This is a genomic window from Paraburkholderia strydomiana (genome assembly GCF_046030495.1).
GTDB classification, from domain to species: Bacteria; Pseudomonadota; Gammaproteobacteria; order Burkholderiales; family Burkholderiaceae; genus Paraburkholderia; species Paraburkholderia strydomiana_A.
Window position 1 is genome coordinate 1 of the sequence record NZ_JAQQCJ010000002.1, and the last position, 57671, is coordinate 57671.

Annotated in this window: 46 protein-coding genes, 1 tRNA gene and 2 pseudogenes (1 of these 49 running past the window's edge); 20 read left to right on the forward strand and 29 right to left on the reverse strand. The window is 62.0% G+C overall.

The window, feature by feature from the left end:
• Nucleotides 1-214: 214 nt before the first annotated feature.
• From PQQ53_RS03210 to PQQ53_RS03220, 3 genes are read right to left on the reverse strand one after another with little or no spacing between them, the layout of a single operon-like run.
• Nucleotides 215-1666, reverse strand: a complete 1452-nt coding sequence (locus tag PQQ53_RS03210) for a short-chain fatty acid transporter (RefSeq protein ID WP_408323357.1) — start codon at nt 1664-1666, stop codon at nt 215-217.
• A gap of 24 nt (nt 1667-1690) precedes the next feature.
• Nucleotides 1691-2626: a bifunctional Delta(1)-pyrroline-2-carboxylate/Delta(1)-piperideine-2-carboxylate reductase gene (gene lhpI / locus PQQ53_RS03215; RefSeq protein ID WP_408150805.1), complete on the reverse strand. Its 936-nt coding sequence runs from the start codon at nt 2624-2626 to the stop codon at nt 1691-1693.
• A 26-nt stretch (nt 2627-2652) separates the two neighbouring features.
• Entirely contained in the window at nt 2653-6099 is a 3447-nt protein-coding gene (locus PQQ53_RS03220) for a molybdopterin-dependent oxidoreductase (RefSeq protein WP_408150812.1), read from the reverse strand.
• Between the two features lie 165 nt (nt 6100-6264).
• On the opposite strand from PQQ53_RS03220, the gene PQQ53_RS03225 reads away from it, so the two are divergent.
• Nucleotides 6265-7176, forward strand: coding sequence for a LysR family transcriptional regulator (locus tag PQQ53_RS03225; protein ID WP_408150803.1), 912 nt, complete (start codon nt 6265-6267; stop codon nt 7174-7176).
• A 390-nt stretch (nt 7177-7566) separates the two neighbouring features.
• The gene (locus PQQ53_RS03230) at nt 7567-8118 is read left to right on the forward strand and encodes a sulfite exporter TauE/SafE family protein (RefSeq protein ID WP_408323280.1); all 552 of its coding nucleotides are present in this window, start codon (nt 7567-7569) and stop codon (nt 8116-8118) included.
• A 273-nt stretch (nt 8119-8391) separates the two neighbouring features.
• Here the strand turns inward: PQQ53_RS03230 and PQQ53_RS03235 are convergent, their stop codons facing one another.
• Together PQQ53_RS03235 and PQQ53_RS03240 are read right to left on the reverse strand one after the other, a co-directional pair.
• The gene (locus PQQ53_RS03235; RefSeq protein ID WP_408323281.1) at nt 8392-9552 is read right to left on the reverse strand and encodes an IS30 family transposase; all 1161 of its coding nucleotides are present in this window, start codon (nt 9550-9552) and stop codon (nt 8392-8394) included.
• A 145-nt stretch (nt 9553-9697) separates the two neighbouring features.
• Entirely contained in the window at nt 9698-10591 is an 894-nt protein-coding gene (locus PQQ53_RS03240; RefSeq protein WP_408323358.1) for a LysR substrate-binding domain-containing protein, read from the reverse strand.
• A 166-nt stretch (nt 10592-10757) separates the two neighbouring features.
• Between PQQ53_RS03240 and PQQ53_RS03245 the strand changes: the two genes are divergently transcribed.
• Genes PQQ53_RS03245 through PQQ53_RS03255 form a run of 3 tightly spaced genes read left to right on the forward strand, consistent with a single transcriptional unit; the run spans nt 10758 to nt 12504 of the window.
• Nucleotides 10758-11303: a sugar ABC transporter gene (locus tag PQQ53_RS03245; RefSeq protein ID WP_408150799.1), complete on the forward strand. Its 546-nt coding sequence runs from the start codon at nt 10758-10760 to the stop codon at nt 11301-11303.
• Between the two features lie 7 nt (nt 11304-11310).
• Nucleotides 11311-11637 (forward strand): hypothetical protein, encoded by a 327-nt coding sequence (locus PQQ53_RS03250; RefSeq protein ID WP_408150797.1) that lies wholly within the window; start codon nt 11311-11313, stop codon nt 11635-11637.
• A 21-nt stretch (nt 11638-11658) separates the two neighbouring features.
• Nucleotides 11659-12504 (forward strand): MBL fold metallo-hydrolase, encoded by an 846-nt coding sequence (locus PQQ53_RS03255; protein ID WP_408323282.1) that lies wholly within the window; start codon nt 11659-11661, stop codon nt 12502-12504.
• 640 nt (nt 12505-13144) lie between these two features.
• Here PQQ53_RS03255 and PQQ53_RS03260 read toward each other — a convergent pair.
• Nucleotides 13145-14206 carry an IS110 family RNA-guided transposase gene (locus PQQ53_RS03260; RefSeq protein WP_408323283.1) on the reverse strand — a complete coding sequence of 354 codons (1062 nt, stop codon included), beginning with the start codon at nt 14204-14206 and terminating at the stop codon, nt 13145-13147.
• A 488-nt stretch (nt 14207-14694) separates the two neighbouring features.
• Here PQQ53_RS03260 and PQQ53_RS03265 point away from each other — a divergent pair, with 488 nt between their 5' ends.
• Nucleotides 14695-17139, forward strand: coding sequence for a two-partner secretion domain-containing protein (locus tag PQQ53_RS03265; RefSeq protein ID WP_408323284.1), 2445 nt, complete (start codon nt 14695-14697; stop codon nt 17137-17139).
• A gap of 812 nt (nt 17140-17951) precedes the next feature.
• Here PQQ53_RS03265 and PQQ53_RS03270 read toward each other — a convergent pair.
• Complete coding sequence (locus PQQ53_RS03270; protein ID WP_408323285.1) at nt 17952-18965, reverse strand: IS110 family RNA-guided transposase; 1014 nt, start codon at nt 18963-18965, stop codon at nt 17952-17954.
• A 131-nt stretch (nt 18966-19096) separates the two neighbouring features.
• On the opposite strand from PQQ53_RS03270, the gene PQQ53_RS03275 reads away from it, so the two are divergent.
• Nucleotides 19097-19375, forward strand: coding sequence for a hypothetical protein (locus tag PQQ53_RS03275; RefSeq protein ID WP_408152137.1), 279 nt, complete (start codon nt 19097-19099; stop codon nt 19373-19375).
• 404 nt (nt 19376-19779) lie between these two features.
• Here the strand turns inward: PQQ53_RS03275 and PQQ53_RS03280 are convergent, their stop codons facing one another.
• Complete coding sequence (locus tag PQQ53_RS03280; RefSeq protein WP_459252106.1) at nt 19780-22101, reverse strand: two-partner secretion domain-containing protein; 2322 nt, start codon at nt 22099-22101, stop codon at nt 19780-19782.
• A 1599-nt stretch (nt 22102-23700) separates the two neighbouring features.
• Between PQQ53_RS03280 and PQQ53_RS03285 the strand changes: the two genes are divergently transcribed.
• Genes PQQ53_RS03285 through PQQ53_RS03295 form a run of 3 tightly spaced genes read left to right on the forward strand, consistent with a single transcriptional unit; the run spans nt 23701 to nt 25591 of the window.
• Entirely contained in the window at nt 23701-24153 is a 453-nt protein-coding gene (locus PQQ53_RS03285; RefSeq protein ID WP_408152138.1) for a hypothetical protein, read from the forward strand.
• 9 nt (nt 24154-24162) lie between these two features.
• The gene (locus PQQ53_RS03290) at nt 24163-24867 is read left to right on the forward strand and encodes a nucleotide-binding protein (protein ID WP_408150757.1); all 705 of its coding nucleotides are present in this window, start codon (nt 24163-24165) and stop codon (nt 24865-24867) included.
• Nucleotides 24860-25591: a hypothetical protein gene (locus tag PQQ53_RS03295; RefSeq protein ID WP_408150759.1), complete on the forward strand. Its 732-nt coding sequence runs from the start codon at nt 24860-24862 to the stop codon at nt 25589-25591. The genes PQQ53_RS03290 and PQQ53_RS03295 overlap by 8 nt, the downstream gene beginning before the upstream one ends.
• A gap of 268 nt (nt 25592-25859) precedes the next feature.
• On the opposite strand, the gene PQQ53_RS03300 is transcribed toward PQQ53_RS03295, so the two are convergent.
• The 7 genes from PQQ53_RS03300 to PQQ53_RS03330 form a co-directional block, all read right to left on the reverse strand.
• Nucleotides 25860-26048 (reverse strand): DUF6900 domain-containing protein, encoded by a 189-nt coding sequence (locus PQQ53_RS03300; RefSeq protein WP_408150767.1) that lies wholly within the window; start codon nt 26046-26048, stop codon nt 25860-25862.
• A gap of 147 nt (nt 26049-26195) precedes the next feature.
• A complete protein-coding gene (locus PQQ53_RS03305; protein WP_408323286.1) occupies nt 26196-26441 on the reverse strand; it encodes a hypothetical protein in 246 nt (81 codons plus the stop codon).
• Between the two features lie 95 nt (nt 26442-26536).
• Nucleotides 26537-28789, reverse strand: a complete 2253-nt coding sequence (locus tag PQQ53_RS03310) for a ParB/RepB/Spo0J family partition protein (RefSeq protein ID WP_408323287.1) — start codon at nt 28787-28789, stop codon at nt 26537-26539.
• A 123-nt stretch (nt 28790-28912) separates the two neighbouring features.
• Nucleotides 28913-29746 carry a DUF932 domain-containing protein gene (locus PQQ53_RS03315; protein ID WP_408140944.1) on the reverse strand — a complete coding sequence of 278 codons (834 nt, stop codon included), beginning with the start codon at nt 29744-29746 and terminating at the stop codon, nt 28913-28915.
• Between the two features lie 1436 nt (nt 29747-31182).
• Nucleotides 31183-31806 carry an SET domain-containing protein gene (locus tag PQQ53_RS03320; protein WP_408323288.1) on the reverse strand — a complete coding sequence of 208 codons (624 nt, stop codon included), beginning with the start codon at nt 31804-31806 and terminating at the stop codon, nt 31183-31185.
• Between the two features lie 181 nt (nt 31807-31987).
• The gene (locus PQQ53_RS03325; RefSeq protein ID WP_408140948.1) at nt 31988-32179 is read right to left on the reverse strand and encodes a hypothetical protein; all 192 of its coding nucleotides are present in this window, start codon (nt 32177-32179) and stop codon (nt 31988-31990) included.
• A gap of 517 nt (nt 32180-32696) precedes the next feature.
• Nucleotides 32697-33107 carry a hypothetical protein gene (locus PQQ53_RS03330; RefSeq protein ID WP_408140949.1) on the reverse strand — a complete coding sequence of 137 codons (411 nt, stop codon included), beginning with the start codon at nt 33105-33107 and terminating at the stop codon, nt 32697-32699.
• 970 nt (nt 33108-34077) lie between these two features.
• Between PQQ53_RS03330 and PQQ53_RS03335 the strand changes: the two genes are divergently transcribed.
• Together PQQ53_RS03335 and PQQ53_RS03340 are read left to right on the forward strand one after the other, a co-directional pair.
• Entirely contained in the window at nt 34078-34341 is a 264-nt protein-coding gene (locus tag PQQ53_RS03335) for a ribbon-helix-helix domain-containing protein (RefSeq protein ID WP_408140951.1), read from the forward strand.
• A gap of 3 nt (nt 34342-34344) precedes the next feature.
• A complete protein-coding gene (locus PQQ53_RS03340) occupies nt 34345-34665 on the forward strand; it encodes a type II toxin-antitoxin system RelE/ParE family toxin (RefSeq protein WP_408140953.1) in 321 nt (106 codons plus the stop codon).
• A gap of 206 nt (nt 34666-34871) precedes the next feature.
• Here PQQ53_RS03340 and PQQ53_RS03345 read toward each other — a convergent pair.
• The 3 genes and pseudogenes from PQQ53_RS03345 to ppnP all read right to left on the reverse strand — a co-directional run bounded on the left by PQQ53_RS03345 (nt 34872) and on the right by ppnP (nt 37335).
• Nucleotides 34872-35688, reverse strand: a pseudogene (locus tag PQQ53_RS03345) (IS5 family transposase).
• 1027 nt (nt 35689-36715) lie between these two features.
• A tRNA-Leu gene (locus PQQ53_RS03350) sits at nt 36716-36800 on the reverse strand.
• 214 nt (nt 36801-37014) lie between these two features.
• Nucleotides 37015-37335, reverse strand: a complete 321-nt coding sequence (gene ppnP, locus PQQ53_RS03355; RefSeq protein WP_408141259.1) for a pyrimidine/purine nucleoside phosphorylase — start codon at nt 37333-37335, stop codon at nt 37015-37017.
• 518 nt (nt 37336-37853) lie between these two features.
• Here ppnP and PQQ53_RS03360 point away from each other — a divergent pair.
• Complete coding sequence (locus PQQ53_RS03360) at nt 37854-39617, forward strand: MOSC domain-containing protein (RefSeq protein WP_408323289.1); 1764 nt, start codon at nt 37854-37856, stop codon at nt 39615-39617.
• Between the two features lie 6 nt (nt 39618-39623).
• Here PQQ53_RS03360 and PQQ53_RS03365 read toward each other — a convergent pair whose 3' ends face one another.
• Entirely contained in the window at nt 39624-40178 is a 555-nt protein-coding gene (locus PQQ53_RS03365; protein WP_408140957.1) for a TMEM175 family protein, read from the reverse strand.
• Between the two features lie 226 nt (nt 40179-40404).
• A complete protein-coding gene (locus PQQ53_RS03370) occupies nt 40405-41037 on the reverse strand; it encodes a CGNR zinc finger domain-containing protein (protein WP_408140959.1) in 633 nt (210 codons plus the stop codon).
• Between the two features lie 171 nt (nt 41038-41208).
• Here PQQ53_RS03370 and PQQ53_RS03375 point away from each other — a divergent pair, with 171 nt between their 5' ends.
• From PQQ53_RS03375 to PQQ53_RS03390, 4 genes are all read left to right on the forward strand, one after another.
• A complete protein-coding gene (locus PQQ53_RS03375; RefSeq protein ID WP_408323290.1) occupies nt 41209-41904 on the forward strand; it encodes an alpha/beta fold hydrolase in 696 nt (231 codons plus the stop codon).
• Between the two features lie 67 nt (nt 41905-41971).
• Nucleotides 41972-42826: an alpha/beta fold hydrolase gene (locus PQQ53_RS03380; protein WP_408140963.1), complete on the forward strand. Its 855-nt coding sequence runs from the start codon at nt 41972-41974 to the stop codon at nt 42824-42826.
• A gap of 60 nt (nt 42827-42886) precedes the next feature.
• Nucleotides 42887-43858, forward strand: coding sequence for a zinc-binding alcohol dehydrogenase family protein (locus PQQ53_RS03385; protein ID WP_408323291.1), 972 nt, complete (start codon nt 42887-42889; stop codon nt 43856-43858).
• Nucleotides 43859-43895: 37 nt separating this feature from the next.
• A complete protein-coding gene (locus tag PQQ53_RS03390; RefSeq protein ID WP_408323292.1) occupies nt 43896-44666 on the forward strand; it encodes an SDR family oxidoreductase in 771 nt (256 codons plus the stop codon).
• A 37-nt stretch (nt 44667-44703) separates the two neighbouring features.
• On the opposite strand, the gene PQQ53_RS03395 is transcribed toward PQQ53_RS03390, so the two are convergent.
• Complete coding sequence (locus tag PQQ53_RS03395) at nt 44704-45303, reverse strand: NUDIX domain-containing protein (protein WP_408323293.1); 600 nt, start codon at nt 45301-45303, stop codon at nt 44704-44706.
• 81 nt (nt 45304-45384) lie between these two features.
• On the opposite strand from PQQ53_RS03395, the gene PQQ53_RS03400 reads away from it, so the two are divergent.
• Together PQQ53_RS03400 and PQQ53_RS03405 are read left to right on the forward strand one after the other, a co-directional pair.
• Nucleotides 45385-46140: a DeoR/GlpR family DNA-binding transcription regulator gene (locus tag PQQ53_RS03400; protein ID WP_408323294.1), complete on the forward strand. Its 756-nt coding sequence runs from the start codon at nt 45385-45387 to the stop codon at nt 46138-46140.
• Between the two features lie 140 nt (nt 46141-46280).
• A complete protein-coding gene (locus tag PQQ53_RS03405; protein ID WP_408140970.1) occupies nt 46281-46736 on the forward strand; it encodes an META domain-containing protein in 456 nt (151 codons plus the stop codon).
• Nucleotides 46737-47102: 366 nt separating this feature from the next.
• Here PQQ53_RS03405 and PQQ53_RS03410 read toward each other — a convergent pair whose 3' ends face one another.
• The 8 genes and pseudogenes from PQQ53_RS03410 to PQQ53_RS03445 all read right to left on the reverse strand — a co-directional run.
• Complete coding sequence (locus PQQ53_RS03410; protein ID WP_408140972.1) at nt 47103-48416, reverse strand: replication-associated recombination protein A; 1314 nt, start codon at nt 48414-48416, stop codon at nt 47103-47105.
• A gap of 297 nt (nt 48417-48713) precedes the next feature.
• Nucleotides 48714-48971, reverse strand: coding sequence for a hypothetical protein (locus PQQ53_RS03415; protein ID WP_408140974.1), 258 nt, complete (start codon nt 48969-48971; stop codon nt 48714-48716).
• Nucleotides 48972-49160: 189 nt separating this feature from the next.
• Entirely contained in the window at nt 49161-50078 is a 918-nt protein-coding gene (locus PQQ53_RS03420) for a DUF2950 domain-containing protein (RefSeq protein ID WP_408140976.1), read from the reverse strand.
• A gap of 11 nt (nt 50079-50089) precedes the next feature.
• Entirely contained in the window at nt 50090-51814 is a 1725-nt protein-coding gene (locus PQQ53_RS03425; RefSeq protein ID WP_408323295.1) for a DUF3300 domain-containing protein, read from the reverse strand.
• Nucleotides 51815-52157: 343 nt separating this feature from the next.
• Complete coding sequence (locus PQQ53_RS03430) at nt 52158-53402, reverse strand: NADH-ubiquinone oxidoreductase-F iron-sulfur binding region domain-containing protein (RefSeq protein ID WP_408323296.1); 1245 nt, start codon at nt 53400-53402, stop codon at nt 52158-52160.
• A 21-nt stretch (nt 53403-53423) separates the two neighbouring features.
• On the reverse strand, nt 53424-55073 hold the full coding sequence (locus tag PQQ53_RS03435) for an FAD-binding protein (protein ID WP_408323297.1): 1650 nt from the start codon (nt 55071-55073) through the stop codon (nt 53424-53426).
• A gap of 15 nt (nt 55074-55088) precedes the next feature.
• Nucleotides 55089-55727: a 2Fe-2S iron-sulfur cluster-binding protein gene (locus PQQ53_RS03440; RefSeq protein ID WP_408323298.1), complete on the reverse strand. Its 639-nt coding sequence runs from the start codon at nt 55725-55727 to the stop codon at nt 55089-55091.
• A gap of 456 nt (nt 55728-56183) precedes the next feature.
• Nucleotides 56184-56477 (reverse strand): annotated as a pseudogene (locus PQQ53_RS03445) (LysE family translocator); the annotation flags it as partial.
• A 366-nt stretch (nt 56478-56843) separates the two neighbouring features.
• Here PQQ53_RS03445 and PQQ53_RS03450 point away from each other — a divergent pair.
• Nucleotides 56844-57671 carry the 5' end (the start) of a sensor domain-containing protein gene (locus tag PQQ53_RS03450; protein WP_408323299.1) on the forward strand. 1719 nt of this gene lie beyond the right edge of the window, so 828 of the gene's 2547 nt are visible here — the first part of the coding sequence; its start codon is at nt 56844-56846; its stop codon lies beyond the right edge, outside the window.

Below are 57671 nucleotides of genomic sequence, written 5' to 3' on the forward strand. Positions count from 1 at the left end.
CATTGTAGTTTCATCGGGTTTCCACACAGCCTGGACCCGTTGCGGCCAGTCGGTTAGCGGGAACGCCGCGGCCGCTTTTGAGGTTTGCAGCCGTTGCATTCCTGCACACCATCAAGCGACATCGCCAGATCAACGTCCGTCTGCTCGTTACCGGGCCGGACGACGAGCAGACCAAACTGACAACCTGCTGCACCGGGCTGGCGCCACAGACTGATCAGGGCATGACGGGGGGATGGAAGGTCAGCGTCCCCGCAAGAACCCACAGCATGAAGATCACGAGCGGAAGATGCACGATGAACTGGGTAAACGTGAAGCCCACCACGTCACGAGCCCGCAATCCCAGCACGCCGAGCAACGGCAGCATCCAGAAAGGGTTGATCAAATTCGGCAACGCCTCCGCCGCGTTGTAGACGGTTACCGCCCAGCCCAGATGAACCTGCAGTTCCTTGGCTGCCGCGATCACGTACGGTGCTTCAATGATCCATTTCCCGCCACCCGACGGCACGAAGAATCCAAGGACGGCAGAATAGATGCCCATCAGCGCCGGAAACGACGCATGCGACGACACTGCAACGAAGAAATGCGAAAGATGATCGGCCAACGGTAGTCCCGACGGCGCGGACGCTTTCGTCAGCATGTACGCAATGCCTCCGTAGAGAGGAAACTGGATCAACACGCCAGCCACGGACGGCACCGATTTCGCCACGGCGTTCAGAAAGCGGCGGGGGCGCCAGTTCAACAGCATCCCGGCCAACAGGAACACGAAGTTGTAGGTATTGAGATTCGAGATCGCCAGCACCGGATTTTTCGCGGTGAATTCGTGCCATGCCCAAACAGAGCCGAGTGCGACGATCAGGATTGTGATCAACGGGCTGTACTCGAGCCAGTCGCCGGGGCGTGAAGGCGCTGCTACTTCGAGTTCCGCCTCGTTCAGCGAGATACCCAGATACTGCGCGGTTTTGGCGCGTTCGGCGCCCGGCGCAGAGAGATACGCGATAAAAAGCGATACGACGGTCAGAGCGGCGACTATCAGCAACGACTGGGGAAGAAAAATCGTTTCGGAAAACGGAATGACACCGGTGATCGCCAGCAGCGCTTTCGGCAAACTGTCCGGATTCGCTTGCAATTGCGATGCCGACGAACTTAATCCCAGCGCCCAAGTCGCGCCCATGCCGAGATAGGCGGCGGCACCCGCCGCTCGGTAGTCCATACGGAGCCCGGTGCGACGAGCGAGCGCACGAACCAGCAGGCCGCTGAAGATCAGGCTGATCGCCCAGTTGAAAAGCGACGCCGAAATGCTGACCAGCGCGACGAATGCCACCGCAGACTTGCCGTTCGACGGCAAGCGGGCAAGCCATGCGATCAATTTCGCGGCAGGCGGAGATACTGCGACCACGTAGCCTGAAATGGCCACGATCGCCATCTGCATCGTAAAGGGAATCAGGCTCCAGAATCCATCTCCGAAGGCAATGCCCACACGTTGTGCAGGCGCGCCCGTCGCCAGGGCGCCGACCGCGACGACGACAACCGCGATCGCCGCGAATATGTATGCGTCGGGAAACCACTTTTCCGACCAACGGGTCACTGCTGCGGCCATACGCTCGAGTCCGACTGCATCGTCGACTGTCGAGGCTGCCAGGTCTTGCTGACGGTTCAATTCCTTCATCATGGTCTCCGACGCTTCGAGTGATTAAACATGCTGTTCATAAACCTGCACTGCCGCAGCCAGGTCTTCGAGTGCGGTCCCCACCGCTTTGAATACCGTGCGCTCGCTGCCGTCGAATCGCCCACCGACGTCGCCCCGGCACAGGGCGGCGAGCGTACCGATCAGGTCCGCCGGCGAAATCACGTTGCGCGACAACGGCCCAATCAGGTCGCCGGACTTCTGCGGTGCCTCGTCCGTATCGACAAACACGCGTGCGTGGCGGAAACAATCGTCGTCAGCCTCGCGCATCTGCGGCGTGAAGCTTCCGATAAGATCGAGATGCGTTCCCGGTTTCAACCACGAGCCGCGTACGATCGACTCGGTGGCGAGCGTCGCGCAGCTCACGACATCCGCGCGCGCCACGCTGTCCGGCAGACTGGAGACAACCGCCGCGTTGAAACCTTCGCCTCGCAGTTGCTGCACGAGTCGCGCGGCCGATTCCGGATAGATGTCCCAGACCTCGACATGCGTGATTGGCAGCTGGCTTCGATACGCTGCCGGCACCAGGCTTGCCACGCGTCCGGCGCCCAACAGCACCATGTGCGAGGAGTCGTCGCGCGCCAGAAAGGTTGCAGCGAGTGCCGAGGCGGCGGCGGTCCGGCGTGAGGTGATTTCATCGCCGTCCATCTGCGCGAGTGGCTCACCCGTGCTGGCGTCATACAGCACGTAAGTCGAGTGCAAGCCGGGCATTCCGCGGCCCTGGTTGCCCGGGAAAATGTTCACGGTCTTGATGCCGAGATATCGGTCCGCCTCCCACGCCGGCATGATCAATACGGTGCCGGTATTGCCGTCGCCGCTATTGATCGTGTGCGAGTGCCGGAGCGGAACCTCACACCCCTTGATGAACACCTTCTTCAGCGACGGAATCAGCGTGGCGAAGTCCAGCGCTTCGCGTGTCGCTGGCGTGTCGAAAAATTTCATGCTCGATTTGGCTCCTCGTGGGTCATTCACGCTTCAATGGAAATATCAGTGGCCGGGATCGCCTGGCAGGCGAGGCACATATCGGCTTCATCCGGCCCATGCCCTGTCACATGCGACACCTTGCCCGCCAGGACCTTGACGGCACAGCTCTCGCATTGCCCGACCCGGCAGCCGCTCGGCATGCTGATGCCGAGGCTCTCGCCGAAGCTGAGCAGGCTTCCCCGTTCGGGTGCCCATTCAGCCTTGATCTGCGACCGCCGGAATTCGACGGCAAAGCGCTGTGATGGATCGAGGGCCGGCTTCGACGGAGACCGAAAGGCCTCGCTGAAGATATCGAACGGCGGTACGCCACGCTCGACGAGGCCTGCCGTGATGGCGTTCATCATCGGCTCCGGGCCGCATAAATAGAATCGCGCGCGGTGCTGTATCAATGCGTCGTCGACGACGTCCGCAGTGAGGTAGCCCTGCATCTCGAAGTCGCGTCCGAGTACTTCGTCGCGCGGCTGGTTATAGCAATTCACGACCTTGAGCGTTGGCAACGCACGCCGCAATTGCGCAATTCGTTTCCGGAACGCATGAGTCGAGCTATTGAGATTCGCGTAAAACAGCTGGGATTCAGGCGCTTGTGTGCCCAGCTCCCCGATCGTTTCCAGCCACGAAATGAAGGGCGTTATTCCAATCCCACCCGCGAATATGACGATCGGTCGCTTCGAAGCCGGCGGTACGACGAAGGTGCCGCTGGGGGCTTGAAGCAAGACCCTGTGTCCAACTGCCAATTCGCGATGAATATACGAGGACATGACGCCCTCGAACTGCTCACCAGCGGCACTGCGGCCTCGCTGATGGCGCATGGAGATCGAGTATGTCCGCCGATCGCTTTCAATCGCACGGCCAGTGAGCGAATAGGCACGCGTCGTTCCTCCTTCGCACAACTCCGGAATATGGATCGTCACATGCTGTCCGGGCAGATAGTCGGGGAGCGGTCCACCGTCGGCTGCGCTGAACGTAACCGTGCGAACGCCTTCGGCTTCTCCATGTACGGCCGACACGACAAAGTCCCGGAATCCTTGCCACGCCCGTCGCGCGGGATCGACCGACGCGTCGAGTGTGACGTCGCATGGCACGGCACGAAGCGGCGACGAACCGCTCAGCGGATCGACGATGGCGCCGGACACGATGCTGTTGTAGTTACTGTTTGTACTTCCCAGGGCCGTCGACGATTCCATGCCGATTTCGTCGCATGCCTGCCACCAGCCATACTCCGCGACTACGACATCCGGTGCGAGTTCGGCGACCACTCGCGCACGAAATCGCGCGGTGCCGTTTGTACTGGCGACGCGTATCCAGTCCCCGTCGACAATGCCCTTCAGGGCCGCCAGATCGGCGCTCAGTTCCGCAACGGGATAAGGGGCACGGCGACGAAGGCTTGGCAGGCTACGATGCTGGCTGTGGCAGTAGTAGCCGTTCTTGAAGGAAGTGAGCGTATAGGGAAAGCGTCGACGCTCAGCTGCGCGTGCTCTCTCTCCGCGGCTCGGCGGTACATACTGAGGTACAGCCGGATAACCGTACCGATGCAGCTTCTCCGAATAGAACTCGACGCGCCGCGTTTCGGTCGCAAAGCCTCGCGGGCCATTCGGCGTGGTACAAGCATATTGCTTTTCCTGCTGCTCGAGCGGCCGGTAAATGCCCTCGGGATGTGAACGCAGCGTCGCGACGTCCAGGCCCAACGGTTCGAGAACATGGTCCCATCCTTTTTCGACGTCGCCACCGAAGAATTGATCTCCCATCCCGAGCCTGACCGCCAGATCCAGCACGATGTTGTAGTCTGCCCGGCTCTCCCCGCGGGGCGTCACCATCCGCTGCCGCAACTGGACCAATTCAACGGCCCGCTCATTGATCTCGAAGCCGAGACGCAGTCCTTCCCGTTCCCAAGGCGTATTGACCGGAAGGAGGATATCCGCGTAGCGGGCGGATGGCGTTTCGAACAGGTCGCAATGAACATGAAAATCCAGTGCGCACAGCGCGTCCCGCGCCAATGCGCTGTCGGCTTGCGACATCACCATGTTGGTGCCGAACGAGACAAGCGCGCGCACCCAATAAGGCTTGGACTCGAGAATCGCACGATAAACATCGCGCGCGGTCACCCATCCCTGGGACGGCGGACCGAGCGGTCGCTCGTCAAGCCCGAGCGCCTTTGTTCGCTGTTGAGGACTCAGCATGGCGTAGTTACTGAGAGGATTTGCTGGCTGCTTCAGCAACTCGCGGTTTGAACCCTGCGTATCGAATGCACCTGTCAGTGCATACAGCGTAGCGATCGCCCGCTCTGTTTGCGTCGCGTTCGTATGTTGTCCCACGCCAGACCACGCGTGATAGGCAATGCGCTGGCGTGGGCCGAGCATCGCCGCCACGATTTCGATCGCCGAGGCGTCGACACCGGTGATTCTGCTCACGTGTTCGGGCGTGTAATCAGACAGCGCACCGCGGTACAACTCGAAAGCGGGCGTACACGTGACCTCTATCACCCTGCCCGTCAGGTCGAATACGCAAATCTGATACGAGCCTGAAATCGAAAGATCGGACGGCGACGTGCGCGCCTCTTCTCCGACGAGTTCGAGTCGATTGAGCGCGCCATTCCAGACCGCATATCGATTGTTCGACGACTCCGGATCGATGTCGCGCTCACGCAGAAAATATCCGCTATCACGACGAACCAGGAACGCGCCATTCGTCCATTCGCGGACAAATGTATCGTCGATATTTCCCGTCGCGATCATTTGCCGGGCAATTCCCATAGCAAGCGCGCCGTCCGTGCCTGGCTGCACGCGCAGCCATACATCCGCATCGCGCGCAAGCGCCGTGGGTCTCGGGTCCACGACAATCAGCTTTGCGCCGTTGCGCCGACCCGCTGCGATACTGTCCGCCTGGGCCAGCCACGTGTTGGCTGGATTCGTACCCCAAAGCACGATGACGTCGGAATTCCGGTAATCGGCCGTTGGCATGCCGCAACCGAACGTAAACACGTGCGCGAAATCCTTGTGCCAGTTGCAGATCTCGGTCGCGTAGCAGATATTCGGACTCCCGAAAGACCACACGAATCGCTCCACCCAGTCGATGCTGTCGCTCATCGGCGTACCGCTCGGGGTGGTCACGCCGAACACCACCGATTCGGCGCCGTTTTCCCGCTTGAAGTGCGCGAGCGTGGTTGCGATCTCGTCAAGCGCCTCGTCCCAACTGATCCGTTTCCAGCGCGGATCGGCCGCCCCTTTTGGGGCAGTGCGGCGCATGGGATACAACACCCGGTCGGGGCTCTGTACGAGTTCCGGCGCGGCCTTGCCTTTCATGCACATCGCGTTGCCGGTCGGGTGCGTGTTGTCGGGACGCACCTTCAGCAACAAGTCGCCGCGGACCGTGTTGATCGTGCCGCATCTTGACCGGCATAACGTGCAGTACCCCTTCTTCTCCCGCGTCTCCATCATCGTTCCACTGTTTCCTTTCATGACGGGATGCTATGCAGCCGAAATTGCCCTGCCTAATTCATATTTCTTGCCTCGCGATATATAATTTTTCAATACCTCAATTCGGTCGTCGGTTCGCGCTGTCGGTTTGCACGGCGCCACAACCTAGCGGAGTACGTCAACGTGGCCACACACATTACGCTTCGCCAGATCGAATACTTCATCTCCGTGGCTGATACCGGGCAGATCTCCAGATCTGCCAATCTCTGCGCCGTTTCGCAGTCGTCGATGACGATCGCGCTGAAGAATCTCGAAGACACTGTGGGGGTGCCGCTCCTGCAGCGCCACGCGAGGGGCGTCCGACTGACCCGAGCAGGCGAGCGATTTCTTCGGCATGTGCAGAACGCGAATGTGTCCATCGGGCGCGCCGTGGTCGCGGCCCAGGAGGAACCTGAACAGATTTCGGGGCACGTTCGGGTGGGCGTCACGGAAACCGTCTCGGCTTACCTGATGCCGTCAATGCTTGCTACCGTCTCGCAGCGCTTCGAGCACCTCACTGTCGAGGTCATCGAAGACGCGCGCGAGGATATCGAGCAACGTCTCGTCGACAATCAGCTCGATATCGGTCTGATGCTTGTGTCCAATACGGCCAACGTGGACGAGCTGAAATATGAAACCATTCTGCGCTCCATGCGCCGGCTTTGGACCCATCCGGATCACCCGTTGCAAGATGCACAACAGGTCACGCTGCAGGACATTGCGCAGGAAGACTACCTTTTACTCGACATGGACGAGCATGTCCGAACTGTTCGCAAGTATTGGGGAAAATATAGCCTCGCACCGCACGTGCGTATCCAGAGCAAGTCGATCGAAGCCGTGCGAAGCATGGTCGCGCTCGGGCTGGGCGTCACAATTCTTTCGGACCTCGTCTATCGTCCGTGGTCGCTCGAAGGGAGCCGGATTATGAGGCGTGATCTGAGCATTCCGATCCCGACCATGGACGTCGGCGCCGTCTGGCACCGAAAGAGCATCCTGCCGACGCCCGCGAAAGTGCTGTTAGATCTCTTCCGGTCCTGGAAGAAGACAATCCAATAGTCGACCTTTCCTGACGGAAATAGCGGACGTTCGAGATTACCTTCGCAGCCGTGGTTGCTGACTGACCGCTCCGGCGCAAGAGGCGGCATGCATCATTGATACGCGAGACAAGAAGAGAACAACATGACAGCACGGCATATGGCCGTCCAGGATTCGACGCGTCGCAAACGCTCAATAGCATTCGCAGGCGGGACGATTATCTGTGCCTTAGTTGGACTGATCGGGCTTGGCGGTGCGGAGTTCCGTCTTCCGCTTCTTATCGGTGTATTTCGGTTCGCAGCATTGGAAGCGGTCATACTCAACAAAGCGATGAGCTTAGTCGTCGTCTCGACCGCGCTTCCGTTTCGCGCGCAAGCGGTTCCCTAGGACGATGTACTCGGCCACTGGCAGGTGATCCGGAACCTTCTGGTCGGCAGCTTGCTAGGCGCATGGATGGGTGCCGGCTGGGCGACGCGCTCACACCCGCGCGCGTTATATCGCGTGCTGGCTGTCCTGCTGGTGGCCATTGCCATGGTGCTGCTGTTCGGGCATAGCGCGGCATACCACGACGCGCTGGCCTTGACCGGAAAGACGCGAATTCTGCTTGTGGTCGTCGCTGGATTTGGAATCGGAACGGTAGCCGCGCTGATGGGCGTGGCCGGAGGCGAATTGCTGATCCCGACATTCGTGCTGCTGTTCGGCGTCGACGTCAAGCTTGCAGGCAGCCTGAGTCTGGCGGTGAGCCTTCCAACGATGTTGGTGGGTTTTGCACGCTGCAGCCAGGATCGCAGCTTTACCGTCCTGCGTCAGAACCGTGCGTTTCTGCTCTTCATGGCATTGGGCTCAGTCTTGGGAACCTTCGTTGGGGGCCGTCTGGTTGGCGCGACGTCAGGTGCGATTCTGCTACCGGTGCTGGCGGCAATACTCATGCTCTCGGCGATCAAGGTTTGGCAGCACCGCTGATCGATTACACGTGTGGGCTCTGGACAAGATGCGAATTTGTCCACTTCATAGCCATGCCGTCTCATTAATACGGCTCAAAAAGCGCAGCACGCGACGAGTATCATCGTCCAGGGAAGGTCCGTTACTGGGCAAAACAGACGCACGAATGGCCTGCAGGACCCGCCCGCAAGAGGCCGAAAATGGCCGAACTTCGCCCGCCGACGAGCGGCTCAGGGCGACCCGTTGCTGCCGGTCGCCCCCGCGCTGCATCTGCGGCGGCTTTCAAGGGCGGATTCAACCGGTGGATGCAATAGTTTTCTGGAACCGTTCGGCGGGCGTCTCGTAGTCCAGTGTCTTTCTTGGACGCTCGTTCAGTCGTCTTGCCACAGCGTTGAGTTTGGCCTGCGAATACACTGACAGGTCGGTGCCTTTGGGGAAGTACTGCCTTAACAGCCCATTCGTGTTTTCGTTCGAGCCGCGCTGCCATGGATGCTGAGGATCGCAGAAGTAGACCTGGATATCAGTGGCCACAGTGAAACGCTTGTGTCCGGCCATCTCCGTTCCCCGATCCCATGTTAGCGATTTATACAGTTCCTGCGGCAACTTGCTGGCATGCCTGATAAGTGCATTGATGACCGTCTCGCTATCCTTGCTGGCTATCTTGACCAGCATGACGTAGCGTGTCTGGCGTTCGACGAGTGTTGCAATCTGGCTGCTGCCGGTACCGCACAGCAGATCACCTTCCCAGTGGCCCGGCACCGCCCGGTCTTCAACGGTCGCAGGGCGTTCGCTGATCGATACCGTGTCCCGAATCCTGCCGTGATCGTCCGTCTTCTGCGTGTGGTGGCGCGAACGACGCATGGCGCGGCTGCGCCGCAAGTGTTCCAGTAATTCCTTCTTCAAGGCGCCACGGGCCTGGATGAAGAGACTGCGATAGATGGTCTCGTGGGACACGTGGTAGTCCTCGTTGTCTGGGTACGCACGCCTGAGCCATCCGGCAATCTGCTGCGGTGACCACTGCAACTGGAGCTTGCCGGCCACCATGTGCGCCAGCGTTCGGTGCTCAACCAGTTTACAGGCTTTGGGACGCTGCGCGCGATCCCAGGCAAGCTGATCGGCGTGGCTTGCCCGATAGCCGTCCGGGCCGCTGTTACGTTTGATCTCACGACAGATGGTGGAGGGAGCTCGCGAAAGTCGCATGGCGATTGACTGGATCGAATCGTCGGCCGCAAGTGCCCGTGAGATCTCTTCGCGCTCAGCCAGCGTCAGCGCCAATCTCGATCGATGCCTTTGTGGTGGCTGGATTCCACCTGTCTCAGCCAGAATCCCCTGTACCGACGAGTGGTTCCGGTCAAAAAGCTGGGCGATCTTCTGGAGAGACTCTCCCTTGCGCCAACGTTCCCACATCAGCGCTTTCTGCTTCTCGCTGTAGTAAATCCGGCGTCGCTGTTTCATCTGCAACACTCCCACTGCTTGCGCAGTCTTAAGTGTGTTGCATCCACCGGTTGAATCCGCCAGGTACAACGGCCGTTCGTCAGTTCACGACGGTCAATTCGAGGCGAGTCGAATCGCCTTGCAAAGGGGAGCACCAGGCGATGCTTTAAACCGCCAGGCCCCGGGCTTCGTCAAGTATCCATTTCGCAAATGCCTGCAGTGGCCCTTCACTCAACTCGATCGGCTCAGGAAGAACGAGGCAGAAGTTTTTGGTAATCGCTTTGCCGTCCGGCCAAGGCGCGACCAGACGGCCTTGTTCAAGCTCTGTCCCGATGTAAAGACGCGGCACCAACGCGACCCCCAGACCGGCTACCGCTGCCTCTATCAGCATGGAATGGAGATCGTAACGTGCGCCTACCGCCGAATTGGTCAGCACGATGCCGGCCTCTTGTGCATAAAGCTGCCACGCGTTCGGATTTTGCCGTCTGTGAAGGCGTGGCAGATCGTCTAGCGATCGGTTCTCACCGGCGTCCGCGAGGAGCGCCGGACTACAGACGGGCACAAGCACCTCCTCCAGCAGCTTATGTAGATGCATACCCGCCCATGCGGGATGCTCAAAATGGATTGCTGCGTCGAAACCGCTACCAGCAAGAATGAAGGGCTCCATACGCTCGGCGATATGCACGGTAATGTTCGGATGCATATTTTGAAAGCGTTTCAGTCGAGGGATAAGCCAACGGGTGGCGAAGGTCGGAATGGCGGCGATATCAATGCTCGCGCCCTCGATAGGCTGCCCCATCAGGTATAGGCTGTCCCGCTCCAGTCGATCCAGAATCTCACGAACCTGCACCGCGTATCGCGTGCCATTGGGTGCAAGCCTCACCCGATTCCCGACGCGCTTGAACAGCACGACACCCAAAAACACCTCGAGGCGACCGATCTGACGACTGATGGCGCCCTCGGTCAGCGCTAATTCCTCGGCCGCGCGGGCGAAGCTGCCGTGTCGGGCCGCGGCCTCAAAAGCCAGGAGCGCGGAATTGCTTGGGATCTTACGTCGCATCAAAGTCTCGCCGGTTGGAATGCTTTCGACGTCAGCTTGATAAAACTTCACTGAATGCTGACTTTATATCGCTATATGCCTTGGAAATCGCAGCCTATCATTACGTTACTGCAGTGAACAAGGATCGTTTGCTGCACTATGCCAAGCTATCACGAAGGATATTCTGATGATCTACACCGTCGAATGCGGCTTCGCCGATCCCACCAGCGAAGCCGAATGGAATGACTTCTACAGCCTTGAAAAGCTCCCCGCTCTCATCTCGGTTACTGGCTTTCACACGTCGCAGCGCTTCAAGTCGTTAAGCGACGGTTGTCCGGTCTACCTGGCCGTCCACACGATTGACGGTCTCGATGTCCTGACGGGAGAGGAATATCGCCAGAAAGGCGGCGGCAATTTCGCAAGGTGGCAGCAGCACATCACCGACTGGCACCGGAACCTCTACAGCGATATCGGCCTTGCGCCAGCGGTGAATGCTGACGAACTCCTCGTGCTATGTGCAAGCGGCCCCGAACCTCTGATTCAGTTGGGCCTCACACCGTTGGCCATGCGAGCAGTCGCGCTGGAGAAGTTTCCGCAACGCCGTTGGCTCGCAAGAATGCCTCGGCGAAACGCTCAGTTTGTCGAGAGCACGTTCGAAGGCGTTCACCTCTACTCGCCGATGACGGAACAACTGATAAGCTCCCGCACCGTTTCGACCGAACAGGAAAAATAGGTCCGCGATGCCCAATGTCACACTCTATATTTCCGCGGGGCAAATGCCGTCTGATGAGAGGCTTGCCGAGCTTTCCCGCGATTGCGTCGAACTCTGTACGAGTGTTCTTGAAGCGGCGCTCGAAAGCGTTCATGTCATCTATGTCGATGTTCGGCATGGGCACGGACATCCCGTCTTCGCGGAAGTGCAATATCGCCTTGAGACGTTTCGCACGCCTTCGGTAATGAACCGGTTCATGGAAGCCCTGGACGACGCCATTGCGCGCCGCACTGGTCTCACGGCGCGCATCCGTTGTTTTGGTCATGCCGCGTCGAACATTCACGCCCGTAATTAGCAAGTCTTCTGGAGAAGAGTCGTGTCCACCATTACGTTTCCGAGTCAGCGAGTCGGGGATTTCACGATCACCGCGATCAGCGACGGCTACCTCACCGCCAGCCTGGAATTCCTGTCGAATATCGACTCGTCCGAGGCCTCAAGAATGCAAAGTGATGCAGGACAGACGGAGCCTGCCGCCGTGCATATCAACTGCTATGTGGTACGCGGAGCGGGCCGCACAATTCTCATCGACGGGGGGGCGGGAGGCATCAAGCAATGGGGCGGCCGCCTGAAGACTAACTTGTCGCTTGCTGGTGTCGAACCATCCGCGATCGACACAATCCTGCTTACGCACGCGCATCCCGATCATGTCGGAGGGCTGGCGGACACAAATGGACAAGTTGCCTTTCCGAATGCGGAGCTCGTTGTTCATCAGCGAGAGGTCGCATTCTGGCAGGACGACGGAAATCTAAGTCGTGCCAGCGAGCGTGCCCGCCGTAACTTCCTGATCGCGCGTCAGGTGTTCGACGGCTATAGCGACAGGCTGCGCACTTTCGATGAGGGCGAAGTGCTTCCCGGTATCAGAGCGATGCCGCTACCGGGACATACTGATGGACACTCCGGATATCTTTTCGAATCCCCTGATCAGGGCCTGCTCGTTTGGGGAGACATTGTTCATTTCCCGCACATCCAGATTGAACGGCCAGACGTATCGATTGCATTCGATCAGGACCCCACTCTCGCAGCCACCACACGATCAGGGCTCCTGGACATGGTCAGTTCGGAGAGACTTTTGATCGCAGGTATGCATTTGGGTGAACTCGGCTTCGCGCGAATCAAGCGAACGAGCGGGAGCTACGGACTGCTTTACGAAACCAAAGCATGAGGTCGCCAGAAGCAAACATGTCTGATGCCACGCCGGCACTCTGCACTTGAGCAACTACGATGACGTCAATGCCGCGAGGACGGCGTTGGCCGCCTCGGTCGATGAAAAAGCATTTGTCTTGTCAATCGGATGGCCGGTTATGGGGTGAAGCCGACGTATGAACGTCCGACCGACAACGCATGCGAACGGCGGCTCATGGCCGACCTGAGCTCGATCGCGTTCGGCTCAGGTCGACCCACTCCGGTCAGACAACTTGCTCCAAACCGGTCAGTCAGCCAATTTCTACTTTGCGGACTGGAATTGCCAGTAAGCGGCCTATAAGGACCTTCCAGTTTTTGCAAGCTGGGTTTAGTGATTCATATGTTCGATTCCTGTATCGGTCAGTGGAGGACTACAACGACAACGGTTGGCGGCGTGACAGACTGCATGCCTATAAACGGCCTTGTTGGGCGCCATCACAACCGCGCCTGGGCCCGGATAGTAACCGCGCAGCAGGACTCCATCCGTTGAACGGCGAATACATTTCGTGTAGCGCCTCACCGCTTATCGAGTTCGCCCGCTGCCGGTCTGACCTGTCGCTATCCTTCGTCGAATGCGTCCTCAACTTCGGAACCAGTTTATGGCGATGTCGTTTGGGGTATCAGGCGCCCGTCGCCCCACCAGTGCGGGCGGGCGCGTAGGACGGATCGAATCGCTCCCCCTTGGCGAGCACCGCCCACAGAATGCGTGCATGCTTGTTCGCCACGGCGACCAGTGTCTTGTAGTAGCCCACGCGCGCCTGTAACTGGACAATCCAGCGCGAGAGCCGGTCATCACGTCGGCGCGCCGTCAGGACCGCTGAGCGGGCACCCTGGAACAGTAAGGTTCGCAGATAGTCGTTGCCCTGTCTGGTGATGCTCCCGAGCCGCTGCTTGCCTCCGCTGCTTTTCTGTTTGGGCACGATGCCGAGCCAGGCGGCCATCTGCCGGCCGTTCCGGAACTGGCGGGCATCTACCACCGTCGCCACTGCGGCCGATGCCGTTAGCCGGCCCACGCCGCACACGTCCATGCAGCGTTGCGCCTGCGGGTCGCGGTTGGCATGCTCGGCAATCTGTCTGTCAAACCAGGCAATCTGTTCATCCAGTACCTGCCATTGTTCGCAGCCGCGCAACAGGGCCAGCCGCGCCGGTCCTGTCAGCTCATTGCTGCCGTCCTCAATGCGCTCAATGAGGTGCTCGTGTAACCGGCGGATGCCTTGCGGCAGGAACACCCCGAACTCGGCCAGCAGCCCGCGCAACCGGTTCACCAGCGCGGTACGCTCTTCGACAAATCCGGTACGCATGCGGTGCAGCACCAGCACGCTTTGCTGCGCAGGTGACTTGACCGGCACGAAACGCATGTGCGGGCGGCTCGCCGCTTCGCAGACAGCTTCGGCATCGAGTGCATCGTTCTTTACATGGGCGCCGCCTTTACGATAGGGCGCGACAAATTGCGGGGGAATCAGCCGCACCTCATGCCCGAGCGCGTGTAGTTTGCGTGCCCAGTAATGCGCCGCACCGCATGCCTCCATGGCGATCAGACACGGTTCCAGATTGGCAAACCAGCTCACAAATCGCTCCCGCGGAATTGCTTTACGTACTACGACGCGTTCGGCGCTGTCGACCGCATGAATCTGCATCACGTTCTTCGCCAGATCCACGCCAACACGAGTAATCCTGTCCATGACATCCCCCTTCCCGGAAGGTAGTAGCACGAGCCATGATGGCACCAGACGGTGTCGATCCTGCAATCAGGGAGGTCCTTACCAATTCGTTGGCGACCTCACCCAATCGGCCATCACGGGTCATTCGCCTCTACTATTCGACCGACATTCAGATGTCGGATGTGCGACTGCAAACTGTCATTGGCCTCCAGAACGCGAATGCCGCGAGTGGCTAACTTTCGATCGATATCGTTTCCGCTGTGGACCGGCTCACGTTAAGACCGGCACAGCTGACGACAGTCCCTGCTCCAGACACATTAGCGCGTGTTGCTGATGCGCACCACATGCCCCAAGGATCAACAGATGGCGTACCCGAAAAGTCGCAAAACGCCGAGATATCGGCATGCATTCGCGACTCCAACCGCTATTCTTCAGACACCGGGACTCGCGCGATTCCGATGCCCTCCGGGGATATCGGCACCATTGCGCCTCTCTGGAAAGGGGGATGTATGTCACGCCCAGAACTATTTCGACCCGCGCCGCGGCCACTCTATCGTCGGCAAGCAAATGGACCTTTGTGGCTCGTCCTCGGTATTTCGTTCACCGGTCTGTCCTTTGCCCACGCGACGATCGCAGCAGACACCCTTCCACAAGGCGGCACTTACGTGGCCGGCTCGGGTGCGATAGCGAGCCAGGGCAACGGCCTTGTGATCACGCAGCCGGGTTCGACGCGCGGCGTGATCGAGTGGAACAGTTTTTCGATTGGCAGGAACAACAGCGTGGCGTTCGACAACGGCTCGGGCGCGACGCTGAACCGCGTGACGGGCGGCTCGCCATCCGCGATCCTCGGCCGGCTCAGTGCAACGGGCAGCCTCTATGTGATCAATCCGCAGGGCATTGTCGTGGGGGCGTCGGGCGTGGTGACAACCGGCGGTCGCTTTGTCGCGTCCACCCTGGACATCTGCGACGACGCCTTCATGAAAGGCGGCGGTGCGCTCACGCTGTCGGGCAATTCGGGCGCAAGCGTCATCAACCTCGGCAGGATCAGTTCCAGCGGCGGCGATGTCTTCCTGATTGCCCGAGACGCAGTCATCAACGATGGCACTGTGTCCGCGCCCAACGGCACGGCGGAACTGGCCGCAGGTGGGCAGGTGTTGTTGCAGGATTCGGGCAGCAGCAGGCAGGTGTTCGTGCAGTCGGGCAATCACGGCACCGTGCTCAATAGAGGACACATCAAGGCCGCGCAGGTCAGCCTGCAGGCCGCCGATGGCAACATCTACGCGCTCGCGGGCGGCGGCACGCGTATCCGTGCAACCGGCACCGCCAGCCGCGACGGCCACGTCTGGCTCGTCGCCGACGGCGGCCGGGTGGAGCAGTTCGGCCGGATCACCGCGAGCAACGCGGACGGCAATGGCGGCACCGTCGATACGCAAGCGGCGCACCTCGCGTTCGGACGCGGTGCGGCCGTGCATGCCGGACAATGGAACATTTCAACGCCGTCCATCACGGTCGGAGCGCTGCCGGCGGATGCGCTCGAAAGGAGTCTCGACGCCGGCACGTCCGTTGCGCTCACCACGTCGGGCGAGAACGGCGCGACTGGCGATCTCGTGCTTGCTACGGACCTCACGTGGCGCGGCGACGCAGATTTGACGCTAGCCGCGTACCGGCACGTGTCGATCGCGCCAAACGTCACGGTTCGGAACATCGGGGCGGGCGATATGACGTTACGCGCCGACGTATCGGGCATCGACAACGGCGGCAGCGTGCGCAACGGCGGAACAGTCGACTGGTCGAAGAGCACGGGCATCGTCAGCGTGCTGTATGACATGAACGCCAGCGCGACGCTCGGCACGATGCGCGGGAACACGGCGTGGACGGCGCCCTTCGATAGCGGGCTTGTTGACCAGATCACGGCGTACCGGCTGCTCAATACACGCAGCGACATCGTGAATATCGCAGCGGATCTGAGCGGCAACTACGCGCTCGGCAGAGATGTTGATGTGACGAACCCCGGTGCCCAGCCCAACGTGCTCGTCGGCGATCTGCCGACGCCTTTTAACGGCCAGTTCGACGGCATGGGTCGATCGATCTCGAATTTGAGCGTAAGTGCCACGTCGAATTTGTCCGATTATTCGCCTCACGCCGTCGGGCTCTTCGGTGTGATTGGTCCGACAGCGGTCGTGCGCAACGTCACCGTGAACGGGAGTGCGGGCGGCAGTGCGTCGCTGCTGAGCGCCAGCATCGGCATTCTGGCCGCCATCAATCACGGCACGATCGCCAATGCACATTCGAGCGGCAGTGCCGGCACATTCGACGGCCCCAGCGCTGGCGGCCTTGTCGGGTCCAACGACGGCCTGATTACCCGGTCGTCGAGCAGTGCGAGCGTCGGCCATTCGGGGGGCGGCCTTGTCAATGGAAATGGCGAGACGGGAGTGATCAGGCAGTCGTTTGCGACGGGCGCCGTGAATGGTGTGATTCACGTCTCATACGCGGGCGGGCTGGTGAACGTCAACTCAGGCACCATTACACAGTCCTATGCAACGGGCCCGGTGACCTACAACCCGAACTACTGCGGACACTACGGCGGGAACGTCTGTCGGGAAGGCCCGGGAGCACTGGTGGGCTGGAACCTGGACACAGGCAAGATCACGCAGTCATTCGCGACAGGCACGATCACCCAGGACCTCGGGCCGACTGGCGGCCAGCTGCCCGCGGGCATCGCGAACAACAACGAGGGCTCGATCGGCCGCGACGTCTACTGGGACAGGCAGACGACGGGCGCGACAGTCGGCGCCGCGCAGGGTAACGCGGTGCCTGCCGCACAAGGGCTGACCACGGCGCAGATGAATTCGACGGCCAGCTTCGGGCCGACGTGGGACTTCGGTGCGAATGGAGTGTGGGCGATGCCTGCCGGCGCGACGCATCCCGTGTTGCGCTGGCAGTTGGCGCAATGAGTGCCCGCCGGAGCATGAACAAGCACTCGGTCGGGGGCGATCCCCGGCCTTCCTGGCACTGTCACCGGCATGCCGGTGGGCGGTCCATGCGCGGGGTCGCGACGCACAAGTTGGCGGCTCGGCGCTGCGGGCAGCAGTCGGCCACGAGCTATCAACCAGATACGCGGAAGACGAGACATTCAATAATCACAGAATAGCTGCAAAACTGACGGTTGGATCTTCTTTGAAACCTTTGCTACCGAAAACAGCGCGCTCGGTTAAGCGTTGGATACCGACGCATCGGGGATCTGCCCACACGGTGCCCGCCCGAAACTCGCGCATTTTCCAGGTAGCGCCGAAGACAGACGACGCTTGTCTGAACCATAGCGCAAAAATGGAACTAGATCGGTTTCGCGCGAATCGTCGACACCCATTAGCGGACCCGGTGTCAAGCGAGCAACAATCCCCCTCGACCAGGTGAGCAGCCGATACCGATTCTACTGACCGAATGCAGTAGCCAATCGCACCCGTTTCTTCGCTTCATGGCTGCGACGGATCGCGCCAGACACCCATCAGGTTCAAGCGATCGGCGTACAGCGGCTGCCTGTCGCCCTGGTGGCTCTGCCACCCCAGAAGAACGTTGGTACCGCAGCGCGTCCATAGGGTTCGCACAATACTCGTGGTTGCCAGACGTCTGGCACCAATCCACGGCTGGCTCGCGTTGCGGGCGATCCGCTTTGCTGCACATCGGGGACGGCGACGCGACATCCCATTCAATCTCGGTGGCTTCAGGCCAGTCAACGATGAGGGCTTGCCGGCCGCCGTCGTAACCCTTATGCGAAGCAGCGAGTCACATCAAATGGTTTTCGCTCCTTCAGCATGTGGAAACACGCGCGGGCAAGCTTGTGAGCCAAGGCCTTGCGGGCGAGCACTGAATTCGTCCTGGCTTTCTTGCGCTCGTAGAACTGCCGTGCTTCGGTACTAAAGTGCATCGCGAAGTTGGCTGCTTCGATGAATGCCCAGCACAGGTATGGATTTCCATTCTTGGTATTGCCTTCGCCCTTCTTCTTGCCGTTGCTCATGCGCTGGCTGTCCACGCACCGCGCGTAGGAAGCGAAGTTGCCAGCGCTGGCGAAACGGTCGATGGTTCCAGTTTCGAGCATGATCACGGTGGCAAGCGTCTGGCCGATGCCGGGCACCGTGGTTAGCAGGACATAGTCGGGATGTCGCGCGACTTCTTCCTGGAGACGCCTTTCCACGATAGCGATCTGTTCGCGAAGCGTCGTGATGACCGCGACGTTCGCGCGGACCGCGAGCGCCACATTGCCGGGCAGGCCCATCTGATCGACAGCGTGTTCGTCGAGTCGCTTGACCTGATTGCTCGTGATTCGCGTGCCATACTGACGCGCTGTAATGTTCTCGACGGCGAGAATGTGACTGGTGCAGCTGCGTACCAGCTGCATGCGCTTGCGCGCCAGGTCACGCAACGCACGGAGCTTCACCGGCAGGATGGTGCCGACAGGAAGGATCCCCAGGCGTAGCAGGTGGGCCAGGTAGCGCGCGTCGGTCTCGTCGCCGCTATGTTTGAGCCCATCGTATTTTTTGATCGCGGTGGTGTTGGCCAGGTGAACCACGTAGCCGGCCGTCTGCAGGCCATCGACAAGCCAGTACCAGTTGAACGTGGATTCGACCACGACGCCGGCCATCCCGGCTCCCCATGGGTCGAGGAACGCCAGGATCTTCGTCAGGTCGTTCGGCAGGCGTTTTTCGGCGAGCACGCGGTCCGTTTCGTCGATCACGCTCACCACGCTATTGTTCGAATGCAGGTCAATGCCGCTATAGTTCATGATGACCTCCTTCCGGTTAAAGCTGTTTCGGCAAACTCACTTTAACCCCGTCACCCGGCAGGGCGACGGCAGGAGGTCCGCTAGATGATTTTCAATCGAGTGGACACCTTCATTTGCGACGGAAAACAGGGATGCAACCCTGCGAGATCCAATTTACAGTCGATAACCTTTGCCATTGGGCAGGCATGGGCGACTATGTGCTGATCCCGCGTGATCGCAGTTATGCGGTCACGCTGCGATATCAGGGTGAACCGCTACATGGGGATTCATTTCACATTATCGATGTGGCCGGGCGCAGATTCCCAGGCTATGCATGGGGTTGCATGTTCGCGATGTCCGATTGCTCGAACTTCATTGCCTTCAGTTGGATGGAACGGAAATTCGAAAGACTGACCACGGTAATCGACTGAGACGTCACGGTAATCGACTGAGACGTTCCAGTTACTTCGTTTTGCAGCAATACATCTACCGTCCACGCATCGAGTGGCGATCAATTCTGGACGCAGCGAACGAACAGGAAGCGTATGCATTCGATGGGACGGAGGCTTGGAGGGTCTTTTGACGATTCGGCATTGGTCGCTCCACTGGCTCCTTTGCCGACGAAAGCTGTCAGTGGGCGCGGTGGCATTCAAATGTTCCGGTGACAGGGCGTCGGCGGTTCGAAGCGCTGACGAGGAGTCCGCTTCCACGCGCTCAGTGCAAGCGGGCTAGCAATTCAGTACGGACCATGCGGAATGGCGCGCGGCCCGGTGCGTCGGAAATCATCCGCGAGCGCGCGGGCGGGCGACAAAGGCCGTCGGTACGCTGCGTCAACTCATTGACCCAACTGCCAGCGCAAGACCGGATGCGTCGCCCCGACAGGCATCGCCCACACGCCATTCGGTCCAAAGTCGTAGGTGGGGCCGAAGCTTGCGGGCTGGCTCATCTGCGCGGTAGTCAGACCATTCGTCGCGGGAACCTGCTTTCCAAGTACGACGCCCACCGTGGCCCCCGTTGTTTGCTTATTCCAGAAGACCCCGGCGGCAATCACGCCCTGGTTGGAATCCGCGATTCCCGCGGGCGGTGAGATAAGTGGCACGCTCGTGATTGCGCCAGTCGCAAAGGACTGCTCGATCGTCCCGGTGTTGTTCAATACGAGACCGCCGCCGTTCGACATGCATGCGTTGGCCGACTGTCCACAGTAAGCCGGCGAGAAGAAGACCGGCCCGGTCGCATACGATTGCATGATAAGACCGGCGTTGCTGCCTACCAGTCCGCCTGCGCCCACGTTAGCGGCCGCAGCCACCTGGCCCGTTGCAAACGACTGGATGATCTTCCCGCCGACGGCGTTCGTCCCCACCAGATCCCCGGTCCGATTTTCCCCCAATATAGCGACGCTGGTCGACGAGCGTTCTATCGTTCCAGCGTTCCAGCCCACGAGTCCGCCGATGGACGCGGCGTATGGCACTTCGCTCGCGAAGTTTGTGTGATCATTGACGATCGTTCCGTAGTTAACCGCCGCGAGCACGCCCGCGTAGCCCGGGATGGGGGCAAAGATCGAGCCGTTCACTGTCAGGTTGCGTACGACGCCACTCGTACCCACCTGTCCGAACAGTCCCAACGACAGGTTTTGCCCGTCTGATCCGGGGCCGGCCGGAACCGCCTTCGCAACTGAAAAATCTGAAAACGGAAGGCTTGAGATCCGGTGGCCCATGCCGTCGAACTGCCCGGTGAACGGCGTGTTGGCGTTGCCTATCGGCACAAAGGCCCCGTCAGCATTGACGTCCGTGCCGAGCGCGTAGATGCCCGCGAGATCGCCGGCCACGCTATCCAGGTCGGCACCGGAATTGACGAGCTTGTAGGCGGTGCTCTGCGTGAGCAGTCCGCTGAACGGCAGCGGCGTCCATGCAGGATTGGTCCGTTGCGTGCCGGCGGTGTACGCGCCGTTCATGTCGTAGAAAGCACTGACGGTCCCGGTGCTGTGCGACCAGTCGATCGTGCCTCGATTGGTCACGCTGCCTGCGTCGCCGATGCTGGTCGCGTCGGCGCGCAGGATCAGATTGCCTGCGCCGTCGTTGGCGACGGTCGTGCCATTGGCCACCGAAACGTTGTGGTAAGCGGTTAGCGTGAGAGAGGCGGCGCCGTGCCATGCAAGGCTGGAAGCGACGTCGAGATCGCCCCCGGCGCCGTTGCTGCCGGTGGTCGTGACATCGACGGAAGTGCCTTTATTCAGGCTCCGCCTCAACGCGCGCGCGGCGGCGGCGTCGATCGTGAATGCAGGTGTCGAGGCATTCCATTGGCCGGCGTCAACCATTGCGTGCCTGCCGAATGCAAGTTGTGTTGCTTGCGTATCGACGGTTCCCCCGCTCGCGTCCGCGTTGTGCGCGCTGATTGTGCCGCGTTGCTCGACGCGGCCGCTTTCGGCGACAAGCCACACGTGCCCGTCGCGGCTGGCCGTGCCCGTCGCGCGGATGCGCGTGCCGCTGCCTGCGAGCGCATACACGTTGCCGTCGGCTGCCTGCAAGCTGACCTGCGCGGCAGTTATAAACCCCTTGTTGGCGACGGTGCCCTGACTGCCTGCCTGCACGAACACCTGCCTGCTGCTGGCCGAGTCCTGTAACAGCACCGTCTCGCCCGCCGCCAGTTCGACCGTGCCACTGGGCGCTTTTACCGTGCCCGCGTTGATGACTGCCTGACGCGCGATCAGGAACACATCGCCGCCGCTGGAACTGATTCTGCCGAGGTTGATCACGCTCGCGTCAGACGTGCCCGACAGCGTCAGTGCATCGCCGCCTTGGATGAAGGCGTCGTTGCAGATGTCCAGGGTGGACGCGACGAAACGTCCGCCCGTGCTGACCACGCCGGAGGGCCCCACGAGGATGCCTTGCGGATTGATCAGGTAGAGGCTGCCGGTGGCGGTGAGCTTGCCAAAAATCGATGACGGATCGCCGCCCGTTATACGGTTCAGCGTTGCGCCCGCTCCGTTGCTGAAGGCGACGGTGTTGCCGTTGCCGATCGAGAAGCTGTGCCAATCGATCACGCCGCGGGACGAGGACTGCACGATCGTTAGCGAAGTGGTGCCGATGCTCATCGCGCCCTGGCCCCGGACGAAGGTGCCACCCTGCGGCAGTGGTCCTGCCGCGCGGGCCATTGGCATGCACCACGCGGCGAGCGCGAGCGGCACCCATAGCGCAAGCGGCAGCGGGCGCCGAACACGCTTCCATGCGACAGGCCGGGACCGAGGCGCGATGAGTGCCGCGCCGACATACGCCAGCGTAAAGGACAGCCCATTGCGCGGGGTTTGGGGCGACTGGATCGCCAGTCTGGATGAATGACGCGACATGATCCCTCCCGAAACGTGGTTCGTGGAAAGTCGTTGCCGCGGAACGCAGGTTGTTGCGACCAGGCAAGGCGCGAAAGCCGCCATACCGCACAACACAGCCTAATGGTAGTAGCGCGTTTCGAAAGACAAAGGGGCATTTGCGCATGCACCTGGTCGGGTGCCCTGCTTGTACCTTGCAAAGGGGGGCGTGTCGAGCGGCAGGAATGGCCGATCAACCCTCGAAAGCTGCCGTTAACCTAGTGCGGGATCCAACGGCGGGGTCGGGTCGACAAGAGCCCGTGATGCTTTCCCGCAGCAGCCATTCGCCAGTCCTATATTTGTTGACGACCACTGAATTAGCGCGGCAGGTCCTTCTCCCCGCGCCATCAAGATAACTCTTCATATCTTGATGGTTTCATTGCTGTGTCAAGCTGGCATCTGGGAACGCGCCTGAAACGAGATCCTCGCTCCGATTTCAGCCAATTGAGTTTTCGGATGCCGATGCGCGTCATGCTGCGCGCGCCGTAGCACACGGCGGCGCCACAGGTCGTTGCAATGAATAGAAGATCGGTCCGGAGCACGGAACGCTGCATCCCGATTGTCGCGAACGATCCGACCGCAACGCAAGCGATGCCACAGCGGATTGATGCTCGTCCGCTGCGTTCCTTTGCGGCAATTCATCCGTCGGTTGGGTTTGCATAGTACGAGTGCGTCGCATGGCGCCCAAAACCGGCGGTAGCCTATCCTGCAATACCGTGTTCTCAGTGCGCATTTTGTCGCTCCGCGTAAACGTTTTGCGTTGAGGTTTCCGTCGCCGCGTAAACGTCCGTTCAGGCCCTGCACCATCATGTGCGAATGGGTGAGCAAGGGCGTTGCGTAGAGGTCTTCCTTCTGGAGTAAACGGCACGCGTATGCCTGTGCGTTAAAGGATGCGTAACCCGTGCGTGATGCTTTCGCGTTCAGGTGTCAATCGCGTGAGTAACGCGTGCGTGCCGTTGTGTGCATGTCTTGCGAATGGACACGCGTGTAACGTGTTCAGGGTCGGCACCGCTGCGTGCGTATCAGCTCCGCTGACGGTGTCGCAGGCTGTGCGCGTGACTGACGCATTGATGTTCGATTCGCTACGCTTGTGCGCGTCCTGAGTTCCTCTTGTTCGATGTGCATAGGCTGCGTACTGTTGGTCGACGTCCTGCGTAACCGGGGACGATGCCGGTCGAACAGCATGCGTGTCAGGAGTAAACCGGGATGCGTAACGGAAGATGTGTCGCACGCGTACGACAGGCAAAAAAAGTGCGTTGTTCTCACGGATTCTCGTCGCTTCCCAGGTGTTCCCATGCGCGCTTGCCATGCGAAAAAAGGTGGTTGACGCGTGTGCCCGCTATGCGCAGGATGGTGTGAAGGTGGTGCGTAACGGTGTGCGCAGGAGGGTGACTCATGCCTGTCGCGAGGGTCTATACAAAGTCGCAATGGGAGGCGTTCGCCCGCGCGCTCGATGCACTACCTGAAAAGCCCGAGGCTGAACATGGCGTCACGGTGCGCGATGCGATGAAAGACATGCGTGCACGCGTACGCGCGGCGCAGGTGAAGGGCTACACACTGGAGCAGATCGCGGAGCAGGCGAAGCCGCACGGCATCGACATCACGGCGGGAACGATCCGCTATGCGCTGCGCGCAACCGGGAAGGGCAGCGGTGCCGGGAATGGCACGCGCCCGTCGTCGGGCGCGCGTGCGGCAGGGCAGGCGGGCGGCGCAGCGGCGCGTCAGCCCGATGCGCCGCCACGCACGAATCAGGTCCGCAAGGACGGGGGAAAGACCGTAACCAGACAACCCATACCGGTGCAGGGCACGCTCGGATTTGCGATCCGGCCCGACACCGACGATCTGTAGGGAGTCGCCATGAGCACGACAGTCGACACGACAGTTAATCCCATCTATCTCGTCGGCGGCGGCAAGGGCGGTGTCGGCAAGAGCGTGGTTGCGCTTGCGCTCGTGGATCACCTGCAACGCCGGGGCGTGAATACCGTGCTGGTGGAAAACGATACATCGAACCCGGACGTGATGCGCGCGGTGCACGACGAGATCGATTGCGCATCATTCGATCTGGACACGGCGGGCGGCTGGATCGACATGGTGAACTACTGCGACGCGCATCGCGATGCGGTCGTGGTGGTCAGCACGGCGGCACGCAATCAGGACGGCGTCACGCGATACGGCGCGACACTGGGCAGTACGCTCGATGAACTCGGACGGCGGCTCGTCGTGTTCTGGGTCATCAACCGGCAGCGCGACAGTCTTGAACTGCTGCGGCAGTTCAGCGATACGTTCCCCGATGCGACCGTGCATGTCGTGCGCAATGGCCTGTACGGTACGGCTGAACGCTTCGTGCTGTATCACGATTCGAAGCTGCGCAAGACTATCGAGACGAAGGGCAGGTCGCTGGATTTTCCCGAACTGGCCGACCGCGTTGCGGATGACCTGCGCAGCCAGCGGCTGTCGGTACGCAAGGCGGTTGAGACGCTGCCCATCGGGCAGCGCGCGGAACTGCTGCGCTGGCGGGCGTGTTACGACGTGATGTTCGCGCAGGTGACCGGCGATGCGTGAGCGGCATACGCGGCGGGAGCAGCACCCGCGCCCGCCTGATCCGCTCGCGCGGCTGTTCCTTGAAGTGTGCGGCGAGCCGCCGGACGACACGAGCCTGCTGCGCATGCGCCGCGTGTCGGCGGCGCTGAACCTGCGTGACAACGACGCGCTGTGGTCGGTGCTGGCGGCGCTCGAATACTACGTGCGCCTTTACGAGGCGATACCGGAGCGCATCCGGCAGGCGGGCGCGGGCGGCGTCGATGCGGCGCGCGCCGAAGCGCAGGCGGCGACGCAGGCGCTAATGGTGCAGCATCGCGACGCGCTCGCACGCTGCAAGGAAACGATCACACTGGCGGAGAAGATGACTGTCGAGCACGAGGCACGCTACCGGGCGGCGCTTGCTGCGCTGAACGATGAGGCGCTCGCTGCGGTCACGCAGCGGGCGGCGAACCGGATTGCGCGTGCTGCCGGAAACCGGCTCGTGGCGGCGACGGCGGTCGCGGCACGTGAACAGCGGCAACGGCTCGATGCGGCGCTCGTGTCATTCGAGCGGGTCGCCATGCGGCGATTCGTGAGGGCGTGCTACGGACTGGTGGCGGGCGGACTGGTGGTGATGCTGCTGGCGGCTCTCGCGGGAGGGCTGGCAGGGTGGTGGGCAGGGCACCATTGGGTGCGGGCAGATGGTTTGCCGTCCGTCTTGACAGGCTACACCGCGCCGGTATCGCCTTCTGTCAGGCCGCAATGAATCACGAAGCGCGTCAGTCAGGGCTTGCCGTGCGCGAAGCCCTACTGGCGGCTCATCCTGCTGCCAATTTTCCAGTTCATCTGCTTCTGCATGACGGTGGCGACGGCGTCGGACAGGGCCAGTCCACAGGTCGGGCTGTTGTGAATTTCGTCGGTAAGGTGGCGAGCGTGCGGCGAGCGTGACGACTGTCGGGAAAAGCCCGGACGGTCTGCGTTTTGGCACCTGTCGTATTGGAGACCACCCGAATGGCGAGCGGCCAGGGTCGTGTTCAAGCAGCACCGGATCTCGCGCTGGCGACACCGGCCAGGTAAGCTGCTTCAAGCGCTGCCCGGATAGACCGGAGTGCAGTGTCGTAGAAATCGAGCCAGTCGGAGTGGCGGGTTTCGAGGGTTTCCACGCAAAGTATCCTTTTGGCGATTTCGGCAAGCTGCTGTCTTGCGGCGGGGCGGCAGGTCAGAAGTGTTCACGGCGATCTCCCGGCAAGGTTGTGACGACTTCATTCGCGCGCGGTTTCGCAGGTACATCAAGCGGTTTTGCCGGAACTGGCTGGACAGGGCGGGCATCCGCTGAAGCAGGCAGGCGGCAAGCCGTCTGCCTGCACGGGTTATACCTCGGCGGCGTCGCCTTCGATGAACGCGGCGGCGCGGCGGAGCATGCAAGCCGCCGCGTCGTACTGGTCGAAGGCAATCATCGGAGGGGTGTAGCCTTCATCGCGGGCGCGCAGCAATGCCATGTCGTAATGGCACCCATGTTGGTACTGCGTGCCGGTTGCCTCGACGGAAGTGAGGAAAAGATCGGGCGAACCCACGGCGTTGGTCGCGAGCACGACCATGCGGATATGGTTGAACATGACGGACTCTCCGGTTCAGGTGGGATGCGCAGGCGGCAGGGCGTGATGGGGTGGCGCTCCGCCTGCGCTGCCCCGTTGCCAGGGCGGGGGTGGGGTTACGCCGCGCGCGGGCCGGACTGCGCGGTGCTCACGGTGCCTATGCTGTCAGCGGTCGGGAAAGGCCACGGTGACTGCTCGCCAGCGGAGGCAGGCGCGGCGCACGCATCGGGCGGGGTGTCATTGGCGTGTTCCGGGCCGTGACCGGCATCCGCTTCCGTATCGGCGTCCTTGCCTTCCGACGTTTCTTCCGCTTCGGCTCCGGTTTCCGCACCGTCGGTCCCGTTCTCATCCTCATCGTCGTCGCGACTCTCCCATGAGGGTGCGGCCGGGATTTCCCGGTCGGTGAAGATTTCGGGCACCCAGGCGACTTTCGCGAGCCGCAGTTCGGCGGCGGCTGCAGCGTCAGCTTTCTTCATCTTTTCGAGGTCGGCTGCAGCCTTCGGCGATAGGGCGGCAGCGACGACTTCGGCAATGCGCGCCTTGCTGACATGGTCGAAATACGTGGCGCGGGTGGGCGTCCAGTACCCGGTCATGTCGAGGTTCAGCGCACCTGCGAGCGCGTTGATCGCATGCGGCCTTTCTTCGCCCGCGATCCCGTCGAGCAGGGTGCCGGTGCAGAACGCGAGCAGATCGAGCAGCGTCGTGCCGGGGTCCTGCTGGACGAGCCAGGGCAGCAGGTCAGCCCGCTTCGCGGGCAATTCCGCGATCCACCGCGCGCGTTGCGTCTCGATGGCGCTCCATGCGGGGCTGGTGTCCAGGTCGTCGGCGGCGCGCAGCAGTCCGTCGTGATTGTTCGTGCCGGTCAGGGCGAGGAAGTCGCGCGCGGACGTGTGCCCGAAATGCTCAGGCAGCGCCTTCGGGACCAGGTGATGCAGCAGCGCGGCGAGCGCCACGGCGGGCTGTGCGGCGAGTTCCGCACGCATGGCGGCGGTGCGGTGCGCGGTGAGGCGCTGGCAGAGCTTTGCGCTGTGGGCCGGTTTGACCTTCGGGACTGTTGCGCACACCGCATCGTGCGCTTCGGCTTCGGGCGTGCCGGTGACATGCGCACCTGCGGCTTCGAGCGCGTCGGCGTTCTCGCGGCGCACGAGGCCGCGCTCGATGACGAGTTCGCCCTGCGGTCCGACGATGACAAATGCCCCCGCTTCGGCCATCTGCTGTTCGTCCCATACGACCGCGACGCTTTCGAGGGCGATGAGGGCGGCACTGACGTGCTCGATCTCGTCATTCAAGCGGTCCGCTTCCTCGTAGGCGCTTTCGTCGTCCTCCGGCAGCGCCTCCAGCTTTTCGGCGAGTCCGTCCTGCTGCGCGGTGAGCGCGTCCATCTGCCGCTGTTCGTCGTCGGTGTACGGACGCTGGACCGGACGCAGCCTGCCATCGCGGTTCAGTTCTAGAAAGTCGCGCTCGACGCGTGTTTCAATCCAGCCCCATCCTTCTGCGCGCACTTCCTCTGCGGCGGCATCGAGCTTCTGCGCGACGAGCTTCCGCAACAGTTCCGCGTCGGCAATGTACCCGGCGTTTTCGTCGTCGCTGAACAGATCGCGGCGAACGTAGCCGCCCGCTGCTTCGTAGACGGCAACGCCGACGAAGCGCACGAGCCGGCTGCGGCTCGCGTCGATCTCGGCACGCGTGATGGCCTGCCGCAGATAGTTGGGCTGGCGCTGCCAGTCATTCGCGTCGAACCAGATGTGTTCCTGCGTTTCATGGTCGTCTGCGAGGGCGAGCGCGGCAAGCTGATCGAGCGTGATCGCATCCTCGCGCAGCAGCGCGAGCAGCCTGGGCGACACGTCGGCGAGCTTCATGCGGCGCTTGACAGTAAGCGGCGACGCGGAGAACAGCGCGGCGATGTAATCGACGCTGCGCCCTTGCTCGGCCAGCATCCGGTACGCGCGCAGCACGTCGAATGGGTCGAGTCCTTCACGTTCGCTGTTCTCGATCAGCGAAATGGCGAGGGCTTCGCCTTCGCTGACGAGGCGCACCGGCACCGGATAGTCGGCAGCGATGTGCTTCTGTTCGAACAGCAGGTCGAGCGCGGCCTCGCGGCGCTGGCCCGCGCAGACACCATAGCGGCGCTGTTTGCCGCGTCCGCCTTTCATTTCGTGAACTACAAGATTCTGCAAAAGGCCCTTGGCGCGGATGTTGGCGGCGAGGCCTGGAATACCCGAAAGGGGTTGGGTGCGGGCGTTGAGTGGCGAGGGCCGCAGGCTGGAATACGGCACGGTGATGACGGGTTGCTCGTTGCCGAAACTGGTTTCGAGCGGCGATGCGCTTTCAGTGGTTTCTGCTACAGCAGTTTCAACTTGGGCTTGCATGACTGACTCCAGAAGGTTGGAGAGAAGGTTCCGGGTCGGCTGCTGCCGGATACGTCAGGACTTGACCCGGAGAGGAGTCCTGATCGACTTGGGAGCGGCGCGGAAACGCCGCCCCTGCGGTGCTTACGCCTTCATCTGGTGCATCGCCTCAGCGAGCATCCACAGCGCGCGGTTGAGCTTCACGTTCTGGTCGATGCCGGTGATGGGACGGGTGGACATGGAGCGTCCGCTGCGCGAGCGTCCATGCAGCCCGCCCTTGGTGAGGTTTTCCTGGACCCTCTGAAACACCGTCCAGAGGTCGTCGCGGCGATCCTCGAAGCGACGCGGGGCGAGCAGTTGGCTGTCGGTGACAGGTGCGGGGGCTTCGGCGTCGGTCGGGTCGTAGCGCAGCGCGAGCGCGGAGCGTGCGAAGGCGTACTGTTCGTCGCGGTCGAGCGTGAGGGCCTTCATGCCTTCCTTCTGCTCGCGGATCAGGTCGAAGCCGTCGAGCACGTCGAACGCGCCGTTGATGACGTTCTGCACGATGTTGCCCTTGTGGGGGACGCGGATATCGCGCATGGTGTCTCCGGCGACCATGCCGTTCTGGCAGACAAACCGGTAGGCCCCAGCCAGCATCTGGTAGCTGCTCGTGCCGTCATGCGAGTTGAGCAGGATGATCTCGTTGGCTTCTTCGCCGGTGATTTCGTCGGCGTGCCGCATGCGGATCATGTGTTTGGTGAATTCGCGGCGGTCGTCGTGGCGCACGCGAGTCTGGCAGACCATGAACGGCTGGAATCCTTCGTTGCGCAGGCCGCACAGCACGTCGATGGTGGGGATGTAGGTGTAGCGCTCCGAGCGGCTTTCGTGCTTGCCGTCCGCGAAGATGGACGGGGCGACGCGGTGGATCTGGTCGTCCGACATGGGTGAGTCGGAGCGGAGCATCGGCGAGCCGTAACGGAAAGAGGAAGCGAGTTGCATGGCACTCTCCACAACAAAAGAGGTTGATCGGTGTTGCGCTGACCGGGCTCCAAGATTCCGCCCCGTTGTAGGGGTTGGGCTCGTCCTGGTGGAACCCGGGGTTGGCTTTACCGCCGCCAGTCTCCTGAGTTCGCGCCCGTGCGACTCAAGGAGCCGGTGGCGGGCAAACGTCAAGGAAAAAAGGTGAGGGAGGGGTGCGGGCAACACGGTCCCTCGCCCCTTGACGTTTGCCCGCCATCGGCTACGGTCGCGGGTGTCGGGCGGGAACACAGGAGACTGGTGGATGCGAAGCGTCGGGTTTGACCGGGATGAGCCGCCGCGCGGCGAGCGCGAATGTGGAGGCCGCGTGAGGCCTTCACCTGACTGGGGGTTAAAGGTCTTGGGTGTCGGGGGTTGAGGTTTTGCGCCAGGGATTGAAGCCCGGGAGGGCCGGGACGCCGCCGGCGGCCCGGTGCGAAGCACGAAAGCCCGCCCGCAGCGCAGCGCGGGGGCGCCCGGTGAGGGTTTCAGCACTGCGATAACACAGCCTGCTGCACCGAACCACTGACACCGGTCGTTGAGGACAACGCCATGACAGGCGGTGGCGACATTCGGCTGGACACGCCCCTTTGCGACGAGATCTTCAAGGTATGTACGACAGATAGCCTATGCCCGCGCCGGTACGTGCCGACAGAGCTGGCATCGCCCGCGTCGTCGCTAGAATGCCGGACTGGAAAACAGATCGTTACTACCGATGCCTTTGCCAGCCGATGTTGAACTGCTCGCGGGTTTGAGCATGCATTCCCAGGGTGCTACACCGAAACCGCATGGCCCGGCGCCCAGCCGTTCACGGACCAGCGCGTTCGCCGGATCGCGTATCAGGTTCCGGGACCACGAACTCATGGTGGTCGAGATTGGACCCTTCGCGCATGCGCGGGGCGCCACCGTGACATTTCGCGCGCGATCGGTGGGCGCGCAGGCCGTACGGGTGGGCGCAATCATCAAGACGCGCTGGGGCGTTTGCGAAGTAGTGGCCTGAACAGTGAGCAGGCGGGAGATCCCACGCCGATTGCTCACGCGTGGCTAAAGCGTGCACACGAATGCGACCTGAAGCGACCGACCGGGTTCGCGTGCTGACGCAGATTCTTGCGGCGTTCTGGCAGATCGTGATGACGTCTTTAGCGTTCGAGGTTCAGCAGATCGGGAGGCAGGCGCATCGCCGGCACGGGGGAACTCTGGGGAGGGCTGTGCGAAGCGCAGCCCGCGTGCGACATGGATTCTCCTGACCAACGCGCTGGCAGGCAGCCGGACGGGATCGGCGGTGTCGACCATGCTCATGCCGGAAGTGCCAGTGTTCTGCCCCAGCGTTGCCCGGTGGTTGCACGGGAGGTTCACGCCGGGCACGACACCCTGTGAATTCCACCGCTCCGCGACGAAGCAGCATCGGGAGCTTCCCGCTATGCGTCGATCAGCGTGTCCGCGATAGTCGTCCGAATGTGGATTGCGGCCCGTGCTGCCACGTCCGCATCCGCACTGTCCTCGACCAGCCCACGGGCAGACACTGAAATATGCTCTTTCCCAGACTGCCTTCCCCGTCTGGCCAGCATGGTTCCCCGGCAGTCCGGCGCGCCGCAATGGCAGGCGTACCGCTCCCGAAGCTGACGGGTGTGCCGTCCTTCCACGAAGAGCGCGTAGTCGATGCACAACTCTTCGCCGGCGAGCACCGGGTTCACGGTGCGAATGAAGATCCGGCCATCGCGGTCCTCGGCTTCGCAGTTGGGGCGACATGCATGGTTGACCCATCTGGCACTGTTACCGCCGATTGCCCCGTCAATGACGGTACCGTTGCCGACGTCGAAGTAGAAGGTGTGATCCGGCTGTGCCGGATCGCGCGGGTGACGAAGCACGACCTCGTCCCATGAGATCCGTTCGCCCAGGTACTCACAGATGAGTTCGCCGGCCACAAGTGCGCGCGTGGCGAACACCCCTCTGCCGTGAACGGCTGACCGCCGCACAATAATCCGGCTGCGATGACGCAGGACACTGGCAGGTTTCAACGGGAAGGCATCAAGGACGTTCATCAGAGGCATCGTCGATACGGTTGCGAGGGCGGAGGTAATCGACCCGGGGAAGAAACATGGATTGCACGACCGAAATTTCCGTTGCAACCGGTGCAGCGCGTTACCTGCATCAACGCTGACGATGGCAGGGAAACAGTCGTGCGGCGTGGACCAGGCTGCAGTTGCTTCAGGCCGGGAAGCGCTACAGTATCTTCAGGTCACGGATCCTGCCGATCTGGGGTGATCGTTTCAGGATCAGGTCTGCGATGAATTCGGGGAGCAGCGCGCGCGGAATGTTCGCGGGAATGTCGTCGACTAGCTGCGAGGCGATACGCGCGATAAAGTCATTGGGGGCGCTTGCCAGACTGTGCTCATAACTGACTCGGTACTCCATGATCAGCCGTGCTCCGACGGATATTTTCTGCGACCGATTCTATCAGCAGTTGGCGTGACGACTGGTGATCGAGCAGCCGGCTCCCGGCGAATGCAGAGAGGCGGAGGCTCCTGAACGGTCGGCGAACGTCCCGGGTCGGAAGTCTGCCTGTGCAACGTGTTGCCCGGGCGCATCGCTACGGAGACACTGCACGATGCCGACGTACACGTAGAGGGCGCCCGAAGAGCCATGCGCGATCAGTGTCCTGGCCTCACGGTCAGTGCTCGCGCTGCTCCCTTGTGCGGCACCAACACCGGGGCCAATGGCCCGTTCGCAAAGATCTGTTGCCTGAAGAAGCGCGGGCGGATCGCCTGTCCATGTACCCGCACCACGCTGACCGGTCCCGCGAAGCAGGATGCCCATCGGTCTGGCACGGTGCGGGATATACCAGCGAAGTCGTTGTGCAAAGGGCGGCGCCGTGCGAGTACATCCTGTATGTCAGGCTATGGCCCGACGTGTGCGTCGGGGATCCCGCGATTCAGGTGTCGTGATCTTCGTCTGGCGCAATCGGCGACAGCGCGTCGTTGGCAAGAAAAATGTTTAACTGTTCATCGGCCTGTGCAATCCGATGCGAGGGGAGTGTCGAGAGCTGTTCGTCGTGCAACGACAGAACGTGTTCAAGGGCTTGCCCGTCAGCTTCAGACAGCGACCATTCATCCGCAGTCTTGATGCGGGCGGCGATAGCGTGCAGCGCAGCCTCGGAGGTCCGGAAAGGCTCAAGGGAGCGATGGCCAGTCAACGTTTCGTGAACGAAATAGGCGAGGTACACGGCCCTGAACAGCCGACCGATCAGTTCGATATTGCAGTTTCGGGCGAGCAACGCGGCAAGCGCCAGATGGTGCTCGAGTGAACGGTGACGAGAGATCGTCGCCGGCAGGGGCAGTAACATGTCCCGCGTCATCGGCCGTCTGCCGCCAGATTGTCTCGACTTGCGCGGCTTTGGAGCCGGTGCCATAGAATAGTTTTCAATCCATTGGCGAATTCTACGGCACGCGCAAGATCCGGAAGGCTCGGCTGCAAAAAGGAGCGTGGCAGGGTGTGCCGGTTATGCCTTGCAACGTGTCTCGAGCGGCTTTCCGCAGCGAAGGACACTGGCGGTCCGGGTCTGATGTCGGATTGCGCCCAAAGCAATCCGCGATTCCGAATGCGCCTCACGATGGCACTTTTGACAGGTAGGCAATGATCATTGGCTTGCTCGTGAAAGAAGCATTGCGTAGCGCTCGTCAGCCCGCGTTGCTCGCTGCAAGAAACTCCAGTCGCGTCACCTCGTAGCGCCGTAACCTATGAGAGAAAGGCCGCCAGAAATTTATTCATTGAGGCGACAACTAGCTTGAGAATTTCCGCGGGGCGCATTGCGGCGCCCGCCCCCAAGAACCACGCGATCAGTGTGTCGCGCAACCACGACGAAGCCGTCAGCGCCATCTGGAAGTCGGTCCTCAGAGCTGCCGGGTTATGTCGTGCGCGCCTCGCATCCCAAATTGCAAAAAGCAGGCCTCGCCATACTGACTGCGCGGGACTGCGACCTAAATCGCCGCCAGCCATCCATTACCGGCCAGAAGCCCTTGCCCAGAAGGGCCGTGTAGCATACGCCGCACGCACTCAGAAAACGGGCCAGAAACAGCATCTAAAGTTTTGGTGAGTCTTTTCTGAGATGTGGCTGCGGAAATCTGGACATTCGGTTAAGGTGGAATCCTTGGATTCCCGAGGGTCCGATCGCCCGACCTACACTTGGCCTGTCATGCGCCGAGGCGGATCGACATTGAGAACAGGAGACGCCCTCGCGTTCGGGAAGACATCGATGATTGCCTCCGTATTCGTTTTTGAGTATATTGAATACATGTACATCTTTGGAGTGGACCGTGTCCCGTCCCACCCCTACGACCATGACGGTTCGCCTTAGCGGCCCCCTGAGCGACTTCGTTGCCGCAAATGTCGGGGAACATGGTGCTTATGAAAATGTTAGCGAGTATGTTCGAGACTTGATTCGCCGCGACAAGGAACGCCAGGAGGCGGAAGCATTTGAGCGACTCAAGGCTGAACTGGCGGGGGCCTACTCGGCCCCCGAATCGTCGTACAAACCACTGACGGCGACTGACGTGATCGCGCGCAACCGGGCGCGATAGGCCATGCCCAAGGCCCAGGTCCGCATCCAGGATGCTGCGTCTTTCCGGATAGATGAAATCTATCGCTATACGCGCGATCGCTGGGGCACACAGCAGGCCGACCGTTACATTTCGGGTTTATTCGGGGCCTTTGATGGCATCGCCAGTCACCAAACGCCCTCGCGTCCCGTACCAGCCGAACTCGGTGTCCAGGGATATTTCTTTCGCTACGAACGCCATTTTGTCTACTGGCGCCTCCTTTCCAATGGCGATATTGGTATCGTCACAATCCTGCACGAGCGTATGCATCAGATCGACCGCTTCCACGAAGACTTCGACCAGTAACCCGATCAGCTATCCTCAAGGCAACGGCCGATGCAACTGGTCTTCACCCCATAGGAAAACCGGCCATTACGGATGTCGTTTCCGAATCGATGGGCTGTCAACCGTGCTAGGCCGCACTATCTGTCCCGACAGCCGCGCGGCTCCAGGCCGGCCCGCACATGGCAACCGTTGACCTTCGAAAACGACAGAAGGTCTTAGAGCATGTTTCAAAAAGAGTCGTCCGAGCGCTGAAGCGTTCGCCAGCAGATCAGGCAACAGGCGAGTTTGAGGAGCCCTTCATGGATGTCGGCACGACGCTCAAATCGCGTGCGAAGACGGCGGAATCCGTGCAGCCACGCATTGGTGCGCTCGACGACCCAACGTACTTTGCCAAGACCGCTGCCGTGAGGTTCGCCGCGCCGGGCAATCGATGCAGGAATCCCGGCAGCGTGCAACGGCCGGCGATACCTGTCGTGATCGTAAGCACGATCCGCATAGATTCGGCCTGGCTTGCGCAGTGGCCGACCACGCATACCGCGAACCGGTGGGATGGCGTCGACCAGTGGAAGGAGTTGCGTGATGTCGTTGCGGTTCGCGCCCGTCAGGATGATCGCGAGCGGCGTGCCGTTGGCGTCGGTGGCGACGTGATGTTTGGAACCGGGTCGCGCACGATCGGTGGGGTTCGGTCCAGTTTTTCGCCCGCCCCAACCGCTCGAACAGAAGTGGAATCGATGACGACGCGAGAGAAGTCGATCCGATCGGCAGCGCGCAACTTCGCGAGCAGGATCTCGTGCAGTCGGTCCCGAACGCCAGCCTGTTGCCAGTCGCGCAGGCGACGCCAGCAACTGATGCCCGATCCGCAGCCCATCTCGGAGGGTAGTTCGCTCCAGCGAATACCGCTCTTGAGCACGAACAGTATTCCGGTCAGCGCAGCCCGATTGCTACAGGCTTGCGCCCCGGATACCGGAAGCGCCTCGGCCTTGCTGGGGGCAAGAGTGGTTCGATCAATGCCCACAATTGGTCGTCGATGATTGGCTTGGCCATCTCCTCGTTCCGCTTGTCACAACGGTCGAGGTTAACAGCTTTGCGTTTGAGTTAACAGGGGGTTAAAGCTCTTTTTGAAATATGCTCTTAGAGCAGGCCTGATCGAATGAGGCTAGCCACACCGCTACCAGCAAAAATTTCGGCTCGATGATACAAGCGTCACCGAAGTTCAGAGGTCAAAAAGAGACATTGTGCAAGATGACAGACATCGCTGGGGCGCTGCCAATTCCACACATGTCCCGCAGAGACGAGCCACAACACGTCACGCCTGCAGTCCGACGAATCTTGGCGGTGACTCGTATGTATGGGCACCACGCGTGAATCACCGCGTAAGGGTAATGACGGTCTCTGTGCGCATCCGCTTCGAAAGCGACCCAGCATCAGTGATCGGCAAGTACCGACTTCGCTGCGGAAGTTCACGCTCCACTACGCTGCATGCGACCATGCCTGCGATTTCCGCCGCACGCATTACGCCTGCAGAGTTCTGGATACACGCGCCCTTCAGGCAAGAATTGCCCACCACGAAGGTAGCGCGCCCGCCGACCCGCAGAACTCGCGAGATCTCCGAGATCATTGAAAGCAGGTCCACGGCATATCGTTCGACCATCGCTTGGGCTCGGCCACTGAGCTCGGTTTTGCTACACATGCTATCTGCAACTTCACGACTTACGGATTCATTGTGAGTTGAGTCAGAAGCTCTTTCCGCGCCTATCGATGCGGAACGTATTTTCCTCAACGCTCCTATGTCGTGTCCCAGCCATACCAGAGCCATACGATGTCCACGCAGGTGATCAATCGCGTTTAGGTACGGAGGCGATGTAACGACCCAAGAAGCGCCCCGCGTGACAAGCCTCTCGCGGGATGATGAAGGAAACACCGTCAATGCTCGTCAAACCCCACCAGAAATGCCACGACCTACCACAGGCTGTCCACGTGTCAGATGGAACTGCAGCCGCAACAAAAAACCCCCGAAACCCATGTCGGGCGGGGGTCTTCGGTCTTTCCCGGATCTTGCCGGAACATTCTCTGGTGCCCAGGGCGGGATTTGAACCCGCACGCCTTTCGGCGCTACCCCCTCAAGATAGTGCGTCTACCAATTTCGCCACCTGGGCAAGGGGGCGCCATTGTAACGGGCGAATGACCTTTTGTGAATGCCCTGCACCGTCATCCGCCGATGGGGTGTGAACGACCGTTGTTCAGACGTACGAGTTGCCCAGGTGAACCCCAACGCCGCCCCGCCCATCCTGGCCATTAATGCACGGCTTCAATACCACCGTCCGCGCGCAAAATCGCGCGCGGCAACGGACGCCGCGCGGCCATCGGTCTTTACAGATAGCTGCAAACGTAATCAAGCGTTTCGACCACGTCGATATCGAAGCGGCTCTTACCGGGCACCGAAAACGATTCACCTGCGCCATACGTTTTCCACTCGTCGCTGCCTTTGAGGCGGATGCGGCACTGGCCGGCTTGCACTTCCATGAGTTCCGGCGCGTCGGTACCGAAGTTGAGCGCGCCGGGCAGGATCACGCCAAGCGTCTTTCGCGAGCCGTCGGCGAAGAGCACGGTGTGCGAAACACACTTGCCGTCGAAATAGACGTTGGCTCGTTTGATAATGGAAACCTGATCGAATTGCGTTGCGGCCGTCATGGCGAGTCGTCCTCTGGGTCGTCGTGAATGGATAGGTTGGCACCGTGGAACCGCGGCGGGCTGTGCGCGATCTGCTGCGCGGGCCGCCCGCGCGGGCTTTCGCTCCGGCGCGAGCCCGCCATCATACAGCTTGTCGGCCACGCCAATCGCGGCCCGATATGCAACGGCGCTGGTTGTTGACGAGCCTGCCAATCCGCTCCTACGGGAGCACCGGGTGCATGAGTTCAGATTGCGCCGCGATGACGGAGCATCGTGCCAACCGCGCCCTCGGCCAGCAAAGCGTTTACATACCCGACAAATGGCATCACCATGGTCATCGCGTGCGCCATCGCTGAGCGTTCCAATTCGCCGGAACTTCGCTAGTACCGGTTGAACGAACCGGCTCCATCTCGAACCGGTGCAGACGGTGATTCCACACGGCCCCCACCGCGAACTGACCGTCGACGAAGTGCTTGCGGCACGCAAACGGCTGTGAGCGAGCATTCACGAACGCGCTCTTGCGACTGTGGAGAATGAATATGGCTCGACTGCTATCGGTCAACGTCGGACTTCCGCGCAATATCGCCTGGAAGGGCCGCACCGTGCACACGGGCATCTGGAAGAACCCGGTGCAGGGGCGCTGTTGGGCCGGCCGGTTGAACCTCGCAGGAGACGGACAGGGCGACCTCGCGGGACACGGCGGTGAGCAACGCGCCGTCTTCGTCTATCAGATCGAATCGAGCCGCTATTGGCAGGAGCAGCTGCAACGGACGGATCTCGCGTACGGACAGTTCGGCGAGAACTTCACGATCGAAGGTATGCCCGATGCCGTCGTGTGTATCGGTGACCGTTATCAGATCGGCGGCGCACTGTTCGAGGTGACGCAGCCTCGGGTGACGTGCTATCGCGTGGGCATCCGGATGAACGAACCCCGGATGCCGGCTCTGCTGACATCCAGCGGGCGGCCGGGCTTCTACCTGCGCGTGCTGCGGGAGGGCGAAGTGGGCGCCGGCGACGAGATCGTGAAAGTGGGCGAGGCGCGCGAGCGAATGACGGTCGCCGAAGCCAACGCGCTCCTTTATTCACCCGATCATCCGCGCGACCGGCTCGAACGCGCGTTGCGGATCGAGGCGCTGTCGCCGGGATGGCGGTGGTCGTTTGAGGCGCTACTGCAAAGCCACGCGACAGGCTCGACGGTCGGCAATGCCGGGCTTGCGCCCGCAGCCGCTTCGCATCCGGTCGAAGCGGGATTCAACGCGCTCACCGTCGCGGCGATCGGGCAGGAGTCCGCCGACGTCATGTCGCTGACGTTCAGGAGCGTCGATGGCCGGCCGCTGCGCGCGGCGCTGCCTGGCCAGTACGTCGTGTTGCGCCTTCGACCGGCAGCAGGTGGCCCGCCACTTTTTCGCAGCTATTCGCTGTCGGGCGACCTCTCGACGCAGCAGTATCGGATCAGCGTGAAGACGGAGCCGCACGGCGTGGCCGGCAGCTACTTGCGGCAGCATGTTCGGGTGGGCGACGTGCTCGACGTCAGCGCGCCGCGCGGAAGTTTTGTTCTGCAGCCGGGAGACGGCCCCGTCGTGTTCGTCAGCGCGGGGATCGGAGCGACGCCGGTGCTGGCGATGCTGCACGCGCTGTCGTCAGCGCGCTCGATGCGGCAGGTCTTGTGGCTTCACGCGGCGCACGACCGGCAGCATCATCCGTTCGCCGGCGAAGCCCGCGAGCTCGTGCTCGCGCTCGCTCATGGGCGCAGCCATGTCTGCTATAGCGCGCCAGCGGCACAGGATCGCATGGGCGAGGATTTCGACACGGCCGGTCATCTTTCGCGGGCCGTTCTCGACGAGGTCGGTGTCTCGCGGGATGCGGACGTCTACATCTGCGGACCGTCCCGCTTCATGGCCGACATGAAAGAAGCGCTCGCCAACTTCGGCGTCGCGCCGCAACGGATTCACGTCGAACTCTTCAACGGCAGCGAATCGCTGAATCCGGGCATCGTCGGGGCTGCGGCGCGCGCGCCGCATCTGCCGGAACAAGACGCCAACACGGGTCCGTTGATATCGTTCGCACGCAGCGGCATCGCGGTGCATTGGGATGCGTCGGTCTATCAAAGCGTTCTCGAACTGGCCGAAGCATGCGATGTCCCGGTGCGCTGGTCGTGCCGCACAGGTGTCTGTCACAACTGCGAGTGCGGTCTGATATCGGGGGAGGTGACCTATGGACCTGAGCCGCTCGACAAGCCTGCCAGCGGTAACCTTCTCGTTTGCTGCTCACAACCGGTTGGCGACGTGGTCATCGATTTGTGAAACCGCTCACGCGCGGCGACCCGAAACATCGGGCCGCAAGTGAAGCATCAATGACCCGCATATCAGCGCAAAGCCGATGCGCGGCGCGACGATGGCAACCAGCATGGCGACCGCGAAGCCCGCGAGCACGACCAATGACCGGGATCGCGCCGCGCGACGTGCGCGCGCGGGCCGCTGGCCCGTATCCGCACCGGACAGGATGCGGTCTTCGAAGATGTTGTACGCAATGTCGATGCAGACGAACAGTCCCGCATAAAACACCACGGGAGCCGACGCGAGTTGCGTGCGCGCGACCCACGCGGTGGCGAGGGGCAGCAGCGAGACCAGGAAGAGATGGGTGAAGTTGATCCAGATGAACCCCAGCGTCGGCGCGCCGGCGAACCTCATCAGGTGATGATGGTTGATCCAGATAATGACGATGAATACGTAGCTCACCGCATAGCTGACGGCCATCGGCCATAAGGGCCACAGGTCCGAAAATGCCGGTTCCTCGGGCGCCTTGAGTTCCAGCACCATGACGGTCACGATCACGGCGAACACGGCGTCTGAGAACGCAGTCAACCGTTCCGGGGTTACCTTCCGGGGTTACCTTTGCTTCGCGCATAGCACCCTCCCTGAATGAGCAAGACGCCGGTCGAGCCTGGTCATGTAAAGTCGAATACGGGGTAGCGGCCTGCGCTCGTGCAACGTCAGTGGCGGACCCAGCCACACGCTGACTGCGCCAAGTTCCGCACGCGTTTGCAGCAATCGCGCTCAGGCGATCCGCTTGGGTGCCGTGCCCGCGTCGTCAGCCGTTCTTCTGTTCCCTGAGCCGCGCCCGGTGGGCGGCGACCTTCGCGCGGTTGCCGCAGATCGCCATGCTGCACCAGCGGCGCGCGTGGCCCCGGGTGTGATCGGCGAAGAGCAGCGTGCAGCGCGGACCTTCACACGCTTTCACGTACGTGAAGTCTTCCTCGCACACCAGCCTGGCGAGCAATTCCGCGAGCGGCATCAGCAACGACTCCGCCGATTTCCAGCGGCGATTCGCGTGGAATTCAAAGCTCGTCGCGCCTTCCGCGGTGCTCGCCACGATTTCGCCGAATTGCTCGTCCCGCTCGAGCAACTGATTCAGCGGCCCGAGCTCACGCAGGTCTTTCGCGCTCAGCGAGCGTCCCTTCCTCTTCTGGACAAAGCCCCTGAACCACTCGCGCAGCGAACGCGCCTGGGCCGCCACGGCATCGAGCTCGGCGGAGGTGGCCTGCGCGCGGATTGCCGCGAGTGCGGCCGGCGGCACCAGCCCGGCCTGTGCCAGCCAGGCCAGCAGACCGGCGCCGTCGCTGATCCAGTCGACTTCCTCGTCCACCGGCGTTGCAACCGAGTTCAGGAAATCGAGGCCGGGCGCGTCGGCCACAAATATCGGGGGAATCGGGTGGTAGTCCATCTCGTCACGCAAGCAAAACAGGATGAAGAAAGTGTAACCAGTAAAAATGCTGTTGACAAGTTACTTGTCGAATGAGTAACCTAAATAAACGCATTAAGACGGTTACATATCGTCGCGGTTGAAGCGACATCGAAGATGGGTAGCGTCGACTTTTTTTCAGAGGAGTGAAACATGTCTTCGGGCAAGCTGAACGTAGTGCTGGTGCACGGCGCATGGGCGGATGGATCGAGCTGGAGCAAGGTGATCCATGGTTTGAGAGAGCAGGGCGTGAACGCGGTCGCGGCGCCGTTGCCACTGACGTCGCTGAACGACGACGTGGCCGCGCTCGATCGCACACTCGAACGGATCGATGGTCCCATCGTGCTGGCGGGCCATGCGTATGCGGGAGCGGTGATCGGATCGACCCGCGCGGCAAACGTCGCGGCATTGGTCTACGTGGCCGCGCTTGCGCCCGATGAAGGGGAAACGGTGGCCGACGTGTTCTATCGCGGCGCGGCGCATCCGCAAGCGCCGAGTCTGGCGCCTGACGCGCATGGCCTGATATGGCTGCCGGAAGACGCGTTCGCCTCCGCGTTCGCGCACCACGCGGCGCCGCAGGAACTGGCGCTGCTCGCCGCGGTTCAGCGTCCGATCGCGGCGGCGTGCATCGGCAAAAAGGTCGAGCGCCCGCTTTGGAGAGACCGGCCGAGCTGGTTCGTTGTCGCGGAACAGGACCGGATGATCAGCCCTGACACCCAACATTTCATGGTGCGCCGCATGAACGCCGAAGTGCGTTCGTGCGAGGTCGACCACTCGCCGATTATCACGGCGCCCGACGCCGTGACCAGCCTCATCGTCGAAGCTTCACGGGCCGTGTCGGCGCGTTGAAAGCGCTGGCGATCGAGTCATGCAGTCGAGTTAGCCGCTCATTCCCGTTCATTTGTGGAGAAAAACCATGTCGTCAATTTCTTATCGCCATGCCGACGTCGACGGCTTCAAGGTGTTCTATCGTGAAGCCGGCCGTCCCGGCGCGCCGAAGCTGCTGCTTCTGCACGGCTTTCCGAGTTCGAGCCATATGTTTCGCGATCTGATTCCGAAGCTCGCGGACCGTTTTCATATCGTTGCGCCCGATCTGCCTGGCTTCGGACAGTCGGACATGCCGTCACGGGACCGCTTCGCCTATACGTTCGACAACATGGCGAACGTGATCGATCGCTTCACTGAAGTAGTCGGCTTCGATCGCTTTGCGTTGTACGTGTTCGACTACGGCGCACCGACTGGCTTTCGTCTGGCGCTCAAGCATCCCGAGCGGATTGCGGCGTTGATATCGCAGAACGGCAACGCTTATGAAGAGGGTTTGAGCGACGGCTGGAATCCGATCCGCGCGTACTGGCAGGAGCCGTCTCGCGCCAATCGCGAAGCGCTGCGCGGCATGCTCACGCACGAAACGACGGTCTGGCAATACACGCACGGCGTTCCCGACGCGGCCGCCGTATCGCCGGACGGTTATTCGCTCGACGAGTTCTATCTGAGCCGGCCGGGTGCGGACGAAGTCCAGCTCGATCTGTTCGGCGACTACCGAAGCAACGTCGCGCTGTATCCGTCGTTCCAGCAGTATTTCCGCACGCATCAGCCACCGTTTCTCGCGGTGTGGGGAAAGCACGATCCGTTCTTCCTGCCCGCTGGAGCAGAGGCATTCAAGCGTGACTTGCCCGACGCGGACGTGCGCTTCTTCGATACCGGCCATTTCGCCCTGGAGACGCACGCGAGCGAGATCGCCGCGGCCATTTCGGATTTCCTCACTCGCTGAACGGTGTACGCACAGGCTCAGCGCAGATAGCCGGATCACCCCATTGTCAGGAGAGCAGTCATGCGGGCAATCGTGCTCGAGAAGTTCGGCGGTCTTGATAGCCTCGTCTATACGGAGTTGCCGGAACCGGAGCCATTGGCGGGCCACGTGGTCATCGAAATCAAGGGCTTCGGGATCAATCACGCCGAGATGCATATGCGGCGCGGAGAATGGGCGGAAGCCGCGAAGGTCAGCGGCATCGAATGTGTGGGGGTGGTGAAGTCGTGTCCCGGCGGCGAGTTTCCGGTTGGCGCCAAAGTCGCCGCGCTGATGGGCGGTCTCGGCCGAACCATCAACGGCAGCTACGCGCAATACACGCGGGCGCCGGCCTCCAACGTCGCGCTGATCGAGGCTGATCTGTCGTGGGCGGAGCTCGCCGCGATTCCTGAAACGTATGCCACCGCGTGGACGTGTCTGTTCCGCAATCTGGAGATTGCGCAGGGGCAGACGTTGGTCATCCGAGGTGCGACGTCGTCGTTCGGACAGGCGGCACTGAAACTCGCGGTGAACGCGGGCGCAAACGTGATCGCGACGACCCGCAACCCGGCGCGTGCCGCGATGCTCGAAGCGATGGGCGCATCGCGTGTCGAGAGGGAAGGGGCTGATCTGTCGAAGCGGATCGCCGGGGCGACGCCGATCGACGCCGTGCTCGATCTCGTCGGCAATAGCACCGTGCTCGACTCGCTCGCGATGCTGCGGCGAGGCGGTCGGGCTTGCCTCGCGGGCTGGCTCGGCGGACTCGATCCGATTGTGGATTTCAATCCGCTGCTGCAAATGGCGAGCGGCGTCTATCTGACGTTCTTCGGCAGCTTCGTGTTTGGCACGCCAGGCTTTGCGCTTGCCGACGTGCCGCTGCAAAAGATTGCCGAAGACGTGGCCGCCGGTCGCCTCGATGCAAAGCCGTCGCGCGTATTCGGTTTCGACGAGATTCACGAAGCGCATCGCGTGATGGAAGCCAACGAGGCCGGTGGAAAGATGGTCGTCGTTGTTTGACCGCCATTCGTGTGTTCTTGAATTCAGGAGAGTGGAAATGGCTAGCAGAGTCGCAATTGTCACGGGCGCAAGCCAGGGAATCGGTCGCTCGACCGCCATCAGGCTGGCGCGGGATTTCTCGTCGGTCGTGATCGTCGCGCGCAATCGGGAGAACCTCGATCAGGTCGCGATCGAGGTCAGGCGGGCCGGCGCCGAAGCGCTCGTCGTCGATCTCGATCTCGCCGAGCCCGAGGCTGCACAGCAAGTGGTCGATCGAACGCTCGCCGCGTTCGGGAAGATCGACGCGTTGCTCAACATCGCGGGCGCCGTGCCGCAGATCGACGTATTCGACATGACCGACGAGCAATGGGAGCGCGGCTTCGCACTGAAGCTGCACGGCGCGCGGCGTCTGACGATGGCGGCATGGGCGTCGTTGAAGAAGACGGGTGGATCGGTAGTGTTGATGTCGGGCAACTCGGCGCTGTTTCCCAAGGCGCCGTATGCGGCAGTGGGCACGATCAACGCGGCGATCGTCGCGCTCGCGAAAGCTTTCTCGGAGCGTGGCATTACCGATGGCGTGCAGGTCAACAGCGTCCTGCCGGGACCGGTGATGACCGGCCGGCGCCGCTCCTATCTGGAGCATTGGGCGCCGCTGCACGACATGACCGTCGAAGAAGCAACGGAGAAGTTTCCTGCCGAAGCGGGCATTGCGCGCTATGGCACACCGGAGGAGATCGCCGGGTTGATGGCGTTCGTCGTCTCGCCCGCCGCTCACTGGATGACGGGCTCGACGTTGAGGATGGATGGCGGGGAAGTGAAGTCGGTCTAAGTGCAACAAGGGTCGGCAACGAGGACGAGCCGCGGCGTCACTGTGGACGCTGCTCCGCCAGTTCGCGCAGCGCAAGGAATTGCAGCAGCATGATGGTCTTGGCATCGACGATGTCGCCACGGCGCATGCCTGCCAAAGCTTCTTCCAGCGCCAGCTCGACGACCTCGATGTCTTCACCTTCGGTTTGCACTCCGCCGCCGTTGCCGACCCGCTTCCCGGCATCGTATTCGGCGATGAAAAAGTGCAGCTTCTCCGTCACCGAGCCGGGGCTCATATAAGCCTCGAAGACTTTCTGCACGTCTTGCACGCGGTAGCCGGTTTCTTCCTCCACCTCGGCACGAATGCGTTCTTCCGGCGACGCCTTTTCGAGCAGACCCGCCGCGGCTTCCAGCATCATCCCGTCGTGACGGTTGACGAACGCGGGCAAGCGGAATTGCCGGGTCAGCACCACGGTTTTTCTCGCACGGTTGAACAGCAGGAGCGTCGCGCCGTTGCCCCGGTCGTACGTTTCGCGCGTTTGCCGCTGCCACGTGCCGTCGCGCCGCAGGAATTCGAACGTTGTTTTCTTCAGCACGTACCAGTCGTCGGACAGCACGGTCGTATCGATGATGCGTACACGGTCTTGCGTGGCAGCCATGGCCGGCTCCTCCTCGGCGGATTAGTGGCATTGATGATATCGTGCAATTTCGTGTAATATCAAGAAAAAACGTGCAAATCTATGTTGACCAGCCAACGTAAGAAAACCATCCTCGAACGGCTTGCCCGGGACGGGCAGGTGCTCGCGGCGCCTCTCGCCGTGCAGTTCGGCGTGTCGGAGGACACCATCCGGCGGGACTTGCGCGAACTCGCCGCCGAGGGTTCGCTGCAGCGGGTTCACGGCGGCGCGCTGCCCGCATCGTCGGCTGTCGCTTTTTTTTCGAAGCGGCGCACGCTGGAGTCGTCGGGCAAACGCGCGATCGGCATGGCCGCGGCAGCGATGATCGAGCCCGGACAGATCGTGATCATCGACGGCGGGACGACCTGCGCCGAACTCGTCAGGCACATCCCGTCCTCGCTGTCGGCGACGGTCGTGACGCACAGCCCCACGATTGCCGTCGCGCTGGCCGAACACCCGTCGATCGAAGTGATCGTGATCGGCGGCAGGCTCTACAAACATTCGATCGTGACGGTTGGCGCAGCCGCCATCGAGGCGATGTCACATATCCACGCCGACCTCTACTTCATGGGCGTGACCGGTGTTCATCCCACAGCGGGACTCAGCACCGGCGATCTCGAAGAGGCCTACGTGAAACGTGCGCTTGCCGCGCGTTCTGCGGAGACTATCGTTCTTGCGACCAGGGAAAAGCTCAACGCGGCGTCGGCTTATGCCATCGGCGACGTGACGCTTGCACAGACCGTGGTGGTCGAGCGCTCGACCGATGCGGGATTGACCGCGCCGCTGGAGGCCGCCGGCGTGAGCGTGGTTCGTGCGTGATGTCCAATGCGTGCGATGGGTGGCCGTTCTTCCTGCGCTGAGCGTTCGCTAACGTTCGCGCAAAGCGTGCAAGCGAACCGGCGACCACTTCCGGCGCACAGCTATAATCGCGCTCGAACGTGGCTTAAGAGGTTTGACTCGTGAAAAAGATCGCTGCTTCTGTGCTTGTTGCGCTTGTACTCGCCGGTTGCTCGTCGCCTGAAAAGCAGGCGAAGCAAGCCGAGCAATTTCTCCATAACGAAACCAGCCTGGCTGCTGCCCAGCGCAATGCGACGGTCAATTGTGATGCGGAGAACTGCGACACGGCGTGGGCGCTGACCAAACGCTACATCGAGCAGCATTCCGACACGCATGTGAGACGCGCGGACGCGGTCGCGATCGAAACCGACGTACCCTCCGGCTCGGGCGACGCCGCATTTTCAGCGAGCCGCGATGTGAAAGGCGCGGGTGCGACGCTTACGCTCTTTGCACAGTGCCGCGGCATGTACGGAGCGGACGGCGCGAAGGGTTCGGATTATGACGAGTGCGCCGAGAAGATCCTCAAGACGCAGAATGGTTATGTGGCGTTTCTGCGGGCGCATACGTCGGGACGATAAGCGCGTTATTTAATCTCTACTCTCATGCGGTGAGCGCGCTTTGTTCAATCCCGATCCGCTCATGAGTTAATCACCGTTTTCCAGCGCTGACTCATTGCGCATTGCCTGCAGATGCTTTTGCATCGGAAGCGCCCTTGCACGCATCGTTATATGCGCAATGCGCTTTCAAACGGGCAAACGAGTGCGGCGAAAGCGTCGCGGGTGCGCAAGCCGACATAGCCGGCCGGCTTGCCATTGTTGGCGACACTTTCGCGCTACAGTTTGAATGCGGTATGCCCAAACTCCAGATCCGGCATCACGCTGCTAAAGGTTCTGGGATTTTCCCCGGCGTTCTGCCGCACTCACGCCGGGTTTCATTCACCCGCACTAGCCCTTCTCCAGATCGCGCGCCTGCTCATCGAGTTCGCGCAACCGAACGAGCTTCTCGCCAATCCTGCTTTCGAGGCCCCGTGGTACCGGCTGATACCACCGCTGCTCGGGCATGTCCTCCGGAAAGTACTTTTCTCCCGCTGCGTACGCATCCGGTTCGTCATGAGCGTAGCGGTAGTCCTTCTTGTAGCCGAGGTCCTTCATCAGTTGCGTCGGCGCGTTGCGCAAATGCAGCGGAACCGCACGCGTGCGGTCGGCACGCACGAAACTCAACGCCTGATGCCACGCGACGCTGACCGCATTCGACTTCGGCGCCACCGCGACGTAGACGAGGGCTTGCGCCAGCGCAAGTTCGCCCTCGGGCGAGCCGAGGCGTTCATACGCTTGAGCGGCGTTCACGGCAACTTCCAATGCCCGCGGGTCCGCGTTGCCCACTTCTTCGCTCGCCAGCACGATGATGCGGCGGGCCAGATAGCGCACGTCGACACCGCCATCGATCATGCGCGCCATCCAGTACAGCGCGGCATCCGGATCGGAGCCGCGGGCCGATTTGATCAGCGCCGAAATCTGGTCATAAAACGCTTCGCCGCCTTTGTCGAAACGTCGCGTGGTGATGGCGGACGCCGTCCCGACGAAGTCGCTGTCGATACGTTTGATGCGTGCCGCCGTGGCCGCGTTGACCAATTGCTCCAGCAGGTTCAGGAATTTCCGACCGTCGCCGTCGGCGAATCCGATGATCGCTTCGACAGCGGAGTCCTCGAACGCCAGTTCGCCCAAACGGGGACGGGCGCGCGCAAACAGCTCCCACAACTCGCGATCGGATAACGGCTTGAGCACATACACCTGTGCGCGCGACAGCAGCGCGCTGTTGACCTCGAAGCTCGGGTTCTCCGTCGTCGCACCGATCAGCGTGAGGCGGCCCACTTCCACATGGGGAAGCAGCGCGTCCTGCTGGCTCTTGTTGAGGCGATGAATTTCATCGAGGAACAGAACCGTCGAGCGGCCATGGTGGTCGAGCACCTGCTGCGCGTGCGCGGCGGCCTCCCTGAGCTCCTTGACGCCGGCGGCGACCGCCGATTCGGCGATGAACTCATGATCGAACGCCTTCGCGGCAAGCCGCGCGATCGTCGTTTTGCCCACACCCGGTGGGCCCCAGAGAATGAACGAGTGCAGCCGGTTCGAATCGAGCGCGAGCCGCAGCGGCTTGCCTGCACCCAGCAGATGGGACTGACCCACGACTTCGTCGAGGGACTCGGGGCGAAGCTGTTCGGCTAGCGGCGCACGTGGGGTGGAGCTGAAGAGGTCGGTCATGTAGCGAAGAGCGTGCGGCGTGGGCGCCGGAGCGGGGATCGATGGTTTTGAATCGGGCGTGGGCGGGATTTCTGCGCTTTCTGAATTCTACGCATACCTGTGGGGGCCGTCATTGGCCCTGTCGGAACTGAATTTCGCTGGACCGGCCGAGCGGCAGCATCGCTACGCCTGCGCTGGCTCCAAAGGCCGGGCGCGGCGACTCTATTGAAAAAGTCGTCGTGGGTAGGGAGTCTCGGGTATCTGAGGAAACATCAAACGACGGGATGAATCGTCATGATGGATAGATCAGCCCGGCCATCAATACTTGATATCCCGGGCTGTTTGCCGTCCTCCCTGCTTGGTGTGCCGCTTGTCCTGCCGGCATTGCGAGTTGCTTTGCTGATTGGCGGCGCCGCAATCCTGTTTCGTGTGTCGCGAGCCCTGGCGGGTATCCTGGCGAACATCACGCCCGGCGCGGCGTTGCTGTGCCTGCTCCGTCGCCCAGGACGCGCCGGTCGAAGCAGTTAGAAGCATGGCGACTACCAGGCCGCTGAAGCGACGGGCCGCTTTAGACATGGTATGACCTCCCGTGAAGCGGCTACAGACATTGCAGCCTGTTTTCGACCACAAGCGCGTTGAAGAAAAAGGACTGCCCGATGCAGCTGTTCCTTTGAACGCTCAGCCATCGGCAACCCGCCCTTATAGGGCGGGGGCTTCTGAAAAAGAGCCTGCCGGTTGCCGCGTCTCCAGCGGCAATGCGTGCACTCACGGAGGCACTGTCTCCCACCCTGGTCCCGGATCGAATGACGTCATTGCCGCAGCCTTTTTCGGGCCGTCCCGGCCCAGGTCCCGTTCGTATACCTTGCCGTCGTGGCTCACCATGAAACTCTTGATGCCTGTCTCCCCGTAACGGGCCGGCCAGGCAATGACGGCGAAACCGCCGAACAGCCGGCCATTCACCATGTAATCGTACGCACCGCCCGGCGTGTGCTTACCCTGTGCGCGGAGCAGCTTGTAGTGATAGCCGTAGTAGCCGGCCTCCGTCGTATTGCGGGTGCCAGCGGCCATGAAGGCGGCCCCAAGGGGGCTCGGTGCCGCGTCGGGAGCGGTCGGCCAGTAGAGTCCGTCGTGCTTGCCCGGCCGGCTGTCGAACCTGTCGGCGTAGACGTAGACCTTGTTGCCGTCGTGATAGGTCGATGCGTAGTCCCGCTGGGCATCGTAGATGGCGAGCATCGTCTGGATCACGGCGAGCTCGTTCCGTCCGATGCGGCGAACACGCATTTCATCAGCGCCCGCGCGCATGTCGAGTTGCCAGCCCTGCGACGTTTTGACAAGCGGAATGGGGAGAGTCCAGCCGTCGTGACCCACTGCGATCAGGGCATGGTCGCTGTCGGTCGCCTGAATCGAATGGGATGTCTGCCACGCGCTCAGGAACTTGTCTCGGATCTCTGCCCCCATCGGCGGAATCACACGGCGGAAATCGTCACCGAGTAATGCCTTCAGTTCTTCCTGGTCGTTGTTGGTCACTGCCGTTCCGAACGCGTTCATCGCCGCTTCAGGCGTCTGGAAGAACTTCTGCGCGCTCATCACCGGCGTCGATGCGAGGCCGAGGGCCAGCAAGAGGGTCATCGAGCTTGCGAACCCAGCGAGCGCGAACCTGATACCCGGTAGTCCCTTCTTCATGGTTGTTCTCCTTAACGCCGCCCGCCGCCGCCCCGGCCGCCACCACCGCCGCCGCGTGCGCCTCCGCCTCCACCTCCACCCGCACCACCGCTAAAGCCTGAGGACTGCACGCTCGCTCGCCCGCGACTGGCGTCGCGCTGCGCGGCCGCGCCTCCGCCGACGCCCTGGAATGCCGAGTCGCGCCCCCCACCCGAGTAGCCGCCGCCCCTGGGCGCGGCCTGAGCGGTCGTTGCACTGGCACGAGCGGGCGTTTGGGTGCGCTCACTCGTTGCCGCGCTTCGATTTGAAGCCTGAGCGCGATTGCCGGCTGCTGCGTTGCGGTCTGCCGTTTGAGCGCGATTGCCGGCTGTGGCGTTACGGTCTGCCGTTTGAGCGCGATTGCCGGCTGTGGCGTTACGGTCGGCTGTTTGTGCGCGATTGCCGGCTGCGGCGTTACGGTCGGCCGTCTGTGCGCGATTACCGGCTGCGCCGCCGCGCTCCGCCGTGCCGGCCCGGTTGCCTGAGCCGGCGGCATTCGCACCACCGGCCCGGTTCGCAGCATTCGCGTTATTCGCGCGTTCCGTGCGGTTGGCGGCTCCCTGGTTGCCCGTCGCGCTTCGATCGGCCACGCTGGTGCGCTCGGCCGCGGCGCCGGTGCGGCCGCGATAGTCGCTGCGTGCGTCGGCGCCCTGTACGCCGCGCGAGTACTTCTCGCGTGTCGCAGTGTCGCGATAGGCGACGCCTTGCCGGTGCTGCGCGTCATGCTGCCACTTGCCGCTCTCTACCTTCGTGCGGTCGAAGTTGCGGTCGATGTTCGTCGCCCGGTTCACGTTGACGTTGACGTCGCCATTGTTCCAGTTGGCATTGCCGAAGATCGCCCCCGCAGCGGCGATCCCCACCCCCCATGCGAGTCCGCTAGCGAGGGCGGCGCCAGGGTAGTACGCCGGAGGCGGCGGCCAGTAGGTCGGCGGGTAGGCCGGAGCGCTCCAGCCGCCATACACGGTCGTCGGATTGTAGGAGGGCACGTAGATCACCTGCGGGTCGGCGGGTTCGATGCGCACGATATTCTGCGGCGCCGCAGCCGCTTGCCCGCCTTGAGCGGGTTGTGCGTTTTGAGCCGCTTGCCCGCCCTGGTTGCCGGCCGCGGGCGGTTCGACAATCACCTTCTGTTGCGGGTTCGTCGTCAGGTTCCCGGCTTGTTGCGCGCGGACCCTCAATCGCTGCACGGCGGCGAGCACATCCTTTTCCTGGACGAGGAACGCATCCCCGAGCTTCTGGGTCCAGTCAAGCTTCTCGTTCATCGGCACCAGGACTTGAGGAAATGCAACCAGCGACTTGACGCTGACGTCCCACGGCTGGTCCTGGGCCGCTTTCACCGCAGCGTCGCCCTTGAGGTCCGGATGCTCCTTGACCCAACGTGCGGCATGCACGACTTCGAGCGGATACGTCGACGCCATGAGGACCTGAGACAGCAGTGAATCGGGATAGAGTGCGATCGGTGCGACGAGTGCTTCGAGTTCCTCGGGCGGGTATTGCCGAGCCTGAGGCTGGGCTTCGGACGCTGGAGCTGGAGCGGCCGAGGCGGCCAGTGGCGGTGCGGGCGCCGCTGCCGAGGCCGGGGCAGCGGGTTGGGCTGCCGCCGAGGCTGCCGGAGCCTGAACCTGCGCCTGAGGTTGCTCATCCGCTTTCTTGTGACAGCCCCCCAACAAGCCGACGACGAGGCTGGCACTCAGCAGTCGTGCAATCCATGTCGTCATGGCAACTCCCCTGTTCGATTTGTCAGGCGGTGAATTGATCGTTGAGGGACGAACGGTCAGCCAGGTGAGTGGCGGCCGGGTAGTGAAGTGCCGTAATGACGGCGTGGTGCGCGTGCGGTAAGGGGACTCGGTAATCGTCCTATCCCGGGATTCGTTTGGACCTCCCGCTATCAGATTAGGTCGGATGGCCGGATCTGTCAGGCAACTGTTATCAATTGTTTTTTCGTGCGGACCCAATCACCCTGCTGACCTTGCTTTGGCCACGCGTTCCGCGAACGGCGGCACCACTTTGGAATGCTGCTTTTGTTTAAGACGGCAGCACGACGTCAAGTCTGATTTCGGTCTACGCCATCAGAAGCGCCTCATACTCTTCCCGGAACTGGTTGACGGAACTTTCCACCACCGTCACCGCGCCGTCGATCAAACCGCAACGTCCGCTGCCCGGCAGGATCCGGCATAAATTCTCCAACGCCTCGAGATCGGCGCGCACGGCGCGACCGGTATCGAGCCGGTTGAGAAGCCGCATCAGCTGGAACGTCCCGCCTTTGCAGGGCGGGCACTGCCCGCAGGAACCCTGGGCAAAGAAGCACACGTATTCGGCGACCTTGCGCACGATGCTGCTGCCTTCCGATACGACGATCATCGCACCGGTCCCGAGACGCGAATGGCGTTGCCGCACCGAGTCGAAGTCCAGCGCCACGTCGAGGTCGCGCTTCGTCAGCAAGGTATTGGAGGGGCCGCCCGTAAAGACCGCCTTGAATTCCTTGCCCTGCAACATGCCGCCGCCATGCTGAAAGACGAGCGACGCGAGGCTCGTCCCCATGGGCAATTCGTACAGGCCGGGATGCAGGACATCGCCCGAGAGCGAGTACAGCTTGGTTCCGGCTGCGTTCCCTATGCCGAGATCGCGGTACCACTGTGCGCCATGGCGCAGAATCCCCGGTACGTGCGCGAGTGTCTCCGTGTTGTTGACGATGGTCGGCACGCCATGCACGCCCGCCTCGGCGGGGAAAGGCGGTTTGCGACGTGGAAACGGAAATCCGCCTTCCACGCTTGCGATCACGGCGGTTTCCTCACCGCCGATATACAAGCCGGAACTGGGCAAGACGCGAAGTGTCACGGGGCCGCCGACCCGCTGCTCGAGCGCAACGAACAAGGCGTGCTGTTGCCACTGCTGCACCGCCTGACACGTCGCCGCGAGAGAGAGCGGCTGATGCGGATTGACGTAGAGAACCACGTGGTTCGCACGGGTAGCCGCCGCGGCGATCAGCGCGCCCTCGATCACCTGATGCGGCGTGTGTTCGAGAAGGAAGCGGTCCTTGAACGTGCCAGGCTCGTCTTCGTTGCCATTGCAGATGATGTACTTGTCGCCTTCACGGGCGGCGGCGACCGGTGTCCATTTGCGATGGGTCGAGAAGCCGGCGCCCCCCATGCCGCGCAAATCCGCCTCGGCGATTTCGGCGATGATGGCTTCCGGCTCGTGCAGCGCCCTGGCGAGTCCTTCCCCGCCGCCGCGCGCAAGCCAGGCATCGAGGTCCGCGCCGACCCGGATATCGTCTCTCAGCAGAACCTGATTCAGTGCTTGCATCGTCGCGCTCCGTGGATCGCATCAGCGGATGCCGATCGGCAGGTCCGCATGCGCGCTCGCGCGCAGGCCGGCATCGACTCGCAGATCGAAATGAGCGTAGTCCGGGAAAAGCTGCGGTGCCTTCACGTGCAAAGGCAGACCGGCCAAGGTCAGTTCCCGCTGCCAGGCGTGAACATGGCCGATGCCCGCGCGGCTCGCCACGACGCGTCCCCGCGTTTGCGCCGCCGAGGCTCCGGCACGGCGTCCCATGCTCAGGATATCGAGCAGCGCGTTGCCCATCAGCCGGTTGCGTCCATGAATGCCGCCCGTGACCTCGCCGACGCAATACAGGCCGGGCACGCTGGTGGTGCCGTCCTTATCGATCGCGACGCCGCCGTTCTGATAGTGGAGGGTCGGGTAGACGAGGAAGGGCTCCTGCGCCGCATCGTGACCACATTTGTGCGCGAGATGGCGCAGCGTCACGAGGCGTTTCTCCAGAATGCCGGGGTTCTCCCGTTCGAGCGTCGGGGTGTCGAGGAAGACGCCGATCCGGCCGTCACGTTCGATTCCGCGTCCCTGCGCACATTCGCGCAGGATCGCCGATGCCACGATGTCCCGTGGCTTGAGTTCGTCCACGAAGCGCTCACCCTCGCCATTGATCAGCCTGGCGCCGGCGGAGCGCGCCGCTTCCGAGATGAGTCCGCCCACCAGGTGAGGCGGATAGGCGATGCCGGTGGGGTGGTACTGGAACGAGTCGAGTTCGCGCAAGGACGCGCCGATTCGATAGGCGAGCACGAGGCCGTCGGCGGTCGCGCCGTAGTGGTTGGACGTCGGGAAAGCATGGAGGTGCAGCCGTCCGGCGCCGCCGGTCGCGAGGATCACAGCATGCGCGCGCACCAGCGTGAAGGTGCGCCATTCCAGGTTGTAGATCACGGCCCCGGCGCAGCGCCCCCGCTCGTCGGACAGGAATTCGACTACGGGGCAGCGGTTCCATACATCGATGCCCGGATCGAGATCCACCGCCTCGCGCAGCACACGCATCATCTCCAGGCCGGTGTAGTCGCGATAGGAGAGAATGCGCGCGGCCGATGCGCCCCCAGGCTTTTTGCGCAGAAGGTTGCCGCCGATGGGCTGCCCTTGCTCCTGGTCGAACATCATGCCGAGCTGGATCAGCCAGCGAATCACATCAGGGCCGTCCATCACCATCTGCGCCACGAGTTCAGGCTCGCCGCAGAAGTGTCCGGCGCGTAGCGTGTCTTCGAAATGCAGTTGGGGGCTGTCGTCCTCTCCGATCGCGGCCTGGATTCCGCCTTCGGCCATCACGGTGTTGCTGTCGCCGAGCCGCAGCTTGGTCGCGAGCATCACGCGCGCGCCTTGCCTGGCCGCGGTGAGCGCCGCAGCGCATCCGCCGCCTCCGCCGCCGACCACGAGCACGTCGGTGGTCACGAGTTGGGCGCCGGCGATGTCGACGTCGTCGATCAGCGCATTGGCTTGAAGATAGCGCGCGAGATCCCGCTGACAGGGCGCGCCGCGATTCACGCCGACGCTCAGTGCAACGTGTGCGTCGCTGCCGTGGTCAGGGTGATAGCCCTTGAGCAGTTCATCGACGGACATGGCGTCGCTGCGTAGCGAGGGCATTGCACCGGGATGGTAGCGCTTGCGTGCTGCGTCGTAAGGAATGCCAATGGACATGTTCTTTCGATTCCCTCAGCGCGGCGGCTGCGCGCCCGGCGCATCGAAATCGATCTTCATCTCACCGCTTTCGATCTGATGCAGACGCCGCATGAGATTGGCCGGCCGCAGCGTCAGCGCTGCAACCGTTCTTCGCACGAACAGGCCGAGATGATTCGGCCTGATATGTTCAGGGCAGGCGAGCGTGCAGAGGTTACACATGACGCATTCGTCGAACACCGCGCCCGACGCGGTGAGCTGGCCGTCCACGGCGAGACTCACGCCGCGCTGGACATCCAGTCCCTTCGGACATGCGCGATCGCAGCCGTTGCAGTGGCGGCAATGAGACGCCTCGGGGAATATCTCGGAGATCGCGCGCAACGTCTGCCAACTGTCGCTGATGTCTTCGATGCGATAGACATGACGTGCGGACGTGGTGAAGTAATCGAGGAATGCGACCTGCATACCGTCTTCGATCAGGGTCTCGCAAGCAAGCTCGGTTTTCACCTCCTGCTCGCCGCTGCGCCGGACCATGACACGGCACGAGCCGCATACCCCTTGGCCCATGCAGCCGACACCCTCGACCAGTGTCTCGCCTGCATGGATGAACGCCTGCAGGATCGAGCAATTGGCCGGGGCCTCGAGTTGGCGTCCTTCAATGCTCAGGCAAACCATCTTCTCGCACTGTCCTTGCGCGGCACTCGCGCCACGCTGGCGAAACCACCCAAAAGGTCTTATAAACAATAGCACATCGGACGTTGTTGCCAAGGGGAGCATCCATGACTGCTTTCTGGAAAGGCATTGCACCTCTTGTGGTCGTGATCGTGGTCGTGATTGCGGTCATTTCCGCTCCCGAAGGCCTTGCTTAACATGCGCGGTAGTACTTCGCCATTTTTGCCGGCGTGATCGTCGGGTTCATGCTTGAGCCGACCCCGGGCGCGGCGATCGGCCTCATCGCCGTAACGCTGGTGAGTGTGTTCTGCGAATGGGTCTTCTAAAGCTCCGAGCAACTTGCGAAGCCCGGCTTCAATGTGGCGAACGCGAGTCTCAACTGGGCGACCTGCGTGACGAGTTCGATGTTTCTCACGGTGACCCATTTGCTTGCGCCAAGTTTATGGTGGATCTTTTTCACGCCGAGCGAGTAGATCCCTGCAATTGCCTGACGCCAAGATAGATAAGATAAGCAGAACCAACCACCTTCATGCCGACAAACAACGCGGGCAATGCTACTCAAATCGTCTCAACCCCCAACGCGACCAACAGGACAACCACAAGTTGAGCCGCCAGATTTCCAGCGATGGTCGACGCTATACCACCGCTGCCATACCGAACCGTGTTGCGAACGACGAGAAGAATGTTGGGATCAGGTGAAATCGTCGTCACAAGATAGGCCGTGGCGAAAAGAAGCCAAGTGTGAAATGACACCAAAGGTCTCAGGTTCGTTCATCAAGTTGTCGATGCCTTCCCCTACTGCCACGGAATCCAAATGTTGGGGCCAGAGCGTTGGCAGCCGGTTCAGCCGTCATCGTTGAGTCCGTGAACTTTCGTTTTCACACTTATGCGAACGCAGAAAATGGGCACGCCGTCGCGATTTTCTTCGAAGGGTTCGGGTAAACGCTTTTGCCGGTTATCAGCATGCGTTATGGCGTTCTCTTCGCGGCTGCATTACTCTCGTTGAACGGCGGCGCGGGGGCGCCCCGTCGACCGGCTGCGAGGCGCAAAGCCGACACGCGGATTCGGGCGAGAGCGGTGCCAGTTGGGGAACGATAGGAACGGCAAAGGACGAAGACGATGGCGCAAGTTCAGACAGCCAGAATTCTCGTGCAGGTGCTGGCACAGATGCCGGACGCGATCGTGCTGGTGGACGAGAACGGCACGATTGGATTCTTCAATCCGGCGGCCGAAGCGCTGTGGGGTCTGACCGCCGCGGCGGTTCTCGGCCGCGATGCCGTGGCGCTGCTGCCGCGAGGGTTTCAATCGACCGACCACGCTGCGCAGGCCGGCGACGTCGACGGCACCACATCAGACCTGCAGATCGAGCGTAACGATGGCGCAACGCGGCGCGGCGTGATGTCGGTGCATGCGTTCAAAGTTGATGGGCACACATTTCGCGCGGCTTTCATCAAGGACGTGACGGATCAGCAGCGTCAGCGCGAAGAATGGCAGCAACTTTCGATGGTGCTGAACGGCAGCGATCACGCGATTATCGTGGCCGGCCTCGACGGCACGATTTCGTTTATCAACGGCGCCCTCACGAGAATGCTGGGGTATGAGCTTGCCGAAGTCCAAAGCAAGCGCCTTTTCGAACCCTTCACCGGTCTGCACACGAACCTGGAGACGGTCGCACGCTTGCAGTCCATGGCGCGCCAGCCGCCGATGGCGAGTGAGTCGCTGCGCGAGGACCTGCTCGTGTACACGAAGGGCGGCACACCGCTGTGGATCAGCGCGGGCATCACCGTCGTCAGGGACAGCGCGGGCGTGCCGGTCAACATGCTCGCGATGCTGACCGATATCACGCTGACGAGAATGCGCGAGGAGCTCCAGCAAAAGGTGCTCGATGCCATGGCGCGCGAATTGCCCGCGACCGAGGTCGCCGGAATCTTATGCCGCGAAGTGGAG

Coding starts and splice junctions, on each gene's coding strand:
- PQQ53_RS03210 (WP_408323357.1), bottom strand. CDS start 1,666: ATGAAGGAATTGAACCGTCAGCAAGACCTGGCAGCCTCGACAGTCGAC.
- lhpI (WP_408150805.1), bottom strand. CDS start 2,626: ATGAAATTTTTCGACACGCCAGCGACACGCGAAGCGCTGGACTTCGCC.
- PQQ53_RS03220 (WP_408150812.1), bottom strand. CDS start 6,099: ATGGAGACGCGGGAGAAGAAGGGGTACTGCACGTTATGCCGGTCAAGA.
- PQQ53_RS03235 (WP_408323281.1), bottom strand. CDS start 9,552: ATGAAACAGCGACGCCGGATTTACTACAGCGAGAAGCAGAAAGCGCTG.
- PQQ53_RS03240 (WP_408323358.1), bottom strand. CDS start 10,591: ATGCGACGTAAGATCCCAAGCAATTCCGCGCTCCTGGCTTTTGAGGCC.
- PQQ53_RS03245 (WP_408150799.1), top strand. CDS start 10,758: ATGATCTACACCGTCGAATGCGGCTTCGCCGATCCCACCAGCGAAGCC.
- PQQ53_RS03250 (WP_408150797.1), top strand. CDS start 11,311: ATGCCCAATGTCACACTCTATATTTCCGCGGGGCAAATGCCGTCTGAT.
- PQQ53_RS03260 (WP_408323283.1), bottom strand. CDS start 14,206: ATGGACAGGATTACTCGTGTTGGCGTGGATCTGGCGAAGAACGTGATG.
- PQQ53_RS03265 (WP_408323284.1), top strand. CDS start 14,695: ATGTCACGCCCAGAACTATTTCGACCCGCGCCGCGGCCACTCTATCGT.
- PQQ53_RS03270 (WP_408323285.1), bottom strand. CDS start 18,965: ATGAACTATAGCGGCATTGACCTGCATTCGAACAATAGCGTGGTGAGC.
- PQQ53_RS03275 (WP_408152137.1), top strand. CDS start 19,097: ATGCAACCCTGCGAGATCCAATTTACAGTCGATAACCTTTGCCATTGG.
- PQQ53_RS03280 (WP_459252106.1), bottom strand. CDS start 22,101: ATGCCAATGGCCCGCGCGGCAGGACCACTGCCGCAGGGTGGCACCTTC.
- PQQ53_RS03285 (WP_408152138.1), top strand. CDS start 23,701: ATGCCTGTCGCGAGGGTCTATACAAAGTCGCAATGGGAGGCGTTCGCC.
- PQQ53_RS03290 (WP_408150757.1), top strand. CDS start 24,163: ATGAGCACGACAGTCGACACGACAGTTAATCCCATCTATCTCGTCGGC.
- PQQ53_RS03295 (WP_408150759.1), top strand. CDS start 24,860: ATGCGTGAGCGGCATACGCGGCGGGAGCAGCACCCGCGCCCGCCTGAT.
- PQQ53_RS03305 (WP_408323286.1), bottom strand. CDS start 26,441: ATGTTCAACCATATCCGCATGGTCGTGCTCGCGACCAACGCCGTGGGT.
- PQQ53_RS03310 (WP_408323287.1), bottom strand. CDS start 28,789: ATGCAAGCCCAAGTTGAAACTGCTGTAGCAGAAACCACTGAAAGCGCA.
- PQQ53_RS03315 (WP_408140944.1), bottom strand. CDS start 29,746: ATGCAACTCGCTTCCTCTTTCCGTTACGGCTCGCCGATGCTCCGCTCC.
- PQQ53_RS03320 (WP_408323288.1), bottom strand. CDS start 31,806: ATGAACGTCCTTGATGCCTTCCCGTTGAAACCTGCCAGTGTCCTGCGT.
- PQQ53_RS03325 (WP_408140948.1), bottom strand. CDS start 32,179: ATGGAGTACCGAGTCAGTTATGAGCACAGTCTGGCAAGCGCCCCCAAT.
- PQQ53_RS03330 (WP_408140949.1), bottom strand. CDS start 33,107: ATGTTACTGCCCCTGCCGGCGACGATCTCTCGTCACCGTTCACTCGAG.
- PQQ53_RS03340 (WP_408140953.1), top strand. CDS start 34,345: ATGCCCAAGGCCCAGGTCCGCATCCAGGATGCTGCGTCTTTCCGGATA.
- ppnP (WP_408141259.1), bottom strand. CDS start 37,335: ATGACGGCCGCAACGCAATTCGATCAGGTTTCCATTATCAAACGAGCC.
- PQQ53_RS03360 (WP_408323289.1), top strand. CDS start 37,854: ATGGCTCGACTGCTATCGGTCAACGTCGGACTTCCGCGCAATATCGCC.
- PQQ53_RS03370 (WP_408140959.1), bottom strand. CDS start 41,037: ATGGACTACCACCCGATTCCCCCGATATTTGTGGCCGACGCGCCCGGC.
- PQQ53_RS03375 (WP_408323290.1), top strand. CDS start 41,209: ATGTCTTCGGGCAAGCTGAACGTAGTGCTGGTGCACGGCGCATGGGCG.
- PQQ53_RS03380 (WP_408140963.1), top strand. CDS start 41,972: ATGTCGTCAATTTCTTATCGCCATGCCGACGTCGACGGCTTCAAGGTG.
- PQQ53_RS03385 (WP_408323291.1), top strand. CDS start 42,887: ATGCGGGCAATCGTGCTCGAGAAGTTCGGCGGTCTTGATAGCCTCGTC.
- PQQ53_RS03390 (WP_408323292.1), top strand. CDS start 43,896: ATGGCTAGCAGAGTCGCAATTGTCACGGGCGCAAGCCAGGGAATCGGT.
- PQQ53_RS03395 (WP_408323293.1), bottom strand. CDS start 45,303: ATGGCTGCCACGCAAGACCGTGTACGCATCATCGATACGACCGTGCTG.
- PQQ53_RS03400 (WP_408323294.1), top strand. CDS start 45,385: ATGTTGACCAGCCAACGTAAGAAAACCATCCTCGAACGGCTTGCCCGG.
- PQQ53_RS03410 (WP_408140972.1), bottom strand. CDS start 48,416: ATGACCGACCTCTTCAGCTCCACCCCACGTGCGCCGCTAGCCGAACAG.
- PQQ53_RS03415 (WP_408140974.1), bottom strand. CDS start 48,971: ATGTCTAAAGCGGCCCGTCGCTTCAGCGGCCTGGTAGTCGCCATGCTT.
- PQQ53_RS03420 (WP_408140976.1), bottom strand. CDS start 50,078: ATGAAGAAGGGACTACCGGGTATCAGGTTCGCGCTCGCTGGGTTCGCA.
- PQQ53_RS03425 (WP_408323295.1), bottom strand. CDS start 51,814: ATGACGACATGGATTGCACGACTGCTGAGTGCCAGCCTCGTCGTCGGC.
- PQQ53_RS03430 (WP_408323296.1), bottom strand. CDS start 53,402: ATGCAAGCACTGAATCAGGTTCTGCTGAGAGACGATATCCGGGTCGGC.
- PQQ53_RS03435 (WP_408323297.1), bottom strand. CDS start 55,073: ATGTCCATTGGCATTCCTTACGACGCAGCACGCAAGCGCTACCATCCC.
- PQQ53_RS03440 (WP_408323298.1), bottom strand. CDS start 55,727: ATGGTTTGCCTGAGCATTGAAGGACGCCAACTCGAGGCCCCGGCCAAT.